Genomic DNA, 57671 nt, shown 5'->3' on the forward strand with positions numbered 1-57671 from the left:
TATTTTTACCCATCGTTATTTGAATTTTGCAACTCTAAATTACGATTATTTTAAGAAGCCATTAATTTGGCTTCTTTTTTTATCGGACAACAATGGATAAGAATAATAAAATTAAAATATTTTTCATTTTTTTTTTTAGTTTAATCTTCTGTTTTTCAGTTTTCTGCGGTAAAATATCGCCTAACTAGTAAATATAATAAAGTAGATACATCTTTATTGCCTTTTTGAGATATATATTGATGTTTTTCTTTGCTTTAATGATTCCAAATTGTTTGCGTGAGGGATAGCAGTGAAAAGCCCACAAACAAGTGCAGCGATAGCGAAACTTGTTGCGGACTTGCAACGAATAGCCCGACTCGACCCGATAACTATCGGGACGGGTCACGCCCAGAATGATCTCGTTGATTTAATTAAAAATTATGAATTTGGTTACTATTTGTAAACAGCTACTAACTGCTGTGCTATTGCTAGAATGTCGTTAGCCACATAACCTGGTTCTTTAGATAATGTATATATTGATTGGCCTTCACGCGCTATGAAAGCTGTGTTTAAACCAGCATGTGATGCGCCTGCGATATCCCAACCATGTGCGGCAATCATGAGCATTTCTTGAGGTTTTACTTCCATTTTTTTAGCAGCCCACAAATAAGTTTCTATGGCTGGTTTGTATTTTGCTATTGTATCAATACTTAAAGCTTGCTCAAAATAATGGGTTAGATTTGAGTTTTGTAATTGCGCTTTTAAAGCACTATCTGGGGAGTTGGTTAAAGTTATTAGTCTAAAATCGTTTTCTTTTAAGAGTTGCAATCCTTTGATTACATCAGGATAGGTTTGTAATGATTTAATGATGGATAGGGTTTCTTTAATGGCTTCATTAGTTACTTTTTTATCCATTGAAGTGGCTGCCATTTTTAGTGTTGTAGCCGCTATGGTGGTAAAATCATGGTACTCATCTATATTGTTGGACACTGTAGAATAGTGCAATAACATTCCAAACCAAATGCGGAATCCTTGCTCTTCATTTAAGAGTGTGTTTATTGCTTTTTTTAACGGAGTCATATCTAGTAATGTCTCGTTTACATCAAATACTAATACGGGTTTATTTTTTTTAATCGTCATTATGCTAATTTTAAATTATTGATACCATTTTTTAATGGTTTCTAGTGCAGGTTTTTCCTGCGGTGTATAATCTACACCATTCCTTTTATTTTTATGATACTCGTCAGCGTACCATTTCCAAGCAAATCCACCTACAAACCAATCTTTTTTAGTCATGGATTGAAACAAAGCTTCATACGCATTTGCTTGCGCTATATTATTTATCTCGTTTTTGTCTTCTGTCCAAGGAGCTTCTGCGGCATGATTTGAATTGCGGTAGCCAAACTCAGTAAACATAATTTTTTTGTCGAATTTGTTATGAGTGATTTCCATTTTTTGAATGTGCTTTTCCCAGGCAGTATTGAGTTCTTTTACACTTGGATTTGCTGCGCTAGACAACGGGAAATAAGCATCGATACCAATATAATCTAACTGATCCCAAAAAGGAACTTTATCAAAATCATCCCAGTTGGCTGCGTAGGTAAGTTTACCGGTATATACTTTTTTAATTTTCTGGATGAGTTGGTTCCAGTAAGTGGGTCTTTTTGCAATTGCATTACCTAATTCAGTTGCAAAACAAAAAAGGGGCATTTTTTCTTTTTGAGCTAATGCTGCAAAATCCAGAATATAGTTTTCATATTCGGTTTCCCATTTTACCCATTCTTTATCTGTAGCGAAATCTAAATTTCCTGTATAAAAATTATGGTTTACCCAAAGGTGCGGTTTTAACATTACGCACATTTTGTATTGTTGTGCCATTTGATTACTTGCAATAATGCCTTCGGTTTTTTCGCCCCACCATTGTCGATCGTTATTATAATTTACGGTAGCGTCATCCCTATTTACATACGCATAGGGAATCAATGAAATTGCATTTACATGATTCTCTTTTAAATTATCTAGGGTACTTATTTTTAGTTCTTTTATTGGTGCTACAAGGTTCATTCCTTTGTATTCCATGTCTAGATTTTTAGCAGTTGGTTCTATGGGAATATTTATAGCGACTTCATGCGTTTCTTTTATTGTTTGATTAGTGTAAATGGCAAAACCGCTAATAATTATTAACGTGAGTATAGAGAGTATAAGTATTGTTTTTTTCATTAAGTTGTTTTTATTATCGCGCTACAATGCTACGTTATAATTTTTACTAAGTTGTTTTTAGACACTTTGTGTAAGTTGGTTAATTTGCGTTCCCACATTCTACTAACTTTTTTTACAATTTCCTTTTTCATAATCTTGCCTAATATGTTGTATTCAAGAAATAAGCTCAAGGTAAGCTGGGTTGTATGTTTATCAATTTTATGTAGTTTGATCAAGTAGTAGAATTTTTTTAGAAAGAACATTTCTTTTGTTCGTTCGCCATAAATGAGACTGTCTTTACTGGGTTTTTTTATGGTTTCAAACTTCATGTTTCCAAATTTTAAAACACAATTATGTTCTGTTCCTACTCTATTTACTTTGTCGTGATCAAAATCTATGCGTTGAATTTCTTTGTCCCAAATATGACGGTATTTTAATTCGCTTATGTATGCAAAAATGTTGTGTATGTCTGCGTCAAAAGTTTTATTGATTATAACATCAGGCTGAGTAATATCGTCGTTTTTAATGGCTTCTTTTTCAACTTCTTTTTCGATATTTACTTTTATTTTATCTAAAATTTTATAGCTATACGTTAATTCATTTGTCGCTTCTTCTTGACTATTTTTCAACCATTTTGCTCCCATTTCATTTTGGAACAAGACAACAGTATTGGTAGTAAAAAGCACATATTCATTTACCGGAATTTGGTTTTTTAATAGTTGGTGTATTTCGATTACTTCTTTGCCATATGGCTTGATGATATTTTTTACTTTAATCATGGATAGTTCGCCATAATGTACTAAAAATTTAAGGTCTAAATCAATTGTAGTTTTACAAGATCCACAATCACATATTCGTTTAGTTTCGTACTCTTTAGTCAGCCTATGAAAAGATTCTAACATCACTTTTACCTGATTTATTAGTTGTTGGTAAGTTGGGATAGTAGTAGTATACATGAATAAAGCATCCCCTTCAACTTCAACTAATTGTAGGTCTATTGTGTTGTTGTCAATCAATAATTCTAGTAATTCAGCAATAATATGAATGCTGTGCTCCACCTCAGTGGTGTTTACAAAATTTGTAAAACCACTAATATCAGGCATAAAATAGAGCGCTTTGGGCATAAAATAGTCTTTAGATTTTTTTTGTTATCGAAATTTAGGATTTTTATTTTACACCTTATCTATAAATTTTACTAAAGTTTACTTCTAAAACTGCTATTTAGCTAAAGAGTTTAAAAGCAAATTGAAGTATTTTCTTGGTGTTTTTATTTATAATTTTCAATTTGTGTTGGCTGATAGCTTTTTGATTTATTCTGGATGCAGCAGGGTAGGGGTAGATTTTATTAGTAATAGCGTTAATAGACACTCCGCTAGTATTGGCTAGAATAAGCTCTTGGATTAATTCTCCCGCTTTTGGAGCAAGCATTGTTCCGCCAAGTATTTTTTCTTTTTGAAAAAAATTTCCTTTCGATAGATATAAATTTAGTTGTCCGTATTGATAATCATCTACAATGGCGCGATCATCATTAGCAAAGGACTGTTCTAGTTTTGTATATTTTATATTTCTTTCTCGTAAGTCTTTTTCGTTATAACCAAAGGTTGCTAACTCAGGATCAGTAAATGTGATCCAAGACATGTGTTTGTTAGAAATTTTCTTTTTTAATGGCGAAATAAGATTGTTGATTATTAATCGACCATGTTGTTCTGCAGCATGAGAAAACTGTAATTTGCCTACAACATCACCACAAAGGAGTACGTTTTTATTAGAAGTTTGTAAGTAATCATTAACCTTGATTTTGTTGTTTTCGATAACGATGCCCGCTTTTTCTAGGTCTAAATTTTCAATGTTTAATTGCCTTCCAATGGCAACAAAAACAGCATCAAATTCTAGAGGAGTTATTTTGCCTTCGTTATTTTTAATAATTCCTTTATTAGCAGATTCGAAATGAGTGATAGCTGCATTAAAATGGAATTCCATTCCTGATTGTTCTAATCTCTTGGTCAATATTTTACTCAAATCTTGATCGTCATGTTGCAAAATAGTGTTACCATGATGAACAACCGTTATTTTAGCGCCAAGTTTCTGAAAAGCTTGAGCCATTTCTATTCCTATTGGGCCACCGCCAATAAATAGTAGTCTTTTTGGGAATTCTTTTATTTTAAAAATACTTTGATTATCATAATATTTAACCATTTCTATTCCTGGAACAGTTAGTTTTCTAGGTCTTGACCCTGTTGCCAAAATTATTTTTTTAGCAGTATAGTTTACCCCTGCTACTGCTACTTGATTTTTTCCTGTAAATGTTGCACTTCCTATAGCAATATCAAATCCTTCTTTCTCAAAGTACGGCTTGTTTTCATGTGCTCTTATGACTTCCTGGCTGTCATAAATGTATTTTACCACCTTTTCTAGATCAACCTCTTGTGTTAATTGAAGTCCAAAATCACTTGCTTTTCTGGCATTGTCAACAATATTAGCAATATGAATTAAAGCTTTGCTAGGTACACAGCCATCATTTAAACAATCCCCTCCAATTTGGTGTTCTGTTTTTGAAACCATCAGTACTTTAAAACCAAGTTTGACCATAAATCCGCCAACACTTAATCCTCCAGATCCAGCTCCTATTATTATGAGATCGTATTTTTTCATGCTGTTTTATTTTACTGTTCGTAGGTGTTGAACGTGTTTTATCTAAATATTTTTACGCTTTTGCTTATTCCAATTTAAAAATTGAATCATATAAAATAATAGACTGATAAACGGTTAAAACCTGACATTCGATAATGAAAAAAGCCAATAAAATTGCTTTTTATTGGCTTGTAACTATTTTTGACTAGGTTGTATTATAGCGTCTTATAAAAAAATAGGAATATTAAATTTCTTTTATGCTTTCTATTATTTTAGATTTTTTATCAGCATCTAACTTAGCATTTGATTTATTATTTCCTGCAGTAAACCATTTAGCTAACGCAAAATCAATTAATTTAGATTGCTTTTCATAGCTATTGCATGTTTTACACACTGCTTTATGGGCATTTAATTGTAATTTTTCGGTAACTGATAATGGTGTAGCCAACTGTTTATCTATCAGTTCAGTTGATTTTTTACAACTGTTCAACAATTTTTTCATTACGATGTTCATTTTCTATAAAATTAAAACGTTATTAGACCCATTTTACCTCTAAGCAGTTTTTCATAAGCAGTTTAGCTCTATGAATGATCTGCCAATAATTAGACAATGTAATTTCTAATTCCTGACAAATATCTGCTGGCTTTTTTTCAGATAAATATTTTGAGGTAATTGCTAACTTCCATTTAGTAGGTAATTCCTCCATACAATGCTGGAGTACAGTATTAAAATCAGGATTGTCTAGCAACTGTTCTTCTTGATCCCAGAGCGTATTTACTTTCATGTTTTCCCAACATCCATTGTCAGTGAAGATCGCGTCAGCTAGTTCAAGACCACTATTTTCAGTAAGACTAAAATTTTGTTTTGTAGTTCTAGCGCTTAATCGGTAATAGTCAATTACTTTATTATTAAGTATCGAAAACAACCAAGTTTTAGGTTGGCTTTTTCCTTGAAAAGTAGCTATTTTATTAAATGCAGCCAAGAAAGTTTCTTGTACTAAGTCTTCGGCTGTTTCCTTAGATGATGTTTTATAAAGTGCCCAAGAGTAGAGGTCATCGCTATATTGATTCACCCATTTTTCTAATACTATCTTTTCGTTGTCTTTATTCTCGACCATGAATATTGCTGTCTGTATTTTTAATTTTCCAAATATACAGTTTTTTGCCACTCGTAAAAGCTAGTATTTTCATAAATAAAAGGATTTGCTCTTTGGCTTAAAGCCAAAAAATTACTTTGAGAACTAAAATTGTGTAATTGTTATAATTCAAAATACCGCTCTATTAATATAAAATAAGAGGAAAGGGCAGGCTTTTGTGACAAAAACTAGTTTGAAATATATTGTCTTGGATTTTGTTATAAATACCTTTTGGCCCAAGCAGCAATCATCAACCCCACAAATTCAGAATCGTCTTTGTCGCTCAATAAATGATCCGCTTTATCTAAGGAAATAAATGATTTTGGATGTTTTGCGGTTTTATATATTTTGGCCGCATTCTCAATTTCTACCGTTTGATCAATAGGAGAGTGGAAAATCATTATGGGAACATTCAAATTTGCAATGGCTATTTCGATTTTCTGACTTTTGATATCATTCAAAAATTGTTCTTTTATTTTAAAGGGCCTTCCACCAATGGATAATTCAGCGGCACCATTTTCTATAATCTCCGAAACGCTATCGTTAAACAAATGAGAAATATGTGATGGATTAGCAGGAGCACCAATCGTTACAACAGCTTTTATAGAAGGTATTTGATGCTTAGCAAAAAGCACTGCAGCACCACCCAATGAATGTCCGATAAGGATTGAAGGAGCTTCGTAATTTGATTTCAAAAAATCAGCAGCTGCAATTAAATCATCTACATTACTAGTGAAATTAGTGTCTTCAAAGTCGCCTTCACTTTCTCCTAATCCAGTAAAATCAAATCTAAAAACGGCAATTCCTTTACTATTTAACGCTTTACCTATATTTCTAACTGCTGTTAGGTTTTTATTGCAGGTAAAACAATGGGCAAATATGGCGTAACCCAAAGGTTTTTCATCTGGAAGCTCTAATAAAGCGGCTAAAAGTTGTCCTTGACTATTTTTAAATTTTATTTTTTCTCTCATTTTGATTTAAATTTATTGCTATGTTTCATTAGTATGCAATAGTATTTTGAGCAATGCTCATGGAGTGTATTTTGTTTTAAGTTCCATAATTTTAGCCACAGCTCAATAAGATTTAATCTGTGGCTAATTTTATTTTATGCGTAATTCAAGTTTAAACTCATTGAGTTTGCAAAATAGAAACTACAAACGTTGATACCATAACGCTTTTATTTTTTCAAGTATTCTTTGATTCCAAAACTTGCGACAACTCCTTCGCCAGTAGCAGCAGCGACTTGTGCAATGGCTCCAAATCTACAGTCTCCCGCTGCAAAAATCCCAGGAACACTAGTTTCATTTAGCCCTTTAGTTAAAATATGGCCACTTTGAGACAGGTTGATTAATCCTTCAAAAGGTTTTGTATTAGGGATTAACCCTATGAATACAAAAACACCATCGGCTTTTATTTCTCCGTCTTTTCCAGTCTCGTTATCAGTGTAAATCATTTTTTCAAAACTAGCACTTTCATTTGCAATAAATGCTTTTGGAGCTTTGTTTAAATAGATTTCTATGTTTGCAAAAGAGGCTAATTTCTCAGTATAAATTTCATTAGCAGAAAATTGTTCGCTGCGGTGAATAATGCTCACTTTTTTACAGAATCCAGCTAAAAACATTCCTTCTTCTAAGGCACTGTTTCCACCTCCAATTACAATTACTTCTTTATCACGATAAAATGCCCCATCGCAAGTTGCACAAAAGTGAATACCAGATCCAATCAATTCTTGTTCACCTTCAATATCAAGCGTTCGGTACATACTTCCTGTTCCTATGACAATTGATTTAGAGCGGTATTCTTGTGTTTTAGTAAAAACTTTAAAAAAGCCTTGCGTTTTTTCTATATTGATGATCTCTTCGCCAGTTTCAATTTTTGCACCTAATGTTTCGGCTTGATCTGCCATTCGATCCATTAAATCAGGTCCTGAAACTTCTTTAAACCCTGGGTAATTTTCTATTTTTTTTGTTATAAACGCATTACCTCCTATATTTTTCTTTTCGAGTATGATACTGTCAAAACGATCTCTTTGCGCATAAATAGCTGTGGTAAGTCCTGCTGCACCACCACCTACGATAAGCACATCGTAAATTTTAGTATCAGCTACTTTATCGATTGCTAATAATGCCATGAGAGTAGCATTATCAGGATTAGAATAAGGTTTGTCGTTGAATAAAATGGTGGGAATAATTCTTTTTCCGTTGTTTGCATTCATTACAAATTCACTCGCTCCCTCAGTAGTTTCTACGTCTACGAATTCAAAATTAATTTGATTGTCTTGTAAAAAATGTTTTGCTCGCTGGCAATCAGGACACCAATCTGCACCAAATAATTTCAATCTTCCTTGTTTGTTAACACCCAACTGTTGTGCTAACTCAAAATTTTGAGGATTGCTATATGCAACATCATCAATTAAAACTGTGGGAATAATTCTTTTACCTTTGTTATATCCTTCCACAAGTTGAGAAGCTTCAGGAGTAATGTCAATATTTATATATTCGAATTTGATGTTGTTTTTAGTAAAAAATTCTTTGGTTCTTCTACAATCTGGACACCATTCAGCCCCAAACATTTTGATTTCTTTATTCATATCTTATTTTTTATTTAGTAAAAACTAAAGTTAAGGTTTTATTCGTTTGATTTTTATATAGATAGCAATTAGCTTGTTTTGAATTTTCTAGATTCTCAATTAGGCAGCTACTAAATTGATTAATTGTATTTGTTGTAATGAATAGACGGTATTTTATTAACTTCCTGACAATTATAGAATTAAAAAAGCCAACATAATTTTGTTTATGTTGGCTTTTGAGTAAGTATATTTTTTTAATATTAATTTTTTATACCATCTAATATGAAGAGATTATTATAAATGTGCCCAAGTTAGCTTTTTAAAATAGTTGTTTTTTAGGTTCGAAAAGTCCTGTTTTTTCGTAAATTATATAACCAAAGACAACTATATATTCAATGGCTATAAACCACAGATTCTCTTTGAATTGTGAATTTGAGTATGCACTATAACTTAAAATCACTGTTAAGGACCAAACAACAGGGTATTTATATTTGGTAAAAACACTAATCAATAAAAGATTAATTACATACCAAGGATGCACGGTTGTAGCGGTGAAAAAATACACTGTTAATACTAATAACATACTTTCAAGTAAACTTTCAATAGTATTGTTTTTTCTTTTAAAAGCGATGTAAACAATATAAAGTATCATTGCAACAGGAATTATTTTTCCAGTAATATGAATAATATTGTATCCGGTTATCCAGAAACCTATAGCGCGAATAATATAGTAAATACTCGCATTAAATTCAAAATTTGTAAACCATAATCCTATCGTTTCACTATAATTTTGAATAAGCTCATTAGATAAAAAGGGTAAGAAAAGCGCAACGTTTGTAGCTATCACGATACTATAAAAGAAGCATGCTTTTTTAAAACCTAATTTTTGTAAAAATAGCGGAAGTAAAAATAGCGGAAGTAATTTAGTTGAAATGGATAACGCTAGAATAAATGCCGCAGTTTTCCATTTATTTTGGTGTAGTAAATACATACTCCACACAAAAAAGAATAACATTACACCTTCAAAATGCAGGTTTGAAGTAAGTTCGATTATAACTAACGGATTGAGTAAATACCAAAATAGATGGTAGCTTTTTTTACCAAGTTGTGTCAGTAATTTGGTTCCAAAATAAAGCGTTCCTAAGTCTGCTAAAATGATGATGATTCTTAATACAATCGCAGCACTAGCAACTGAGGTAGTCCCAAAAAATGCTGAAATAGCAAATATAAATTGATTTACAGGTGGATAATTTGAGAAGTGGCTGGCACTTAAACTACCCATTCCGTCGTATATTTCTTTGGCATTAGCCAAATTAAAACCACTTTGATGAATTAAATCATTAGGCAAATACAAATAAGGATTCATTCCTTGAATAAGCAAACGCCCATCCCAAATAAAACGGAAATAATCCTGTGATAAATTAGGTAAGACAGCAATGAAAACGATTCTAAAAAGTAGGGTAGCACCTATCAGGAAAGGAATGTTGTGTTTTTGTAGTTTTATGATTTGGTACAATAAAACAAATAATAAACCATACGCAAAAACTAAATTAGTGAATGCGGTGCGTTCTAGAGCATAACCTATATAACTATAAACAAAGACACTTATTAAAAGGTAGCTGTATGATTTTATAGTATTTGACGCTAAAGAAATCATTAATTATTATCAGTAATGGATTTTATAAACACAAAGCTAAAACCCGTAATCAACATTACATGAAGTGCAATGATGCTATAATCATTCAGTAAAAAAGCACTGTAAATTCCAAAAGTAAAATACAAAATCAAACCACCTTCTATAAAGATGTTTTTAGATATTTTTTTAGACAAATAGGTATTCTGTTTCCATTTGTCTTTAAGCCCTTCAATATTTAACTTTGGTGTTCTAACAAATTCACTTTTTTTACCCCATAAACCCTCTAATACAGCGATTGTATTGTGGAATGAAAAGCCCATTACAATAGTGTAAAAAGTAAAAAACATACTTGTATATTTCAAGAAATTTTTATAACCTCCACCATGCAAACTTTTGAATGTAACCCAGTAGCTGATGAAAAAAAGCAATGAACTGATTACAAAAAAGACTAATACATCAAATATTGCGTCAAATTGTAGGTATTTATTTTTGATATATAAAACGGGAACACTTAAAATTGCCATGATAAAAACGGCAAGAAACATAGTACTATTAAGTAAATGTAATACTCCGTGCACTTTAGTTTTAAAACCAGTAGTTTTAGATTTTGTTAAACGAATTGCATTTTTACTAAAATTTTCGGCACCACCTTTATTCCATCTAAATTGCTGAGAACGTGCAGCACTTATAATTGCAGGTAATTCAGCAGGAGTTTCTACTTGCTCTAAATATTTGAATTTCCAGTTTTTTAATTGGGCTCTATAGCTCAAATCAAGATCTTCAGTAAGTGTATCACTTTCCCAATTTCCTGCGTCAAGAATACATTCTTTTCTCCATACTCCAGCGGTACCGTTAAAATTGATAAAGTGGGATTTAGAATTTCGTCCTACTTGTTCTAAGGTAAAGTGGGCATCAAGTGCAAATGCTTGAATTTTTGTAAGTAAGGAATAGTCACGGTTTAAATGCCCCCAACGTGTTTGAACGACACCAATTTTAGGATCTTTAAAATACGGAATCGTTTTGTAAAGCCAATCTTTTTGAGGTACAAAGTCAGCATCAAAAATTGCTATAAACTCGCCTTTTGCATGAACCAACCCTTCTTTTAAAGCACCTGCTTTAAAACCAGATCTATTGGTTCTTTGTATTTGTGTAATATCAATTCCAGTAGCAGCAATTTGCTTGATTAGCGCTGCAGTTTCAAGTACGCTATCATCAGTACTGTCATCTAAAACTTGTATCTCTAGTTTCTCTTTAGGATAATTAAGTTGTGCGATCGTTGTTAATAAACGCTCGATAACGTATTTTTCATTATAAATAGGGAGTTGTATGGTAACATAAGGAATTTCTTCAATATTTGAAAAGTCAAATTGTATGGATTCGTCCTTAATTTTTTTACTTTTAAGATAATTTAACAGTAAATTGAACTGTGCTAAACTATAAAAAAAGACAAGTAAAATAGAGATTGCGTAAAGGATTACGATAATGTAAGAAAGCTGTAGCATGGTATTTTTTAACCTTTTAGGTTTTATTTATAAGTGTATTTAAAAATCCAACCTATTATTTTTATTCCAGCCATAAAAGTTCCTTTTACAGTACCTGAAATTTTAGAAACTCCTATTCTGTTTTTATATCTAACAGGGATTTCTACATATGACATTTTTTGTTTTAATGCTTTAAGTTGCATTTCAACAGTCCAACCATAGGTTTTATCTTCCATATTCAAAGCGAGTAATTTATCATACTTTATGGCTCTAAAAGGGCCTAAATCAGTAAATATTGCTTTAAATAATATTTTCATTAAAAAAGTTGCCAACCAATTACCAAAAACTTGTTGTGGTGTCATGGAGTTTTTTTCTCTTAAACGTGCTACTCGAGCGCCTATAACAAAATCAATATTGTCGTTTACAATAGGGGCAATTAGCTTAGTAAGCTCTTCTGGATAATCAGAATAATCGCCATCTAGAAATACAATAATGTCTGGCTTAATTTCTTGTTTGGAAATGTACTCTAGCCCTTTTAAACAGGCATATCCGTATCCTTTTCTATTTTCAGATAATACAGTGGCACCAGCATTTTGGGCCACTGTTATCGTATTATCTGTAGAATTATTGCTGATTACAATTATTTCAGAAACGCAAATTGGAATATCACGAATGACATTTGCAATCGCTTTTTCTTCATTGTAAGCAGGTATAATTACTTTTATTTTATTCATTAATTTTTTATTCAGGGATTGTCTTCTTTATATGCTGAAATAGAATTCCATTCTTTAGTTTTTATCCCTTTTGTAAATTGTTCTCCTTTAACAAGGTCTCCGTTTTTATAGATTAAACAAAGCCCTTCTTGGATGTTGTTTTTAAACTCAACTTTTTTCTCAATGGTACCGTTTTGATTATAAAACAACCACCAATTGATTTTTTTGTTTGCTTCAAAGTGACCCTCTGATTTCTTAGTTCCATTCTCATAATAATAATACCAGTAATCAACTTTTTGATTTTGTGATATCCATCCTTCTGATTTCAAATTACCATTTTCAAAATAATTTTTAAAATAGGTTTTTTCTACAGTAGCAGGTGAAAAAGAGAATAAAATAAGTAAGAAAAGAGATTTGATCATTTTGTTTGTATTTATTAATGGTCAAACAAAAAACACTTTCTAAATAAAGTTATAATTTGTTTAAAGACCAGTCAAAGTCATAGGTTTTCACCGTTAATGTATTATCTATTTTTTTTTCTAAAAAAAGATTTATAAAATCGATTTCATTAAAATAGTTAACGGCAAAATCTTTTTTATACCATTCAAATATTTTAGGTAATTCGATAATTTTTAAGTCTTTATTAATATAGAAATAGTCTTTTGAATTAATTACTAAAGTTGCTTGATGTTTAATTTGCTCGTCAATTTTACTAGGGATGTACGCTGTATTTAAGAGTGGAGCTCCACCATTTGCACCGCATGCTAAAGTAAAATGTACTGCTGAATCAAAGAATAAATCTCTAAGAATAACGTTTTGTATATCATTAAGTGTCAATTGTTGATTACCAACAGTAAAAGGAGTTGCATCAAAAAAACCAGGTACTTTTTCTACAGTTGGTACTGGATATAAATCAACAACTGCTCTAATAACTTCAAGGTTATACACATTTATCCAGAATGCTTTGGCTAATTTTTTGTCACTAAATTTAGTGTCTAACTTTTCTATGTTACTTAAAATATAGATGAGCTCTCCAGGACTTTTTTTAATAGTAAAATAATCTACTTTACCTTCAGGGCTTACATTTTTCTTTAGAAATTCTGAAGTTTGTTCAAAAAATAATTGTGTAGTCTGTGCCCGTGAAATAAAAGTTAGAGCAAAAAAGCAAAGCGTTAGAGTAATTTTTTTCATTTGAAATTTTATATTTATTTTTGGTTTATTAAATCCATTAAATCTACATCATTTCCTAGTAAAATCTCATTAGAGTTGATCCTTCCCGCAGGAGTATCATTTTCTAATTTTAGTACTCCACGTGGGCACACCGCTGAACAAACACCACAACCTACACAAGAAGAACGCACGATATTCTCTCCTTTTTGAGCATAACTACGAACATCAATTCCCATTTCGCAGTATGTTGAACAGTTTCCACATGAAATACATTGTCCGCCATTAGTAGTAATTCTAAATTTCGAAAATAAGCGTTGTTGTAGTCCTAATATAGCTGCCATAGGACAACCAAAACGACACCACACACGGTTTCCTAGTATTGGATAAAACCCAACACCTATTACACCACTAAACGCAGCACCTATAGCAAAACCATACCATTCTCTTAACGAATTACTATCTAAAAACAGAATGTTTTGATTTCCAGAAAAATAATTGAGGAGCAAAGATATAATAATTATAATTACTAACGAAACCATAGTATAAATCGCATCTTTATCCATGTCTTTTCTTTTGAAAATGTACAAGGCAGATGTGAAAACAACCAGAAAAATTACGATGCCCCAGATGAATTGCCCTCTAGTGATAAAACTCATTTCGGGGTTGTTAGACAAGAAAGTAAAAATTACAGCAATTGTCATTACAAAGGAGAATACAAGAACACAATGAATCATCCAACGTTCAATTTTCCATGAAACTGTTGATTTATTTGATAAATGTCTAAAGCTATCTCCAGCTGTTTCAGCTAGTCCGCCACAACCACAAACCCATGAACAATACCATCTCTTACCGTAAAAATAAGTAAGAATAGGGGAGATAATAAAAATCATCGCAATTCCAAAAACCAACATGAACATTCCTAAATTTCCTCCATCAAGCATGGCTTTAAGGTGCCAGTCATTAAAGAAATAATAGTTTAAAGGCCACATATTCTTTAAATCCTTAGCAAAATAAGCTTTGTCAGGATTCATTTTTTCTAGAATTTCAGGAATCAAGAATGCAAATCCAAGTTGGAAAAACATCACTGATAACGTACGTACTAGTTGGTACTTGTTATGACGGTATTTTAATATGAATTTATATCCTAAACCTAAAATAGCAATAGTGTATAAAGTACCATATACAAACCATTGGCTTGCAGGTTTACCGTTTAATATAATGCTTAAAGGGTCAAAGAAACCTACTATTCCGCTGTTTGTAGCTCCGTTTTCTCCAAGCCCTAAATACTTTGGAAACCAATACAAAACCACATAAAATGAGGTAAGAATAATTCCAATCATCCATGCCCAATTTCCTTTGCTAGTTAATGATTTGTGCCAAACACCATTATTTTTTATTCCTTCGGGTTGGTTTAAATACGTTCTGTTTGCATAAAGTACTATTCCAGCAAATATTGCAATTATAGCTCCTGCTAACCAGATTCCTTTATTTGGGAAATTAACATTGAATAATGCTAATGCCATTATGAATAAGCCAACTAACCCTAGTGAGATAGCTGCTTTTTGAACACTATCCATGGAGTTATTCTCATGGGATGCTATCGATATATTTTCTACTGATTTACTCATTTTATTCTGTTTTTAATCCATTGAAAGCGCTTGTGAACTGTGCTTGTATTTCTTTATTGTAACTTGTAAAAAATTCCGGATCAAAATTAGCTTCTGCTAAATGATGCATCACATAATCAACCGTTTTTTTCTCTGTAAGCACTTTGTCAAAAAACTCATGACGCATACGGATTCCAAAAGTGTTTATTCCAAGAAATTCACGACTGTTTTTATCAAAGGATATTCTAATTGCTTTCTTACCACCAGTATGTTCCCAGTAAAAATGGGTTTCATTTTCTTTGGCTTTAGCCCAAACCCATCCGTAAGTTTGGTACTCAATGTCTAAAAATTTAGCCGAATTGAACCAATGTCCTGGTTTATATTGCGTAGGCGTACCCGTTAAAGTTTGCGCTAATGCTTCGCCCATCATTCTACCGGTATACCAAACGGCCTCTATAGGACGACGTTGATCAATACCTTCATGTTGCTCAGCACAATCACCTATAGCGTAAATGTCTTTACTATTTGTTTCTAAAAAACGATTCACAAGAACCCCACGACCTAATTCAATTCCAGAGTCTTTCAAGAAAGCAACATTAGGCGATACACCTGCTGTCAATCCTACAATTTCGCAGTCTATTGTCTCTCCTTTATCAGTTACAATTGCTTTAACATGTCCTTTATCATCTGAAAGTATTTCTACCAAGTTTGTTTCTAGACGCAAATCAATATGATGTTCTAAAATATGTCGGTTAATCATTTGGCTTTCGCCAGAAGGCAACACACCACTCCAGAAACTATTTTCACGAACCAAGAAAGTAACTGCAATATCTCTAGCGCGCAACATCTCAGCAAGTTCAATTCCTATTAATCCTCCGCCAACAATTACAGCACGTTTAGTAGTAGGAGCCCATTTTTCTAACGCCTCTAAGTCTTGCTTGTGGTACAAACCAGTAACACCTTGTAAATCTTGTCCTGGCCAACCATATTTATTAGGTTTTGAACCCGTTGCAAGAACTAACTTGTCATAAGGAATACGTATGTTATTTTCTAACAAAATTTCTTTTGACGCAGGAACTACAGCAGTCACCAATCCTTGTTTTAAATCGATATTATTCTTTTTCCAAAAGTTGTTTTCATAAGGTTGTGTGTGTTCCAACTTCATGTGTCCCATAAAAACATACATCAATGCTGTTCTTGAAAAGAAAAATTCATGCTCAGCAGAGACAATTGTTATTTTAGAATTCGATTTTTTTCGAATATGGCGTGCTAGTGTAACTCCTGAAATTCCGTTACCAATAATGACAATATGTTCCATATTTAGAGTTTATTAAAAAATTTGAGAGAGAGACGCAAACTTTATATTAGTACTTACGTAATAGTTTCTTATTTGGTTTTAAAATTTTCTCTAATTTTAAAAGTAGTATCATCTACGGTAATAAATTTAATATTTGATAAAGTAGCATGACCCAACTCATCAGTAAGTCCTTGTCCTTCTTTCCATCCCCAGAAAACCCATTTTGTAGCAACTGGAATTCCGTCAACTTTTTTATAATCTAAATATTGAATGGCATGTGGATTTTTTTCAGCTTCTTCTTTACCAGACATTAAGCTCACAATGTAAGCGGCTTTTTCAATCAAGTTTGTTTTTTTGTCAGCATAAACTACATACCAATCATCTGGAGCATCTCCTGTACCTGATTTGAATGATAATTTTTCGGTTAAGTAATTTTCACTGTCTTTCTCTTTATTGTCATACGCATTCCAGATAGTTCCTGGGTCGTTTAACTTATATGGAAAAAGGAAAAAATAATTCCAGGTATAAGCATCAAAACGAATAGATTCCTCATTTTCAAAAGTAGGAGAGTAGTACACTTTGTCTTTGTTTGTAATGATTTTAGAACCATCTTTTAATGCTATTATGGCTTCAGCAGAATTCGTTAGGGTGGTAATAGTAGCATTCAATCTTTCTTTTCCACCAAAATCTAATACTATATCATATGAAATTGCTTGTTTATTTGCGAACTGTTCTTTTTCGTGTGCTTTTTCTGTTTTCGATGCAAAAGTTTCGTTTTCTTCCTTCTTTTTACAACCTACAAGTACTAAAGTAGCGATTAATAGGGTAGTGGCAATTTTCTTCATAATGATTCTCTTAAATTTAATTGTTTGTTTTTGTAAGCTTTTATTATAGGATATTCTGTTTGTAATAATTGAGCAGCTGCTCTGGACTGTGACCTAATTTCCGTTTTAAATGAATCATAGCAAAATGATATTGTAATCGCCAAACACCATTTTGACGGTACCTTCTTGATGATGTAAAGAGTGTTAACGGGATAACAACGAATTGTTTTTTGGCATAAAGCCTACTAATAATATCATTGTCTTCATAAATTACATACTCTTCATTAAATCCTTTGATGTCTTGAAATAGTTGCGTTGTAACAAATAGCGATTGATCACCACCTCTAAAAGCAATATGATTTATCCTTGTAAACCATTGCGATAGTCTTAAAACGGGGTGGTTATCATTAAATTCCATTCTAAAACAACCCGCTTTATTTCCTTGGCTAACTTGGCTAATAATAGCTAAATCAAAATCTTGTGGCGGAAAGCTATCACAATGCAAAAAATACAAAATATCTCCTGAAGCACTATTTGCTCCTGTATTCATTTGTTTAGCTCTCCCTTTTTTAGATAAAACTAATTTTAAAGCATCATTGGCTTTTATTTTTTCAATAGTGCCGTCAATACTACCGCCATCTACAATAATGATTTCATAAGCTATTTTTTTTGAAAGTACTTTTTCAAGATGAGCTATTGTAGTTGCTATTGTACTTATTTCATTTAAAACAGGAATGATGATCGAAAGCTTATTCATTCAAGCTCCAGTTATAGTCCTTGTAACTAATCTTTGCGTTACTATTAATTTTAGTAGTACTGTATTGATTTAAGAAATCGATAACGGATCCTTTTTTCTTGAAATCTCCTTCAAACCAATCAAATATTTTTGAAATTTCTACTTTGTTTGCTGTGATTGTGTTTTTTGATTTATCATTAATAAATCTTTTTGAAGCAGCGCTCAGTTGATTACTTAGCTTACTTTCAGTATAGGCTTCGTTCAATAAACTAGGACATGAAAATGATGCACAGTTAATAGCAAAATGAATTCTTGGTTCTCCCATTTTACGCAATATTTCATGCTCTATTTCCTCTAAACTGTATTTTTTATTTCCTAGAGTAAAGAATTTTTGTCCCCAAGGATCTTTAATATCTTTAATACTTTTAGTAGGGTAATTGTCTAAAATTAATTTTACTGTAAAGGCATTGTAAGCATTAATCCAGTAGGCAAGTGTAGCATTGCGTGAGGTGTATTTTGTAGGTACGTTAGCAGCTAATTCATTTAAGTAGGACTGTAGTTCTCCACTGTTTTTTTGAAACCCTTTGTAGTTTACAGTTCCATTAGCACTTACATTTCTTTGTAATAATGTATTCCATTTTGAATGGCTTATGTTTTTTGCATCATCTGTGACTGTAATTTGAGTTTCCTGAGCAGGCAATTCTACATTACTTTTTGTTTTTCCGCAAGAAAGTAAAGGCAATAGCATTAAGCTGTATAATAATTTTTTCATTTTGTTTTTGTTTTATGTGTTCTTATTATAAGAGACTGCAGCCTTTATGTTTCCTGACAAAAAAAAAATAATTATTTTTTTAAAGGATAGAATTCTTGATGAATAAAATCTTTAGGAAATTCGTTTTCGTCACTAAATCCAAGTTCAATATCTCTACCGTCAGTTGGGATATAATTTGTTTTAAATAGGTAATCCCATAAACTCAACGAGATGCCAAAATTCACTCCATATTTATTAGGCATTTCTTTACTGTGATGCCAAATGTGCATTTTAGGATTGTTTAAAATGTATTTTAAATAGCCATAGTCCCAACCTATATTAGCATGGTTTAAATGACCAATAGCAATTGTAATAAAATGAACGATAAAAACATCTTGAAGATCCACACCACCTATTAAAATAATAGGAAGATACAATATTGATTTGTACACAATAGGTTCCATCCAGTTGTATCTAAAATGAGCTGCAAACCCCATCACTTTAATGCTATGGTGGGTTTTATGTATTTTCCATAAAAAAGGTATGCGGTGCAATAGTATATGAACCGTCCATTGGAGGAAATCACTTATCATAAAAAACGCAAACAACGCTAGTGGTGTAGGTAATTGAGATAGAGAAAAAAGCTGAATTGATGTTAACTCAAAACCAAAAAGTGATAAAAAGTCATTTATAAGTTGCGAAGTAATATTAGACAAAGCAATAAGCAGAATCAAATTAAGTAAGAAAAAATTAAAAAATAAGTAGAATAAGTCCAACCAGAAATCTTTTCTAAAAATGGCTTGTTTTTTTCGCCAAGGAAACAAAATCTCAAGAAGCCATACCACTAATGAAATCGCAATTAAACCATAGAAATAGTTGTCCCATTTCCAGTATAGGATTTCCTCTTTTAAGTAATTAAAATATCCGCTGTACGAGTTGATTATTAAGTCTATGTATTTATTCATTTTTTAATTATGCTTTACTTTTATTTTATTTTCAAAAAGGCTACAATTATAATCACTGCGACTCAAATCTTCAAAAGTATCAATGTCGTTTAAGGTTTCTAATAAAGCAACTTTTTTACCTTCTAAATCATTTACTGTCGCCTCAAATACCGTAGCTGTTCCCCATTCTTTATTCTGAAATACGTCTTTATTGCTTTGGTTTAAACCCAATAAATAATAACCGCCATCCTCTGCAGGACCTAGTACAGCATCGTTATTTTCTAATTTTTTAAATGCCATTTCGATTTGTGAAGCTCTTAAATCAAATAAATCACTGCCTACAATTACGCAATGTTTATAACCCATTCCAAAAAGAGAATCAAAAGCCTGCTGCATTCGGTCTCCTAAATCACCACTTGCCTGAAGTTTTTTAATATAAAATTCTTCAGACCAAATATCATCATTTATTATTGCAGTATCATAAAACACAAATTTATCACAGTCAATGGCATGCGTTACATTCTTAGTATGCAACAACAAGTCTTTGTAAACCGTTAAAGCATTTTCATCTCCAATTGTTTTTGCTAATCTAGTTTTGACTTTGCCTAACTCAGGGTTTCGTGTAAAAATAAGTAATGCCTTAGTTTTCATATATTTTCTTCCCTTTAGTTAAATACTTGCTCCATTTTTTATTAAAAGTATGCACACTATCTGTTTGTTTATTTTGATTGTTGACTACCTTTCTACCCTTATTTTTATATTCGAATATTCCACCGTAAAGGTTGAAAACTTTAGTGTAACCTAGCTTTTGCAATTTTTCTCCTATGTTTTCACTACGTACACCTATGGAACAATACACTACAATGGGTGTGTTTTTATCTTTAATAATAGTGGTTACCTTTTCATTCTCAAAGTGGTCATAGCCTATGAAAACAGCATTTTTAATATGACTTACATTGTACTCATTAAGCTCTCTAGCGTCGAGAAATACAAACTTATCAGTTTCATTTAAAGCATCTACCATAACATAAGGAACTGATTCTTTATTCAGTAATTTCAAAACTTTAGGAATTGTACTTTGAGCTGCAATTGCTATCGAAAAAAAGAAACTTATTATGATTAATTGAACACGCATATTGTTTTTCATAAAGATATTTAATTTAATGGACGATTTAAAATTTATTTCCTGACAACATTTACGTTAATAAAGCTCCTTGGGTTTTATTATTATCTAGAATAACGACGTTTGAATAACTTCCATTTTAGTATTTCCATTGAAGTTGAAATTCGCAATAACTTCAAATTGTTTAGCATCAACATCAAATCTTCTTAAAATTACGGCTTCACAAAGAAAATGCATTGCAACCGATGTAAACAACTCATTTGCAATGATAAGTTTATCAGCAGTTAATTTTCTAGCAATAGATACATGTGGATCTACACTTTTATGAGTGATAGAAAAACGTATCTCCTTATGAAAACGTTTCATAATAGGAACTAGTGCTTGTTTAGAAATAGCATTTGGGGCTATGAAAAAGGCACCGTTAGGGTAACTTCCATAGTGTTCTAAAGTTACTGGAACTGCTGAAATCGAATCTGCTATTCGAGTTACTTGTTTTGTTATGATTGCTAACTGCTCATGTGATGCTACAAATTCACCGATGGTAATGTGTGCCAAGGAATTTTTACTGTTATACCAGCCAATTTTGGTTGCTAAACGCTCTTTTAAAACGCTTATTTCTGCCACTATTTCTGGTGTTGGTTGAAAAACAAGAGAATAGGTGTTTTGCATCATTTTAATTTTTGATAAAGTTAGTATACAATTCTTCCACTTGAAAGAAAGCAGCCTTTTTTAAGGTTATTTTAAACTATTCAAATTAAAATCTACATTGACTCTAATTGGTTAACCAAAAAAAGCATACCTTAGTTTTTTATTAAAAAGCACTAAAAATGGCAGGATTATCAGCAGCAACCAAAGCGAAATTACAAACAATAAGTACGCCAACAATCGCAACTTGCTTGTTTAAAAAAGGGTTTAAAAACCAGTTTATTCAAGATGTAAAACCATTACAATTAGGGAAGCCTAATATGGTAGGCGAGGCGTATACTTTGCGATCAATTCCAGCTCGTGAAGACCGCAACCCAATTACCGTTTTTAGAAATGCCGATCATCCGCAGCGTGTGGCGGTAGAGAATTGTCCTGCGGGTCATGTGCTTGTAATTGATAGTCGCAAAGATGCACGCGCGGCTTCAGGTGGCGACATTTTAGTAACTAGATTAATGGTACGTGGTGTTGCAGGAGTTGTAACAGACGGTGGTTTTAGAGATTCGGCTAATATTGCTAAGCTCGCCATCCCTTCCTATCATTCAAGACCAAGTGCTCCCACCAACCTCACGTTACATGAAGCACTCGATATAAATGTTCCTATTGCTTGTGGTGATGTTGCCATTTTTCCTGGTGATGTTTTAGTGGGTGATGATGATGGAGTGATGGTGATTCCGGCTCATATCGTTGAGGAAGTAGCTAATGAGTGTATCGAAATGACACTATTTGAAGACTTTGTTTTAGAAAAAGTACAAGAAGGAAACGCCGTGATTGGTTTGTATCCAGCAACAAACGAAAAATGGGTAGCAGAATTTGCGCTTTGGCGAAAGCAAAAAGGAAATTAGTAAACGGCTTTTACAGCAGTAAGTTACTTGTTATTTTTAGTAATACAATCTAAAATCAAGTAGCTTACATAAATCGTAATTTTTCTGGTATAGCTCTTCTACGATTTCAAATACGTTATCATTCTCTTTAAAAAAACTAAAAAATGCTTTGTCAAGATTAATACTCGTCAAACTATTAAATGCGGTACCATAGCCTGAAATGGCTTTGGCGCCAGTAACATCTATAAAAAACTGTGCTTCGTCTGAGCTTAAGTCTAGGACTTTTGAGTTGGCAAAATGGACTATTTTACCGGTTAATTTACCTTCAAAAATTTCGGCTATTTCATCAAGAGTGTAGAAATAATCATTCAAGCAAATGCTATTCTCTTCTCCCTTCATAACGAGATAGATGATTTCGTAATCCTTGAAACCATGATCGTCATATATTAAAGCATTCAAGCTGTCCTCAAGACCTTCAATAGTATCACAAGTTTTATAAATACTTGCCACACCATAGTTAAAAGCGAGTTGCTCTAAATTAACTACTACCTCAGTTTCTGTTGTTATTTCTACATCAGCAACGCCTTCTAGGCAATAGATAAAAGTGTCTTGTTCGATAAAATTAGCTTTGTCAAGATGATTCATTAATAAAAAATAGATTTTAGGGTATGATTTATTTCTATACAAAATTAATCAAGTCGTTTTTAAATCTGGCTTCTATTAACAAATACTTAAGCTGTGTGTAAGAATTAATGGGAGTTATTCTTTGGCATATTTATTAGCAATGATACTAATAACAAAAATCTGTATTCCGTGAAAAATCATCAAAGGCAGCAAGATAATTCCCATGGCAGCCACATTTTGAAAAAGTATTTTTGAAAAAATAGTTCCGTGAACGAGCGATTTTTTAGTTCCACAAAATTGTGCTGTAATGCGATCTTCGTGTTTGAAATGTAGTTTTTTAGCAATTAAACCAATGATAAGATAAACGCAATAAAATAATGCCAGCACACATATTGCTATAAGAGCAAGGTTTGTTAGGCTCAAAATGCTAAAAATACCTTCCTCAAATGAAGTGGCATAGGTTTTATAGATGATTAATAGAATTACTGATTTGTCAAAGGTTGTTAAGTAGCTGTTGTACTTAGCAGCCAGTTTTCCTAGAAAACGGTGCAATAGCAGTCCAACAATTACAGGAGCTAAAACTTCTGTGATTAATTTAAAATAGATGGTGCTTAAATCGAAATTTGCCTCTTTACTATTCAAAAATAAACCCATCCATAATGGTGTAATCGCTATTCCAATCAATCCCGAAATACTGGCATTAAAAATGGCTGCAGGAATGTTTCCTTTTGCGATTGAAACCATGACCACACTTGATGAAACAGTAGATGGGAGGGAAGCGATAAAGAAAAAAGCCAACCAAATGGTTTTAGTATTTTCTGTTTGCATTAAAGGATAAAACAACAATACAATTATAGGAAATAGTAAAAAAGTGGAAGCCTGCACCAACAGATGCAGCTTCCAGTTTACCAATCCGCTTTTTATTTGCTCCGGGCTTAATTTAAGTCCGTAGAAAAAAAACAGCAGTGAAATTCCTATACTCGCCATTTTGTCTAAATCTAACGGACTTGATTTACCCCCAAACTGCGGAAATAAATACGCTAGAAAAAGGGTGATCACTATGGCGAGAACGAATTTATCAATCTTTATTTTCATTTTTTTGTTCTGATTTTTTATATGCTAAATAGTAAATTTGAGGAAGCACCGTCAAAGATAACAACATACAGAATATAAGTCCACCTACAATCATAATTGCTAGCGGTTTTTGGACTTCTGATCCCATCCCTGATGAAAGTGCTGCGGGCAATAATCCCATAGATCCCATTAAAGCAATCATTAAAATAGGGCGTATTCTGGTGAAAATCGCTTGCGAAATCGCTTCTTTCAAAGGCATCCTATCGGTAAGATTCTCTCTGATATTTCCTATCAATACAATTCCGTCGATGGTTGCCACTCCAAACAAAATGATAAACCCAATTCCTGCTGAGATTCCAAAGGTAGTTCCTGTAATCCAAAGAGAAAGAAATCCGCCGATAAAAGCAAACGGAATTACAATAAATGATACTAATGTATCTTTCATATTCCCTTTAAAATTCAGCCAAAGCAGGAACATGATCATAAGTAGCGAAATAGGAACAATCATCATTAACTGTTTTGTTGCTCTTTCTTTTGATTCAAATTCTCCTGCCCATTCCATTTTATTGGCCTTGGGTAATTTTACATCTCTAGTTACATTAGCCTTCGCCTCAGCAATCGTACCCCCTAAATCGCGCCCTTGAATACTAAAACCTACGGCGATGTAACGACTACTGCCTTCTCGATAAATAAAAGTAGGTCCTGTGATAAAGCTGATTTCGGCAATTTCTCGCAACGGAATCTTGTTCCCATTCATAGCTGGAATCAAAATTTCCTTGATTTTATTTTCGTCATCACGGTACTCTTTCTGAAAACGCAATCGTACGTCAAACATGCGTTCGTTCTCGTAGAAAGTGGTAGCTGCTCGTCCGCCAATGGCCATTTCGACCACCGCTTGCGCATCGGCTAGAGCCACACCATATTTACCCATTTTTTTCTCGTCAAGTTTAATGCGGAGTTCTGGTAGACCTATATTTCGGTACACATTCAAATCTTCTATTCCAGGAACATCTTTGATACTCTTAGCGACTTGATCTGCATATTTTTCTAATTCGAATAAATCTTCGCCAAAAATTTTAATGACTAAGGAACTTTTTACACCTGCCACATATTCCTCTACGTTATCTTGAATAGGTTGGCTGAAGCCAAAGACAATTCCGGGATATTTTTGTAAAACAGCACGCATTTCGTTAATTAACTCGTCTTTCTCAATATCTCTATCCCATTCTGTACTTGGTAATAATTGAATATGAAATTCGATATTAAAAAAACCTGTTGGGTCTGTACCATCATTTGGTCGGCCTACTTGGTTTAGTACAAATTTCACCTCTTTAAACTTTCCTAAGTCTGCCTTCATTTCATTAGCAAGTCTGTTTGATTCTTCAATGTTTACACTGTTAGGCAAGGTTGCTCTAATATAAATAGCACCTTCATTCAGTTTGGGTAAAAACTCTGATCCATGATTCATGAAACCTACGATACTCGCTAAAAACAATCCAATAAAACTATAAATAGTTGCTTTTCTATGTTTGCTTGAAAACAAATACAAATTGAACAAGCTATTCCTGAAATTGCGTGTAATCCAGTTGTCTTTCTCTACAATGTTCTTCGTCAATAGCACTTTACACATGGCGGGAACATAAGTCAAGCTTAAAATTAAAGATCCAAATAAAGCGAAACCTAGCGTATACGCTAGCGGACTAAACATTTTTCCTTCTACTTTCTGGAAAGAAAAAATGGGAAGTAATGCAATGATCAGGATGAATAGAGCAAAAAAGATATACGAGGCGACTTTACTAACACTTCTCTTGATAATTCCCCCTTTGGCACTTTTATTAAATCGTTCCATTCCTATTTGATGTGCTCGTTTTTCGAGTCCTACGAAGACGACTTCAGATACCACTAGTGAACCTTCGAGTAGTAATCCAAAATCTAAGGATCCCATTGAAATCAAATTGGCTGGCATTCCCATGATACGCAACATAACGATGGCAAATAAAAACGCAAGCGGAATCACAGAGGCTACAATAAAGGTTAACCTCCAGTTGTAAAGAAAAATAAAAACGATTAAGGATACTAAAACGATTCCTTCGATTAGATTTTTAGTTACGGTGTGTACCGTTGTATTCACAAGCTCTGTACGATCAATAAAAGGAACGATTTTTACATTCTTAGGAAGAATACGGTCGTTTAAGTCGGCTATTTTATCTTTCAATCTATTGATAACATCACTTGGTGTTTCGCCACGTAGCATGACAACAATTCCTTCAACAACATCTTTGTCCTCTTGCAATCCGGCAATACCCAAACGCGGTTTTGCTGAAATTACAACTTCTGCGACGTGTTTTACTAGGATAGGAGTTGATCCTCGCACTTCGATAAGGATGTTCTCAATATCTTCGACACTTTCTAATAAACCTACACCACGTACAACATAAGCTTGGCTGCCTTTTTCGATAACATCACCACCTACATTGATATTGCTTTTTGAAACCGCCTCATAAACTTCGAGAGGAGAGAGTCCGTAATTGGCTAGTTCGGTTGGGTTGATTTTTATCTCGTAGATTTTTTCTTCTCCACCAAAACTCACTACATCAGCCACTCCGGGAACAGAAACTAATTCGCGTTCAATAACCCAATCATGAAGTGCTGTCAACTCTTTTATGGGAAGATCACTCTTTAAAACATACCTAAAAATTTCTCCGGTTGCACCATAAGGAGGGTCAATACCAGCATCGGCTCCATCAGGTAAATCAACACCTTTCAATCGATTAGAGGCGTATTGCTGGGCGTAAAAATCATCTATTTCGTCTTCAAAAATAACAGTAACTACAGATAATCCAAAAAGCGAAATAGAACGTACTTCGGCTTTTTTAGGGATTGTATTCATCGCTTTCATTAAAGGAAGCGTGACAAATTTCTCAACTTCTTCGGCGCTACGTCCTGGCCACTGGGTAATGATTCTAGCGCGGGTATTAGTCACATCAGGAAATGCTTCTATAGGCGTATTAATGTAGCTAACTACTCCAGCTATAAACAGTAAAGCGGTTAAGAAAAATACAATTAAAGTGTTTTTTAAGGAGAAGGAAACTATTGCTTGAACAAATTTTTGCATGTCAATTTTTAATTTTGAAAGTTTTTAAGTTGCTCGTAGATCAGCATTTGATTTTTTGTGATGAACGTATCGTTAAGATCAATTCCATCAGCAATAAATGTATTTCCATTGCTAGAAGTCAAAATCTCCACTTTTCTAATTTCGAGTTGGCTATCGCTTTTGTACAGTACCACAAAATTTTGATTGTTATCAAAAATCATCGCTGCTATAGGAATTGCTATGGCTTGAACATTTTTATTATTTAAGGCGATCACGTCTACGATCATTCCGGGTTTTAATTTTAAGTCGGCATTTTTAATAACAATACGTGCTTTTAAAACTTTAGCTTCCGTGTCAAATACTTGTGTAATTGCAGCTACTTTCCCTTTGTAGATCAAGTCAGGATACGAAAGTGTTTTTATATTTACATCCATGCCTATAGCGATATTTTCAATGTTTGTGGCATAAATATTCACCATTACCCATACATCATTTAGGTTCGAAATCGTAAATAAGGGTTCCGATTCTGCTGCAATTTGCGATCCAGTAGCAATGGTTTTTGAAGTTACAAATCCTGTTGCGGGTGCTTTTATTTGGAACACCCCTTGCTCAGCACTAGCACTAAATAAATTCAAGTTGGCTTCAACACGATCTTTATTTGCAGTGAGAATATTGAGTTCGCTTTGCGCTTGTAAAACCTCTTTTTGTGAAGCCACACCATCAGCAAACATGGATTGAACTGATTTCAAATTTTGATTAGCTACATTAATTTGCGACTTAGTGTTTTTTAATTCTGCTTTAAGACCGCTTAATTCGGTGCTTCTTAATTCGGCAAGAACTTGACCTTTAGTTACTTTGTCTCCAAGTGAAAAGTAGGTTTTTGAAATAACGCCACTCACCAAACTCACAAATTGAACCACATTGTCAGGATTAGCTTCTACTGCTCCGGTTAACGGAATTCCTTCAACAACCATTGCTTGTGTAGGAGTAGCAAATGCCAGTTTCTTTTTTGTCTCTTTATCTAATACATACGGTTTCGTTTCTGTAGTTGCGGCTACTTCTTTTTTCTCTTCACAACTCCACAAAACAACAGATAAGAGCGTAATTGCAAATAGGATTCTAAAATTTTTCATGTTGTATTCTTTTATTTAATTAGGTCTAATCCTGTTTTATAGTTCAACTCTTCGACTTTTTCATTAATTGCTTTCCCTGCTTCAAGAATAATTTTTTTGTTCTCAAAGTAAGCGTCTTGAAAATCGAGGTATTCTAGCAAGCTGATTCTTCTACTGCTGAAATTTTTTAAATAATTATCTAATAAATCATCAAGCGTTTTCTCGTAATCAGGTTCGATTTGCTTGTAGAATGCCACCGCGTTATTTAGATTTTTAAAAGCAAGTTCAATTTCGGTTTCAACGGTTAAATCCATCTGTTCAAACTGTACTTTTGCTTGTTCCTTTCCTATTTTTGCGTAAGCGATATTCCCTTGATTTCTATTAAATACAGGAAGGTCAGCTGAGATTCCGAAACCGAAAAAGTTTAGCATTGCGCTTCCACCACGGTCATACGCTCCAGAGAACGTAACATCAGGAACACGCTGCGCTTTTTCATAGCGGTACAATTTATCAAAGTAGGTTTGCTCTAAATTGGCTAATTTGTAATCGGGTCTGTTTTGTTTTGCTTTTTCGATCAAATCATTAAGATTCAATAGCGCTATTTGCGAAGTTTCTTTAGTGTAACCTTCTCCTGTGATTTCGATCGAAGTATTGACTGGCAGGCGCATAAAGAGCTTTAGTTCCTTTTGAGAATCATTCAAATCTTCGGTTAGCGCATTAATTTCTTGTGCTATTTCTAGTTCTAGCGCTTTAATACGTATGTATTCACCCTTAGTATAATTCCCTAGGGTGACTTGGTTTTTATAGGCTTTCGCCAAAAGTTGGATGGATCCAAATTGCTTTTCGTAAATGGACTTACTTAGTTGTAAGTATTGCAATTGGGTTAGTTTATTTCGGAATTCTACTTTTAAGTTTCGCAATAAATCTTCAAAATATTGTTTTGATTTATCGACAGAAACTTGTTCAAGAGCCATTAACTTTTTGCGTTTTCCAGCTGTTTGTATCAACTGTTCAATCTGAAAACCAGCTTGTTGATTTGAACCTAAAAATTTCCCTAAGGCCGGAATCACTTCCTGACCGCCCGTTTGTGCTTTTGTAGCCCAGAGGTTTACTTGATCAATTGTTAAGTTAGGATTAGGCCATAGTTTAGCCTGCATTACTTTGGCTTCAGCCTGAGAGATATTTAACTTTTCGGCTATTAACGAGAGGTTTGCTTGTAGAAAAAGCGCTTCACTATCAGAGCGACTTATCTTTAAAAGTTCTTGAGCAGAGCTGAACTGTGAAAATAGGAGGAGAATAAGAAGTGTGCTTCCGTACTTTATAATCGTCATTTTTTGATTTATTTAAGGCTGCGAATTTCATCACTATAACCTTAAAATAACCTTAAAGACAATAAATTTTAGCTTAAAGAAAACTGCACTTCAAAAACATTTAGCTCGGGAGTGGGCGCGTGGTATGTTATAGAGCCAGCGTTCAAGGCAATTATTTTTTTGGTTAAAACTAGTCCTAAACCAAAACCGGATTTACTGCGACTATTTTCTCCCCTAAAAAAGTGTTTAAAGAGGTATTTTTCTTCAGCGACAGCAATTGTTTTACCCGAATTAGAAAAGGATATTTGCAGCTGGTTCACTGTGGCACTGTCTAATTTAATTTCGGCTGTATTGCCATCATTGTACGTAATACAGTTCACCATTAAGTTCATGAAAGCTTGTCTAATTAACATCTCGTTTGCCTGGATTATTAGCTGTTCTTCTTCGACGGTGCTGGGATGGTAATTGACTTCAAAATTAAATTTGGGATAGATAATTCTTAATTCTTCGATAATATCAAAGAGCAGTTCATCGATTCTAATGCGTTGTTTTTTAATCTTTTTACCCGATTCTACCTTCGATATTTGGAGTAAGACAGAAATGATATTTCCAAGTGATTTTGCTTTGATGATTTGGCTTTCAATCTGAGGCTGAATCGCTTCGATTGTTGTATGGTTTTTAATTCTTTCTAATTCAGATACTAGAATGCTGATAGGTGTTTTTAATTGATGCGAAATGTGGTGTGTGGTGTGTTTCTGGAAGATGAAATTCTCGTTTGACCGCGTGATTAATTCGTTAAACCGATTGGTCAATAAATTTAATTCAAAAGATGAGGTTTCGAATTCGAGTTGTGTAATCGTGTCATCGCCCAAATCAAACTGACGTAATTTTTCAGAAAGTAAACGCAACGGTTTCGATATTTTATTCGAAAGATATAAAGATACCAGCGTAATAATAACGCTTATGAATAGGAAAATCCCAATTAAAACCGACCTTAAAAAATCTATTTTAGAATACCCAAACGCATCGTACGCTTTACTGATAGCATAATATTTCTTGCCTTTATATTGCAAGTATACAGCGATAAGATCGTATTTATCCTCGGTGGTTTCAATCCATTTTCTTTGTGAAGACGATTCAGCTAATAGCGTTTTATACTGCTTTATTTCTAGGTCATCAATACTTGAAAAGATTAGATTTTTGTCATCGTCAAAAACCATCATTTTCTCATCAAAGAAGTCGTGAATGGACTGTTCGTCCATAATATGCGCAAGATTTTCGCTCATTTCTTTGTATTTAGACAACTGCTTTATGGTATAATTAATCTTGTCTTTTTGCTGTTGTTGAAATTGTTCTTCGCGGTATTCCGCAAATAGAAAATAGACAAAGGTGAGCGAAAATGCCGATAGACAAATCACCGTTGTAGTAAAATATAATATTATCTTATCACGTATTTTCATTTTATATCTATAAAGTAGCCGTAACCTACTTTTGTTTTTATGGTGTTTTTACTAAAAGGCTTGTCTAACTTGTTTCTCAGGAAATTAATGTACACTTCAATAGTATTGGTATTGGCATCAAATGCAGTTCCCCATATTTCGGTAATCAAATCTGCTTTAGATACAATCTCACCGTTTTTTACCATCAAGCGGTAAAGAATTTGATATTCACGGGGAGTTAGTGCAATTTCTTGGCCGCTTCGCATCACCTTTTTTTCGGCATCGTTCAGCGTGATATCATCAGCAATTAAAATAGGATTTTGGGCTACTGTTTGCTGACTTGATTTGTTTCTTTTTATAAGGGCATTAATTCTCAAAACCAGTTCGCGCATGTAAAATGGCTTGGTTAAATAATCATCAGCGCCACAGTCAAAGCCTTGTACTTTATCTTCAAGTTCGCTAAAAGCGGTTAACATAATAACGGGAGTGGTACTATTGTATAATCTAAAAGTACTACACAAATCAAAGCCGTTCTTACCAGGGAGATTGATATCCATAATAACACAGTCAAATGTGTCTTTTTTCAACATTCTTTCCGCTAGTAAACCATCATACACTACCGTAGTAATATAATTCTCTGATTTTAAAGCCAAACTTATGTTCTGGCTAATGGTAGTATCGTCTTCTATAATTAGTATGTTCATCCTGGCAAAGATAGTATTCGTATTGAAATCCTACTTTATTTTTATGTTTTAATAATTGTTGACAGATTGATTTAGAGATTCTCAAAGAGATTATAAAAATAGTTGCAATAGGCTGCTCCTTTTTTTAAGAATTATGCTTAAATTAGCGTAGGCTTTCGCCTTAACTAAATAGTAATTTAAAATAAACAATATGAAAAAAATCAGCCTTTTTTGTCTGGCGCTATCTTGTATAGGGCTTCAAAGTTGCAAAAATAATCAAGAAGAAAAAGCAGAAACACCAGCAGAAACACCATCAGAACTAGCTGTTCAGAAATTAGTGAGCTCAGAATGCTATCAGGCGATTTACGAACAAGATACTTTGATGCTAAAATTAAACACCTTAGAGAGTGGCGAAATAACTGGAGATATGACGATGACCATCGAGAACATGCCCACAAAACAAGGAAATCTAGCAGGAGAATTTAAAGGCGACACGCTTTATGCAAGTTATACTTTTATTCAAGGAGATTACAAAGAGAAAACATATAAAAACCCAATGGCCTTCTTGAAAAAAGGAGACCAACTAATATTAGGAAATGGAGAAATCCAAACGACTATGGGCGCTTCTTACTTTGTAAAAGGCAAACCTATTGATTTTGAACGAGTAAAGTATAAGTTTGATAAAGTTGCTTGTGTAACTAAATAATAAAAAAGGGAGCGTAATTGCTCCTTTTTCTTTGGTGTAAATTTTATTTCAGCTTTTCTTTATTTGATGGTTTATTATATTTTCATTAATGACGCGTAACGTCATACTTCCATTCTAATTGATTAATGTGCCTTCGTCTAATATATTACCCTCTTGTAAAAGGCCTTCTTTAATATTACACGAATTAAAAGTTAAAAAGTAAGATTGATAGTTTTTTATGCTTTTTGTGTACGTTTTATTGGTGTGAAATAGCTTTAAAAACGTTAACCTTAATTACATTTCACTTTGGCTACTAAAAACTTTATTGCCACATATTAGTATTATTTAAAAGAATTTAATCAGTGGGAACCATTTTAATTATTGGAGATTTTTTATTTTTTGGCTATAGAATATTGAAGAAATTAGTTCTCTGTAATCAAATCTATTATTTTTCAGTTCTTAGTGCTTCAATTGACTTGGATTTTAGTTCTTATAAAGTAACCTATCCGCTAAACTAAGAATAAAAGGGTAATGATTTATTTTGTAACATATTAATATTTTAAAAAGAAAAATACTTAGTAAAAGGTAATAATAATTGAATATTTTAATATTATTGATAATAAATTAAGGTTTAACTTCAATTATCAAAAAAAAAATTAGAACTTTTTTGTATATATCAAAATATATTTTATATTTGGTTAACCAATTTGGTAATCCAAAATATAATGTTTGCAAATAGTTTTATAGTTTATTTGTTCTATCAATTATGTTTTTTAAGGATTAAATAACCAAAAGCATAAACCCAAAAAAATGAAAAAAAAATATACTTGTTTTTTATTAGTATTCGCTTTCGCTGCTATTTCAAGCTATGGACAAAGAGCACCTAAAATTGATTTGTCAATGTGGAAATTGAGTATACCTGAAGGATCGCAAACTACGTATGCGGGACAAGATCTTGCCAATTATAGTAGCAATATCGAAATTCAGCGTTTTATGTTTAATGATAATTCTGAAAGGGCGTTGGTATTCTATGCCTACCCATCAGTTAAATCTAAAAATTCTTATACTAGAACAGAATTAAAAGAACAAAATTCTTTTGGTACTGAAATAGGTTGGACTTTTAGAGAAGGAGCAAAGTTAAAAACGGTGATAAGAATGGGAACTATCTCTAAAAACGACGATAAATACCCTCGAGTAATTTTAGTCCAAATGGGGAGTCGTTTAAAAGAGGAACAGGCAGAAAAAGTTAATGCAAATGATAATAATTTGCCTCCGTTTTTGAAAATTTATTGGGACAACGGAAAGATTAAATTACGATCTAAAAAAGCAGCAAGTTTATCAATAACAGGAAGTGATTTATATAAAGAGAATTCATGGGTTGATGATGATGGATTTGCTTTTAAAGAAAAAGTAGATTTTGATAAATTCACATTAGAAATCAACGTTACAGCAGATCGTACTGTTGTTACTCTCAATAATGGAGAAACAAAAGTGTATTCAGGTGAAGATTATAGAAAATGGAGTCAGTTCGAGAATTTCTTTAGAACAGGTTGTTACCTTCAAAGTAGGGAAGCGGGAGCATTTGCAAATGCTAAATATTTCACGCTAGAAGTAGTTCATTAAGAGTAGGTTATTTATGAATAGAGTTAGTTAAAAAAAAGGGTGTTTCGCATTAATGTAGCGAAGCATCCTTTTTTGATTTTAATAAATTAATTATCTATTTAGTTGGGTCCTTTTAAAAGTTCCGTTTGAAAAGTTTGCAAACTTTTTCCAATTTCTAATGGATACCCAAGTTCGGATAGCGTACGTTCCAAAGCTCCTAAAACAGCCAAAAGATCATTTGGAGAAACAGAACCCATGTGACCAACTCTAAAATAAGTTGTTTTTATGTCGGGCAATAACCCTCCAGCTATGATCACATTATTAGCAACCATTTTAGCACTAAATGCCGCTCCATCTATACCTTCAGGGTAATACACTGCCGTCAAAGTATTGGCTGCTATTGTATTTGAAGTAGCTAAAATCGTTAGCTTTAGAGAGGCAATTGCAGCTCTAAATGCTTTGGCTAAACTTTGATGTCTTTGTACTCTTTTCTCGATTCCTTCTTTACAAATTATTTTTAAGCTTGTCTCTAATGCAACAATTAAATTAACTGCTGGTGTCCCGAAGTAGGAAGGTTTTCTTTCTTCGTATGCTTTCATTATAGGCAACCAATTGCTCCAATCAGCATAATAGTTAGGTACAGGCGTTTTTCTATTCTTCCAAACTTCCATCGCTTTTTCAGAAGCCATTAATAGCGCCAAACCTGGAGGTACACCTATTGCTTTTTGAGAAGCCGTTAATACCACGTCAAGTCCCCATTCGTCTTGGTTCAATTCCTCTCCCGCTACTGAGCATACACCATCAACAATACTTAATACTTTGTGTTTTTTGGCCAATTGCGCTATGGGCTTGGGATCTACTATTATTCCTGTAGAAGTATCAACATGCGTTAGTGTTAACGCTTTGTATTGTTTGGTTTTTAATTCATTTTCGATACTATCAATTGAGACGCTTTGACCTAAAGCAGCTTGTAAAAGAGTGACCTTTGCGCCGTAGCGCTCTAATATGTCCTTGAATCGCTGACCAAAATAACCCGAAGAAATAACCAATACATTATCTCCACTCTCGATAAGATTGGCTGCTGCCATGTCCATAGCCAATGTCCCAGTTCCAGCAACGATAAATGGTTGTCCTTTTGGCGATTTCCATACCGTCCTCATTAACTCCAGGCTATGTCCGAATACTTCAATAAAATCAGGCGCTACATGACTTGTTGTAGGTATTGCCATTGCTTGTAAAACTTCTGGTTCAAATTCAATAGGACCAGGAATCATCAGTAATTTTCTAGCTTTCATTTGATTTTTTTTATTTTAATAAATTAGTTTTGCTGACCAATATTCCGTCAGCATCGGCATAGAGATAATCATTAGGTTTAAAAGTAATTCCTCCAAATTTTACAGGAACTGCCATTTCACCCTGATTGCGCTTTATACTTTTAACAGGGGAAGTATTTATTGCTTTGACTCCAATATTTAACGTATTAATAACAACACTATCTCTAATGCAACCATTCACGATGATACCTTCCCAATTATTTTGTATTGCTAATTCGGCCAGTTGATCGCCAACTAACGCACAACGTAAAGAACCACCTCCATCAATTACCAAAACTTTTCCTTTTCCATCAGTTTCTAATTGTTTTCGAACTAAGGAATTGTCTTCGAATACTTTTATCGTACTGATTTTACCTGCGAAGGCCGTTTTATGACCAAAACTTTTAAAAATAGGATCAACGCATCTAAGCAGTGTTTCATACTGATCCCATAAATCTGCTGTTGTAAGCATATATTTAAAATTTAGAAAGTTGTTGTAATGAACTAAATTTAAAAAGGCAACATGCGTACATGTTGCCTTTATATTTAAAAAAGCTAAATATTACTTTTCTAACACTAATTCTCTTTTTTGCTCTGTTTTTTTACTTTCAAACTGATCACTAGTATTCTTAGCTCCGTCAGCTTTTAAAGCTTTATCACCTGCAAAGAACGTTTTATGATCATCACCAAGGTTTGATCCAGCCATTCTTTGGTGTTTTACACAAGCAACTCCTTTGCGAATTTCTTGTCTTTGAACTCCTTTTACGTAAGCTAACATTCCTTCTTCACCATAATAGCCTTGCGTTAAATCATTCATATGAAGCGCAGTTGTGTGGTAGGTAGGCAAAGTAATTAAGTGATGGAAAATCCCAGCTTCTTTTGAGCTATCCATTTGGAATGTTCTAATTCTATCATCGGCACGACGGCATAAATCAGAATCATCGTATTTAGCATCCATTAAATTACCTCTATCATATCCAGTCATATCTTTACCTGCAGCAAGCATTTCATCATACGCTTGATTACGGAAATTTAATGTCCAGTTAAAAGAAGGAGAGTTATTGTAAACCAATTTTGCAGTAGGTACAACCTCTCTAATTCGGTTAACCATATGCGCAATTTGTTTCACATTAGGTGTTGGTGTTTCAATCCATAAAAGATCAGCTCCATTTTGTAAACTTGTAATACAATCTAAAACAACTCTATCTATATTAGTTCCCTCTTTAAATTGGTACAAACCGTTTGCTAACCTCACAGGACGTACTAGTTTACCGTCTCTTTTTAGCAATACATCATCTTCTTTAGCTGCAGCAATTGTTATTTCTTCTGCTTCCACAAAAGCCAAATATTGTGAAGCTAAATCTCCTGGCTCGGTACTTACTGGTAATTTTTGAGTCAAACTTGCTCCTTCAGAATCTGTTCTTGCAACAATAACGCCATCATCAACCCCTAATTCTAAAAACGCATAACGAATAGCGTTAATTTTAGAAAGAAAATCTTCATGAGGTACCGTTACTTTTCCGTCTTGATGCCCACATTGTTTAGCATCCGAAACCTGATTTTCGATTTGGATTGCACATGCACCCGCTTCAATCATTTTTTTGGTCAATAAATAAGTTGCTTCTTCGTTTCCAAAACCAGCATCTATATCTGCAATAATAGGAACGATGTGTGTTTCAAAATTATCGATTTGATCTTGTACATCTTCTCCTTTTTCAAGTCTTCTAAACAAATCATTTAAATCAATAGCATCTGCCTGACGTAAAAAATCGTAAATTTCTTTAATTAAAGCGGGAACAGTCGTCTTTTCATGCATGGATTGGTCTGGTAAAGGACCAAATTCTGAACGCAATGCAGCCACCATCCATCCTGAAAGGTATATGTATCTTTTACTAGTTGTTTTGTGGTGCTTTTTTACTGCAATAATATTTTGTTGGGCAACAAAACCATGCCATGAACCTAATGATTGTGTGTAATTAGAAGCATTTGCATCATATTCGGCCATATCTTTTCTCATGATAGCAGCAGTATATTTAGCAATGTCTAATCCTGTTTTAAAACGATTTTGAATAGCCATTCTCGCTGCACTTTCTGGGCTTATTGTATCCCAAGTAGTTCCATACTTCGCTTTCAAATCTCTTACCGTTTGTAAAGCCGAACTATAATTGCTTTGTTCTAAATTTTTCATAATTTTGTGTTAGGTTATTTTATTAGTAATTAGATCCTGTTGATTGTGTCCGCAATCGCAGGATTGTTTTTTTTTATATGTATTTGTAAGCTGGTAACGTTAAAAATTCTTCAAACTCTTCCGAAACTACTAGTTCATCAAAAAGTGATATAGCTAATGCAAATTTGTCTGTTTTACTATTTTCATCGCCAACTACGGCAGTAATTTTAGCTAATTCATCCGCTAACAATTCTTTGTATAATTTAGTATCGAATTTTCGACCATCTTCGAGTTTGACTTCATTTTTTAACCATTGCCAAACTTGTGTTCTCGAAATCTCTGCAGTAGCAGCGTCTTCCATTAAATTATAAAGTGCTACAGCACCATGACCTCTGAGCCAAGACTCGATGTATAAAATCCCGACGTTAATGTTTTTTCTAATTCCTGCTTCTGTGATGGTTCCTTTTGGAATTTCGACCAAATCTTGCGCTGTTATGTTTACATCATCACGCATTACATTCAGTTGGTTCGGCGTTGGCATGTGTTTATTAAATTCTGCCATTGCTACTGCTACTAGTGCAGGATGCGCTACCCAAGTACCATCATGTCCGTTTTGAACTTCGCGCTCTTTGTCTTTTCTTACTTTTTCCAAAGCAGCAGTATTCGCTTCCTCATCATTTTTAATTGGAATTTGAGCTGCCATTCCGCCTATTGCGAGTATACCTCTTTTGTGGCAGCGCTGAATAACTAATTTTGAATATGCATCCATAAATGGGCTTGTCATGGTTACTTGATCGCGATTTGGAACTACAAAATTGGGGTGATTTCTAAATTTCTTGATATACGAGAAAATATAATCCCAACGACCACAATTCAAACCAACAATATGGTCTTTCAATTCAAAAATGATTTCGTCCAACTGGAAACTAGCAGTAATCGTTTCAACTAAAACAGTTGCTTTAAAAGTCCCTACTGGCACTTCTAAATAATTTTCTGCAAATTCAAAAACTTTATTCCACCAACGTGCTTCTAGGTAATGTTCTAATTTGGGTAAGTAGAAATAAGGAGCAGTTCCTTTTTTCAACATAGTTTGTGTGTTGTGAAAAACATACAGCCCAAAATCAACCAAACTTCCAGAGGCTATTTCGTTATTGATTAGAAGGTGTCTTTCATCTAAATGTAAGCCTCTTGGTCTCACCAATAAAACAGCCGTTTCTTGGTTTAATATATATGATTTCCCACGTTTAGCATCGTGTAACGAAATGGTTTTTTGATTCGCATCTATTAAGTTTTTTTGACCTTCAATAGTATTTTTCCAAGAAGGAGCAGTACTATCCTCTAAATCTGCCATAAATGTTTTCGCACCAGAATTCAAAGCATTGATAATCATTTTTCGGTCTACTGGTCCTGTTATTTCTACACGTCTGTCTTGCAAATCCTGCGGAATTGTTCCTACTGTCCAATTAGAATCTCTAATTTCCTTTGTCTCTTTTGGGAATTCAGGAAACTGTCCGCTATCAAAAATCAGCTGTTGAGCAACTCTGTTTTTCAATAGTGTTAGTCTTTCGGTATTGAATTTTTCATGCAATGCAACAATAAATACTAATGCTTCGTCAGTTAGAATTTCGGGATAGTAATTAGTAACCTCTTTTGAGAAGTTAATTTTCGATTGTCTTAAAAATGTGTCTTCCATTGTGCTTATAGATTTATAGTACAATAGTATAAAAAAGTTTTTTATAAAACAAGCGAACGTTCGTTTTTTATTGATTATTGTTTAAAAAAGTATATTCGCGAAAAATGTTAAAATCTCTTTTTTTTTGTAGAAATAAAATCAGCTTTTTATTTTCATTGGCTGATGCTTTATAAGGCTTTATAGTGGTTTTGTGTTTTTTTTGTAGTGTAATTAAAATTTTTAAAAGTAGCTGTGAATTAATTTTTGGTTGAGTAAATAAAAATTTATAAAATAATAAAAAGGGAATCTATTCAGATATATCTGACGTTATTTTTTGTGAATCATTAATAACCGCAACTAATATCCCAATACCAACAATTATGCCCATTATATCCCATATGGCTCTGTCTAATGCTATTTTAAAAAAGGTTGTAATTGAAGCACTAATGAGGTATACATAAAAGCTTCATTTTTGTTGTTTTACCCATTTGCTGAATATGCCAAATAGGAGAATCCTACCATTGCTACAAAGGGAACGAATTGGTAAAACCGCGAGGCATATTGATCAGCCAGAGGAGGATTAGCGTTATTAACGCTGCTTCACTAATTGAGTTGTTTATTCTTATCTTCTAATATTTATTTTCCGATCCAATTTTTATACTTGGTAAAAATTTACTTACCTTTTAATTTGTAAGTATTAATTTCCCTTACGATCAATTTTAGAGTACAGTTCAGTACTGTAAGTATTTTTATTATGTTGCAGACGTATTTTAATTCAACACAATCTCAGCCCAGATTGGAATATGCTCAGAAATGGTTCGTACTTCTTTTAAATAATTGAATTATTCCATAACTTTTAACTGTTATTCTTGCCGAGTTGTAAAACATAATGTCATATTTGTAAGCTAGGTATTCATCCATTATGCAACCTCTTTTCTAACAAGTTTTTTGATTTATCAATACGGATTGAATACCGTATGCGATTGAGGGCAATTGTAGTCTCCAGCATAAATTAGATTTAAGCAGGGATATACAACAGGTAAAAATTTAAAATATTTGATTTCTGTTATGGTTGTTTATTTTTTGTTATCGCATGAAAATTAACCACCGTATATTGGTCATTTTCATATTGGAACGTACAATAATACGGTTCTCTGTCGATCTCTAAATTGTATTTTTTTTCTAGCCAAATTCTCCCTGTTTTCTTGATCTTACTGGTTTTCCAGATCTAGGCATGGTGTTTCGTTTTATAAGCACTACTGTTTGTAAGGGAGCTGATTACATAATCCCATTTGGCTCCTTTTCTATTTAGTTCATCAGCCAGTCTAGTCACAGCTTGTGTGCCTCAATAACCGGCAACATCCTCTGCATAGCAATAATATCTAAATCTCTTACCGTATTAGCAATGAATACTATTTCTTGATTTGATTTGCCAATGTTTTCTATATTCCAAGATAGGAGTTTGGTCTGGGCCGATAAAACATTAGAAAATGATGTTATACAAAGTATAATAATTACAATTTTTCTACTGTAATTATTCATAAGTAATTTAATATCATTTTATATTTAACCAGTACTTATTTACTGAATTGTAACGGAACTAATACCTGAATACTTTTGATTACAATATAAATTCGTTTGGTATTAATTATTATGGAAAATTGATTGTTTTTAAATGATAAATATACTAATGAATCGCAAAGTATAATGGAGATAACTTACCAATTTAGAATTCTTTTATAAACGACCACTTAATAATATTGATTTTTAATACTTTTTTTATGATTTTACTTACAATTGTGTTGATATGAATTTTTTAATCTTCCTATCATAAGTATTTGTCATATTATAGCTGTAATAATATATTTTTTATATTTTAATCCATTACGGTTTGGCTCATTTGAATACAATTGAGATATTTTAGGATTAACTAAATTTTATCTAAAAAATCTTCATCACATTGGATCTAGGCAGAGGTATGAAGCTTACTTTCTAAATAATACAAGCATCTTAACTTAAAAAGAGAGTAATGATTTTCCTTGTAATAAATAAAATTCATGAGTCAAGCTAACTTTAATATAAATATGCCCCCGAATTTGTATGTAAAAATCAGTAATTTATACAACTGGATTGTAAAATCTTTCCTTGTTTTTTATAGTTGTTCGTTTATACAGTGAATTTTTAATATAAAGTTACTCTAGTTTAATTGTAAAAAAAATCGTGTACTGCAGCCCTATTTCAGTACATTTTATTAAAATTGCGAGATTATAGATTCATGATCTACAAAAAATTAAACACAGCATGTATAAGTAGAGCAAAGTTAAGCACTCAATTATTCTGCAATCATTTTAGGTTGCTCTTATAGAATACTTTAGTGTTACAATTGCCAACACATAATCTGAAACCAGTTCGCTAATTAACTTACCACAATTCCAAGGGAAACTATAATTTGTAAAATCCTCGGGGTATTACTATTTGAAAAATTATTCCTAACGTGTAGCCACATGATACGGCTCCATCTAATAATTATTTGTTACTAAATTAATAATATCAAACAATGAACCTAAACTTATCGTTCTTTCAAAAAACAATGATTTCTATTGTATTTTTTTTAATAGTTATTATTGGTTTTATGATTAAACTTCCTATATTTTTCAGACATTTTGACAAAGAATTACATACAATGTTTTACTTTTTTTCGGCAGCATTATTAAATGTATTATATAAAAAAAGACATTTAATAATCGTTGTCTTCTTATTGATATTTGGTATTTGTATTGAATTTGCTCAAGAATATTCAAATAAATTTTTCCATAAACGGATTCATGGCCGATTTGATTTAGAGGATATAAAAGCTAACATTAGAGGTATTGTTGCATTTTCTATAATTTGGTTATTTATTTTTTTTATCAATTATATAAATAGTAAAAAAAATAACTGTTAATTAGTCTATTAAGCAATATTTTTTTTTGCAGTACTCAGATAATAACTAAAAATGCTACAGTTAATTATCTAATCAAAAGAAGGTTTAATTAACATTAATGTACATTTTAGAAAAACGTAATTTATGATAATTTATTGAGATGAATATTTAACATTCAAAAATAAATTAAACCTTTAAACTCAACATAAATTTATGAAAAAAACGTACAACTTAAACAAGTTTTTGAAAGCTCAAGAAACAACATATCAAGATGCTTTATCACAAATAAAAAATGGTAAGAAAGAAAGCCATTGGAGGTGGTATGTTTTTCCGCAAATTAAAGGATTGGGATTAAGTAATAATAGTATGTTCTACGGAATGGAAAACCTTGTAGAGGCATAATAATATTTTCATGATCCTATTTTAGGTAAACGCTTGATTGAAATTTCAAATGGTGTACTACAAGTCGAGGATAAAACAGCTTTAGAAATATTTGGAAAACTGGATGATAGAAAACTAAAATCATCTATGACATTATTTAGCCTTTTAATAGATACGAACCCTGTATTCCAAGAAGTTTTAGATAAATATTTTAGTGGTAAAAAGGATTTAAAATCAATAGAAATACTAGAAAGAGGATACTAATCAATATAGTTTCTTTGATGTCAAAGAGACTTTTGTAAAAGATATTTGTGATTGATTAAATTTAATGTAAGGAAGACGGAGTGAAGTCAAATGTTAGGGTAAAATGGAAAAAATTGAATTTCATTATTAAATAGATTACATGTTAAATGGCAGTGCTCTTATTTTTTTAAAATAAATAAAACATAAATAATTGTATGTCAAGTATTTGCTTTTTTATTTTGTAGAAAAAACTTCAAAATGAGGAAAGCCGTAAAAAATGGAATTTTATTGGTTGTAGGTTTGAAAAAAAAAACTTAGTTGAATGCCGCTTATGTTAGTTATGAATTTAACAATTGGTTTTTTTTGAAATATAAAAGCCAATCTAATTTGTTTGTGAAATCTCAATAACTGCAACTCACTTGCAGTAGGTTTCTTTATAATTGTAAAATATATGGATATAAGAATTATTAAACGATTACATAATTTATTAGTCACAGAGCGATCAGGAACTCCAAAAGAGCTTGCTGCGAAACTAGGAATTTCGGAACGAAGTGTCTATAATTATATTTCGTACATGAAAACTGACATGAATGCACCGATAACCTACGATAATCAGAAAGGTAATTATTTTTATAAAAGAGAATGTGAATTGAGTTTTGAAGGGTGATTATTGAGCATATTCACTAATTCTTGGATAAATTTAAAATAGTGAAGAAAGTATAAATATAAAAAATGATATTATATGGCAATAAATGTTCAGAAGGGACAAAATAAAAATTTAATAACAAAATGGATTTGTTTGCTTGCTATAATATGCTTTTCATCATGTCAATCTTTTAAGAAAGAATCTTTTCTGAATAACTTAGAGTCATTTGTAAATGAAGTTGAGTTAAGATGTGAAAATTACAAGGAAAATGATTGGACGGTTGCAGATAAAAAGTACAATAGTTTTATCGAATTTAAGTATCCAGAATTCAGAAGTATAATGACTGCTGCGGAAATAAGTAAAGCGAATATTTTATTTGGAAAATATAAAGCCTTGAAAGTAAAAGCAAGAATTTTGAATTTTAAACAAGGATTAAATGACATGTTGGAGCAAGCAACATCCTTTACAAATGAAATAGCATCTGACTCAACTTTAAACAATAAATAATTTTAATAATAAACATGAATAATTTTATAAAAATAAGTTTGCCGATAATGGCTTTGTTTTGTTTACAGAGCTGTAAAAATGAAGATTCGAGTGCTTGGTCAAATTTTAAGCCACTTAACGAGATTGAGAAATATACTCAAGGATATTATGCTGCATCTTTGGGAGAAGCCTCAAATCTTAAAAATGGTAATGCAGCAGTTTATGTAGATTTTTCTGATGGTTTAATTCAAGCCTATTCAGAGAATCATGCGAATGGACAAATTATTCAAGCAATTACAAATAAATTAGTCAATCCTGATATAGAGTGGTTTGCTTTAGGAAGTTCAAAAATTACCAAGCTCAATTTAGCAAGTAATCAAATCTATAATAAAGTTACAGATCCCAAAGAATATAAAGATATAATGGCTCCAATTAAGGGTGCTCTGCAAAAAATAACATCTTCAAATAATGATGCATTATTAATTACCGATTTTGAAGAATATACAAGTGATGGCAAAGAGCAATTCGAGAATTATCCTAAAGAATATTTTACAAATTGGTTGGCAAAGGGAAATTCAATTACATTTTTCTATACTGATTACTCGGAAATAAACAAAAAATCTGGAATTACTACTTCAAAACATCTCTATTATACAGTGTTTACTCACGGGAAGGCAACAGAAACAAGTATGGTTTCACAAATAAGAAATGCTTTAAAAGGAAGGGTAACAACTAAGATCTTTGAATTAAATAATAGTCCATATACTATTTCAAATGACTATGGAGGTAAAGATAAAACCGGAATAGCTAATAAAACTTTATCACAAGTGGCAACAACTATTTTAAATGCATCTGCAGATAAGAATTTACCTTATGAAGTAATCGGTATAGAAAATAAATGGGATGATGGTTTAGATAAATATGTTCAAAACATAATTCAAAAAGAAAAAGGACTTTTTATGAATAAATTACTATTGAATGCATCTGATCAATCTTCTTATAAATTAAAAAAGATAGCTGTAAAGGTTTATGATATTTCCGATGATTTTGAAAAATATGCCCGTTGCAACAAAGCTAAAAATCATATTCCAGTTCTTACCAAAAATGACAAAAAGGATTTGGTTTGGGATGAAAAATCAAAAAATGACCCAATTACTGTTGAATGCTACCAACCTAACGAGAAAACAATTGTACCCAACTACCTTTACAAATCAAAGGATTTAACTGCAAATGAATGGTCTGAAGTATTTGATGTAGATAGTGGAACATTCAATAGTCATTTAAAAAACGATCCAAAAAAAATCGAGCTAAAATTGATCTTTCATAAGAATTATAAAAAAGATAATTTTAAAAAAGAGGATGCATTAATTAGAATTGATTATATAATTGAAGATGTTACTTTCAATGATACAAATCCCCAATTAAATGATTTTCAATGGGCTTCTAGTACTGTAAAGGGAAATATTAATACTTCTCTATCAGAAGCTATACGAAACACTCTTCAAGATCCAAGAGTAAATCAAAAAAGCAAAATATTATATTCTTATTTCATAAAATTTGGAAATACTACCTCGACAAGTAATTAATCAAAAAAAACAATAAATTTTAACATTATGACAACATACTTTATTTCAGCAATTTTTGCAGGAGCAATGATACTTCTAGCAGCATTTATCTCAAATTCTATCAAATTTGAAGGAGGTAGCAATCCAACTGACCCTGGTAAAAGAAAAATGTGGTTTTGGATTATGGCTATAATTAATCCTATAGTTTCTTATACTATTGGATGGCTAGTGTTAGCTCCAAATGCAGAGAGTAAACAAATGCAATTTGATGAATATATGGCTGTGCTACCTATTGCAACAGTTGTAGGTTTCTTTGTATACATTATTGTTGGGTTTATACTAAGTAAAATTTTTATAAACGGTAAAGTAGGAAACTGGTTTTAATATTAAAAAAAAGAAAAAGATGAGTCAAGATAAATTATTTGTTATAGCTATTGGGGGCACCGGAATGCGTTGCCTAGAATCCTTTACCCACTTATGCGGTATTGGGATGTTCGACAATCAGGAAATTGAAGTTCTTACTTTAGATACTGACCAAACTAATGGTAATAAAGCTAAAGCTGAAGAACTCATTCGACTATATAATCGAGTGAAAACTTTTGGCTCAAATGAAGGAGGAACACCTAATGCCAATACATTTTTTTCAGCAAAATTAAACCTGCATAGATATTGGACTAATTATGCAGGTACTGGCAGAGAAAATTATAAAAATTTATCTAAAATTTCTACAGGTATACCAGCGCAGCAACAAAAAAACAAACTTATATCTGATTTATTTTTGGATACTGATTCTGTGCAAGAATTTGATTTAGCTCATGGTTATCGTGCCCAAACTCACTTGGGTTCAATGCTGATGTATCATGGTATAATCGAAGCAGCACGTAATATCGCAAAAGGTGTTAATGTTCAACCTGAAGAAAAGGATTTGAACTCTTTCATGTCCAAATTAGAACAAGCAGGAGCTAATGCAAGGGTGTTTATTTTAGGATCTGTTTTTGGAGGCACGGGCGCATCATCCATACCAGTTATTCCCAAAGCTCTTCAAGAATTTATCAAAATTAGGTCCGGAGGTAAATCAGATATTGACTTCTCAAAAGTAAAATTTGGAGCAACTTTACTAACTGAATATTTTACATTTAAGAAACCTGATAATAATCAAAAATCAACAAAACGAGATAGTGTAATCGCAGATTCTTCATTCTTTCCTTTAAATAGTCAAGCCGCTTTACAATTTTATCAAGGTGACCCTACGGTAAAAAAGACTTATAAAACTTTATACCATATTGGTTGGCCCATAGTAAGTAAAAAAGTAGACGAAGAAGGTAAAGAAAAAACAGAAACAGGCGGGGCAAATCAAAAAAACCCATGTCATATCACTGAGCTACTAAGTGCTTGTGCAGCTTATGATTTTTTTACACGTAAAAAAGGAATGGATGATTCAACTGCAGATGCTGAGTATGTCTACAAAGCAGTCGAATTTAAAAACAATTCTTTTAATTTTTCTTTTAATGACTTCGTTGGTAATGAAAATAAAGCTGGGGAAACTTTTGCCAATAGATTAGGAGCCTTTTTCTCATTGGCACATATATCTCTAACCATAAATAAAGCTTCTACTGGGGATTCTGGAATAAGAGGTTTTATTACAAGATGTGATCGACAAAAATTAACCCAATATAATTCTATTTCTGATGACGATTGTGATGATATAAATAACTATTTCAAACAATTTGCCTACACTTTTGAAAATGAAAAGTTTATTCCAGGTTGGCTGTATCAAATAAGAAATACAGTTGCTCCAGGAACATTTATGTTTGATAGTAAAGCTTTTCCTGACACCTCGAATGAATTAAAAAAATTAGATGTAGGAACACTATTTAGTGATGCTAAATATCATTGGCCCAAAGGAGGAATAATGTCAGATCGGTATGATACTTTCGTTAAAGACCAGCTTATAAAACAAAATTACAAAGAAGAGCAAAAAGTATCGACTGTCAAAGAAAAGTTTATGGCTCATATTTATAATGCCATTACTGAATCTCAAGCAGAATTAACAAAATAAATTTAAAAATATGGCAGATAATCAAATAAAGGCACTTGCTATAAAAGTTCAGACTAAAGATGAACCAAGTGGTGTTCAATATGCTTGGGACAAAATACCTCAAATACAAGTTTTTACAAAAAGCATTGTTATTCCAGAAATTGGAGTTGATAAAGATGGAAATACTTCAGTAGATATTGGTTCTATAGTATCTGGTATGCCAACTGTGTACGCCAGAGCCAATATGTTTCGAAATGCCTTGGATAACGTTACAGATATGAAAGCAGAGGCTATAGGCCTTATGCTTTTCTACAAATCGTTAATAAGTGAATGGAAAGGTTTTGTCAGTTGCATTGCTTTAAACTATAAAGATTTTGAAATAGAAAGAGTTCATTTGTCTTATACTGATGGTAAGACAATAATGGACACGGAAAATATTTATGAACCAATAGGTGCATTTGGTAATGTTCTTTTTGAAAGAAAACCTTTATGGTGTGATCAATCATTATCAAATAATACAGACAAAATTCCTTTTATTGATGTTATTAAGTTTAAGGGTGACGTAGTAGGAGGAACATCTCCTGATTCATTCCTATTCACTGCAGTATCATATAAAATAAAAGAAAAACTCCCATTTATTAACGTTATTAATGGTAAGTTTATAGACCCATTACAATCTGAATTAAAATTTGAAGAACTTTCAAATATTTATGGATATGCTAAACATATTTTAAATAATATTGAAAAATTCAGAAATAACTTTAATGGTTTAGAAGAGTTTTTAAAACCAGATTACAGTAATTTGTCAGGCTGCATCCAAAATTGGATGTCTGATATGATTAAATATCAAGAGACTAAAGGATACCCAAGGTTAGAGAACCCTTCTCCTCCAGAAGTTGGTTCAATTTTCGAATATCCTTTTAATCTCCTTTTCAATTACTCTACTGAATTGTATGGTTTAGACGGTCAAATTTCTAGTGATGCTACTGAGGGTAGTATAGCTTTTGATCCCAAAGACCTCTTGTTACATGATACTACCGAAATTGCTCGAATAAGGTTTGGTGGTGCAGAAATAAAAAATTATTTAAAATCAAAACCAATTCTATTATTAGAAGCAACAACCTTAGGACAACCTAACGATTATAGCTTTTTTACATTACCGCTGACTCCATTAGCCTTAAATTTATTTGGTTCACAGCTTGATGCATTAGTTGGTTTAGATGACAATTCGAATGTAAAATCAAGAATAACAGCAATATATGACCCTAATGATAAAGATGGTGAAAAATTAACTGTTAAACTGAATTTGTATACTAAAACTGGGGCTTTAATAACAAAAGAATTAAAATACAATGTAAATCACGAGACTATCAAGGGTAAAGATATATTGATGTGGCCGAACTTTATTTCAAAACAATGGAATAGATATTTCCTTTATTCGGAAATCCCTCATAATGATATAAAATTTCAGGCAACTCCTTTCATTGGCGATGTTAATGATCCTTACTTTAGAATTATTTTAGATGAAAAAGGAGTTCCTGTTTATCTTGCTGATAAAGGAAAATCGACTTTACTTACTGATAAAAACAGTAAAAATATTAAATTTGAATTGCATGTTAGTTCAAATCCTGCTATCGCAGACAACGCCTACAAATACGAAATATACGAGAGTAATCAACCTTTTAAAGGAATAAAGTTTGCATTCAATGGTATCGATTGTGGTTTTGGTATTATAAGATATCATGCTACTGATAATACAGTTTTACCACATAATATGCTTTCTATAACTAAAGATTTAATTGGAGCCAAATTAGGTGTAGATTTTGGAAGTACTAATTCATCCGTGGCTTATTATTCTGAAGGGACAAATTCCGTTTGCGATAATCTTATATTAAAGAACAGAAGGGTTTCTCTTCTTTCTGATGATGCAAAAAATAATGATGAAAGACCAGCTGTTGAAGACGAAATCTTCTTTTTTCAAAATGACGAAATAATTACTAATTCAATAAAGTCAGTTTTAACTATCCATGATACAAGAAGATTGGTAAATGAAGACAATATATCATCTGATTCTTTGGCTTCGCAAATTGTAAAAGGAGGATTTCCCTGCTTTGAAAAAAACCTACCAATTGAAAGTGCTCAAAACAATTTATATACTTTAAATTATAATAGAGCTGGAAAAGCTGAAATAGTTTACAACATGAAATGGTCGACTCAAAGTATCGACAAAAGTTATAAAAAGGCATATTTAAGTTCTTTGCTGCTACATGTTTATGCTCAGCTTTTTATAGAAAATCATGAACCAAAAACATTAAAATGGTCTTACCCGTCCTCAATGGGCAAAGATTTGTTATCAACCTATCGTGGTATTTGGGATTCTTTAAAAGAAATTAACCCAATTATAAGTAACTCCAAGCCATTAGTGATCTTTCCTCCTTCAGATCTTTCAGATCTTGGTGATACTTCTTCAGAAAACTCTTGGAGCAGTGAAGGGAATAAGGAAAATTCCAGCTGGGGATCATCTGATAGCGGCAATAACAGTTGGGGTACTGCACCAGAGTCTATACTAATGCCAGTGGATTCAGGCTGGGGTGATAGTAATACGAAGCAAAATGTAAGTACAGTAGTTGATATTGCTACTGAAACTAGTCCAATCCGTTTTGATTTTAAAGAATTAGATAATGAAGAGTCATTAACTGAAGCTTGTGCAGTTGCAAACTATTTACTTAGACCTGGAAAAGGTATCGAATTAGGACCAGATGAACTAGTACTTTGTTTTGATATCGGTGGAAGCACTACTGACATATCTGCTTTATGTCAAATGAATGGAGGGAAGGCCATGATAAAGCAAAATTCTATCCGATTTGCCGCTCAACGTGTTGCAGATGCAACTAGGTATTCACCAAACTTCAAATCGGTGTTATTGAAAATGTGTGAAAAGAAGAAAATTAAAATTGAAGGTTTAAATACTCCTATTAATAAATTTACAGAAAATACAGCATCCTATTATTTTGAACAAGTGGTTGATAGGTTAGATGCGTCTGATTTTGATGATTTTTATAGATTAATAGCTGCCGAATGTAAAGAGATGATGAGTGTAAACTTATATGTCACTGGCATGATTATGTTTTACGCAGGTCAATTAACTCAGAAATTAAGAGCAGAAATTGTTAAATCAGAGGATGCTCCAGCAGCTGTTAAAGCACTTGCTCCAAAAATAAGAATAGCTTTTGCGGGTAAAGGAGCGAGGATATTTGATTGGTTCAATGCTGTGAATCCAAAAGCAGCAAATGATTACTACACCCAAATGTTTATAAGAGGCATTGGAGGTGAGGCCATCGCAAGAATAACTATTAGACCTATAAGTATAAATCCACTTCAGATTATCGACATTAATGGCCAGAAATCTGATAATAATGTAGATGTAAAATATGAAGTATCAAAAGGTTTAGCAATACCAACAGATCAAACAAGAATATTAGTCCCAAGAAATAAAACTGCAATCGAAGTTTTAGGGGAAGAAAATTTTTGTATTGTAACTTCTACAGGAGAATTTAAATATTTAGAATCTTCCAATTCTATCACTCCTGAAATGATGGAAAATATAGGAGGTTACTTTATTTGTCTTCCTCCACAAGGTAAGCAACCTTGTCCGAGATTTATGGATTTTGCTGATTTGTTTTATAAAGTATCCTCTTCAATGTTTGGACTGAAGATGAGCCAAAATGAATTTATGGCTGGCTTTCTCGATATGAACATAGTAAACTATATTAAAGGAGAGTCAGAATTTATAGAAGCACAAAAAAGAAAAAAAGATCAGAAGAAATTTGATTACGTCATACCTATAATTATTTTAGAAGGTATGAAGTTTTTTGAAAATCATTTGATGAAAGCAATTCGTAATTCTTAAGTATAGATGACATTTTGTGTACTAATAAAAATTTCAAAGTATAAGGTTTCTTTTTGGTATCAATCAGAAAGAAACCCTTATGCACCATTAGTAAGGAACGATTTAAATGAAATTCCATTATATTTTTATGTAAATGGGAATGATTTTATTTTTGGAAATGCTATGGCCAAAGAGCGATTTAATTCAAACCACCCCGATGCATTTGGAAATTATTTTGAAATTATAAAAAATCCAACGCAACATTTTAATATTTATGGTAACGCAAAACCAGTTAAACAATTGCTTTACTATGGAATAGAGCAGTATTTATCACATTTCATTAATGCTATTTTGTTTAAAAATGACTCCATCGAATCCTATCGACAAAATTTCCCCTTACGTTTTTGGTTTGACACAGATTTAGAAGAAAACGAAAAATCTTTAATTGAAAATTTATTCTTAGAAGCTGGATACGATAATATTGAAAGAGTTAATTTTAACAAATCACTATTACAGACTTTATCCATTAATGCTATTATAAAAAGCAATATGTCTGTTTTACTACTTAATGGCATCAATAACGATCTTTATCTAGAACTCTTTAAAGATATAAAAGAACCAGCACAGGCTTTATCAAAATTATTAGGTCAGGGTGCTGATGTGAGAATAAATATTTTAGCAGATATGATTCTTGAAGATATACTTATACAAAATTCATATTTAACAGTTAACAAAGAACATGAAATTGCTATGTTACTCGCTTATTCATCTGAATTATTAGAAAAAAGCACAACTATAATCAAAGGAAAAGCAACTCTTACAGATGGAAAAGAATATTTTTTTGAAGTAAACAAAATTAGCTTGAATGAGAGATTATTGTACTCATCTAATGATAACATTATGTATGCAACAATTGATGACTTATTAAAAGTAAATAATACGTCTATCAGTAACACAATAATATTATTAGGGAGTAAGGAAATAAATACTTCATATTTATTAAAAAAATTACTAAGTAAATACCCGAATGTTATAGGTGTCGAAAAAGTACAAAGTAATGATGCTATGAAATTAATTTTCTCTAAAATAGCTAATTCTGGATACATGGCAATAAAAAACACTAACGTATCCCCCCCGGTCATTACTATTCCACCTCCCGTCCAAAGAAGTAAAATAGTAGTGAATTCAGTTACAAGAATAAATACTCCTCCTATTTTAAACGTGCCTCCAAAAATAAAAACACCGCCAATAATAAATATACCGCAAAAGATTACTTTACCACCACCACAAAAAACACCCCAAGTAATACTGCCAACAAAGAGTAATAAATATCCTCCACCTCCTCCGCCTATTCCTAAAAAATAAAAAGATCAGGAACAAGAAAGTCGATTTGTTATCAGCCTCATTTTAAAAAGGTTAACGGTTGATTTTGCTATAACGTCATCATAATTAGGTAAATATGGAAAAACAAATAAATAAACTTTTAAAAAGAAAAATATAATGATAAATCTAGAAAAGAAAAAATCAATTAACCTTACACAAGCAGTTCCTTCGTTAAATAATGTTAGAGTTGGTTTAAGTTGGGATGATGTACAAATCAATGGTAAATCACCTGATTGTGATGCTTCAGTTTTTATGCTTGGAGAAAACGGAAAAGTTCCAAATGATAAGTATTTCGTGTTTTTCAATAACCTAAGTAGCGAAGATAATTCAGTGATACATAATGGTGATAACAGGACGGGAGCCAGTGTTGGTGATGATGAAACAATAGATATCAATCTTTCCCAAGTAAGTTCTTTATGTGTTCAAATGATCGTTACAATTACGATTCATAATATAGATGAAGGTTTTAATTTTGATGCTACAATTAATCCAAGTGTCCGTATCTATAACAGTATAAATAATTCGATTATTTGTCAGTATGAATTAAGTGAAAATTTTTCTGGTTGTGATTCATTGATTATTGGTCGTCTCTATAGAAATGGTTCTGATTGGGAATTTGAAGCGATGGGTCAGGCATTTTCAGGAGGGCTTGAAGCAACTGTAGATTTGTATTGTAAGTAATAAATTTAAAATAAATAATTATGAGTAGTTTTAATTTAAGTAAAGGTGAAAGGTTTTCTCTTAGCAAGTCAGCACCGGGTTTAACAATTGCACGCATAGGAATGGGATGGAATCCAAATGAAGAACCACATGGTCCAGATTTTGATTTGGATGTTTCAGCATTCGCAATAAATAGTAACTATAAAATTCCATCTGACAGCTATTTTGTTTTTTACGGTCAAGTTCGCATGGGAAATTGCGTTGAAGATGAGATAGAAAAGGGTTTTTCTAGGCCAATTACTGCGGATAAATCCATTTTGGGAGCTATTGATGATCCTGACGGAAGAAGAAGTGATGGTAACGATGATGAAGATATGATTTTTGACTTGTCAAAAGTAAACTCTGATATTGAGCAAATAATCATTTGTGCTTCGATTTGTAAATATCCACATGATAATAAAAAAGATATAAGAACATTATCTCAAAACTTTGGGATGGTAGATGATTGTTATATAAGGATAATTAATGAACAAACTGGAGAGGAAATTGTTCGTTATGACTTAGCTAAGCAATTTATCAATGAAGATGCCGTTGAATTTGGTCGTTTGTTCCGAGTTGGTAATACATGGGAGTTTGAAGCGATGGGCAGAGCTCATAACGGAAGTTTACAAACACTTGTAGACATGTATACATAACTAACTTAAAAATTATAATATGGCATTCAATTTAAATAAAAGTGAGGATTCTAAAAGCAAATTTGACTTATCAAAAAATAATATAGACATTCCTGCTGTTACTAACACTGACCCAATTGTTGAGAATCCTGAGAAATCAAAGAAATGGATATTTCTATTGGCTGGATTAATCTTAGTAGGTGTCGCTAGTAGCTATTTCTTCTTAGACTCAAAAGAAGTTAATAACAATGAGAATGAAACTAAATCTGTTTCCATAATTAAGTCAAACGATAATGAGGAAGAGTTATCAAATATTGTAAGTGAAGTAAAAGATAGTTCTAAAGTAGCTAATAAAAGTCTTTCAAGGAGTGATGATTACAGCAATATCAATTCTAAAGTAAAATCACCCTCAAATGATGTAAAAACGGATAATGCTGCTTCAAATGAAAGTGCTGTAGCTGGAACAAATTCAGAAAACGGGAAATCTTCCAACGATTTGCCATACAAGAATGGGGAATTCTACAATATATATCAATTTCCTTTTGGAGCCGCAAACTTTACATCTTCAAATGTAGAATTGGACAATTTGGTAAATGTCTTAAAAAACAATTCAGAATTGAAAATTTCAATAATTGCATATACTGATAATGTAGGAGGTACAAATGTGAATCAGCAACTATCTGTTAAAAGAGCTAAAGCTATTTTTAATTATATAGTTTCTAAGGGGATTATTGCAGAAAGATTATCTTATGAAGGAAAAGGAATCTCTACAAAATATCCCACTCAAGGTGAAAACCGCAGAGCTGAATTTATTCTTAAAGGTTAATAGATTTTTTAATTTGGAGTATCAGTGAATACTATTGATACTCCTTTTTATATTACTAATGATACATATAATACAAATTATTGCAGGACTTTTTATATGGTTAATATTACCTATACTAATAAACAAAAAGGTTAAGAATAAAAAGGCCGTGAAAAAAATTATATCCTTATCATGCGCTGTTTTGGGTTTCGGAATTATTTTTTTGGGAATAGTTGATTTTGCAATTAATTTTTTAAATCTAAATAATTAGTTATGAAAAAAACATGCATTCTATTCTGCTTGAATCTAATATTGATATCCTGTTCCAGTCCAAAGTTATTTCTAGTACAGAATGTGATTAATAATTCAACTATTGAATTAGAAAATAAAACATTAGTTAGGTTGATTGGAGTAAATAATCAAACGAACAAGTATGTAAATGCTTTACATGAATTACCCAACAGTTATGTAGAGCTTTTTAATGAAGATTACGATCCCATTAAAGAAATTACGAGTGGAGAAATTTTTGCATATGTATATAATGAAAATGGAGAATGTATTAATGACTTTACTAAAGGATCAGATAATGACAAAGCGTCTCAAGTTTCAACAGAAATTGAGGTAATAAAACCAGAAGAGAGCGCTAATGTAGAAGAAAGAGTTTCGGGAAAAGATATTGATATATTACCCGTTGCAACTCTTGCTGAAATGTACGAGAAGAATAAAAATGCAGTTTTTTTAATTGCAGTTCCAAAGGGGAATAATAAGTACGCACAGGGTACCGGCTTTTTTATTCAAGCTTCTGGTATTGGTGTTAGTAACTTTCATGTCTTTGAAGGAGGGATAGGAAAAGATGCTATAATAAAGACAATTGATAATCATCAATATAAAATACGAAAAATTATTAAGTCTAATAAAGAGCTTGATTTTATTGTATTTGAAGTTGAAAATGATCATAATGATTTTCCATTCTTAAAATTGGCCAATACTAAATTAGGGACTGGAAATGATGTTTTTGCAATAGGAAATCCAAAAGGCTTGGAACATACGCTGTCAAAAGGAATCATATCATCATATCGAGAAAATGACAAACTAATACAGATAACAGCTGAAATAACTAATGGAAGTAGCTGAGGACCTTTGTTTAATATGAATGGAGAAGTAATTGGGATTACTACGTCAGGTATAGGTGAAGCTAATCTAAATTTTGCAATGAACATACTTAAATTAGGTATTGAATGAGAATTTATAAAGTAATAATTTGACTAATAGGACAAACCTTTAACAAAGAAATCCCTATCAACACAATGGTAGAATTAACCGATGGTAAAAAACTTTTATTATCTAAAAAAGATGTTGGACGATTAGTAGTAATAACAATGGCAAATAAATAAGAGAACATTAATCAAAACAATTTTATAACAACCCTATGAACGATCACCCAATTTTAACAGAACACCCTTGGCTAATAGTAACTTTTACAATAGCAATAGTTATTATGCTTTTAATTGATTTAGGATTATTTAGTAAACATAGCCACGAGGTTAGTAATAAAGAAGCTGTTACATGGTCTATAGTCTGGATCTCACTATCTATGTTATTTAGCGGCTTAGTTTATTACTATGCCGGAGCAGCAAAATTTTATGAATTCCAGTCTGCTTATTGGATTGAAAAAGCATTATCAGTAGATAATTTATTTGTATTTATTTTAGTATTTAAATTCTTTGATGTTGCCAATAAAAACAAGCACAAAGTATTATTTTACGGTATTATCGGAGCTTTAGTACTACGTGCCATTTTCATTTTTTCAGGAGCATTCTTAATTGAATTAACCTATTTAAATAAAATATTATCTTACTTTGGTGTAGCAGGATTTAAATATGACATCAATATTATAATGACATTATTTGGTTTATTCTTGGTCTACGCAGGTATCAAATCTTGGTCAGCTGGTGATGAAGATGATGATGAAGATTACAATAATACTCGAGGAGCTCGCCTAATTAGAAAATTTTTCAATGTGAGCGATAAGTATGATGGTGACAAATTTTTCACTTTCGAAAACGGAAAGAAACTTGCTACGCCTTTACTAGTTGTCGTGGCTGTAATTGAATTTACAGATTTACTTTTTGCTGTAGATTCTATACCTGCAATTTTTGCAATATCAAATGACCCATTCATATTATATACTTCAAATATATTTGCAATACTTGGATTGAGAGCTCTATTTTTTCTCTTAGACAATTTTATTCATTTATTTAGCAAACTGACGTATGGTTTAGCTTTTATACTATCGTTTATTGGTATAAAAATGATAATTTCTCCTTTTTACCATATCGAATCAATCTATTCCTTATTGGTTATTGGTGGAATCTTGTTATTATCTGTTTTACTTTCGATAATGTTTCCTGAACCAAAAGAATAATAATTAAATTAACTCTTACTATTATTTTCATAAGACCTCCATTAAAGGAGGTCTTTTTTTCAATCCTATGACAAAATATTTAAAAATCACCCTATCAATTCTTCTACTCTCCTGTTTACTACCCTTGCCATACGGTTATTTTCAATTTGTTCGGTTTGCTGGCATGTTGGTTTTTAGTTATTTGGCATATAGAGCTTCTGATAAAAAAAATAAAAGTGAAGTTTTTATATATATCAGTTTAGCGATTTTATTTCAGCCGTTTATCAAAATAGCGTTGGGTAGAACGGTTTGGAATATTGTTGATATTGTGGTTGCTGTTGTTTTACTGTTAACTATTACAACATCTTCGAAAAAAAAATAGCAATTGCTATGGACAGCAATAATGGTTGTGCCTGAGTACCTATTTGATTTTTCAGTAGCTATTTTCCAACGGATAAAGGCTGAAAATAATTATAA

General features: G+C 32.3%; 50 protein-coding genes and 1 pseudogene. 18 read left to right on the forward strand and 33 right to left on the reverse strand.

The window, feature by feature from the left end; all coding sequences use genetic code 11:
* Positions 1–432: 432 nt before the first annotated feature.
* The 22 genes from HNP99_RS15730 to HNP99_RS15835 all read right to left on the reverse strand — a co-directional run bounded on the left by HNP99_RS15730 (position 433) and on the right by HNP99_RS15835 (position 21465).
* Positions 433–1119, reverse strand: a complete 687-nt coding sequence (locus HNP99_RS15730; RefSeq protein ID WP_173854405.1) for a haloacid dehalogenase type II — start codon at positions 1117–1119, stop codon at positions 433–435.
* Between the two features lie 15 nt (positions 1120–1134).
* On the reverse strand, positions 1135–2199 hold the full coding sequence (locus HNP99_RS15735; protein ID WP_173854406.1) for a glycoside hydrolase family 113: 1065 nt from the start codon (positions 2197–2199) through the stop codon (positions 1135–1137).
* Positions 2200–2228: 29 nt separating this feature from the next.
* Complete coding sequence (locus tag HNP99_RS15740) at positions 2229–3302, reverse strand: DUF2652 domain-containing protein (protein ID WP_173854407.1); 1074 nt, start codon at positions 3300–3302, stop codon at positions 2229–2231.
* A 97-nt stretch (positions 3303–3399) separates the two neighbouring features.
* On the reverse strand, positions 3400–4830 hold the full coding sequence (locus HNP99_RS15745; protein WP_173854408.1) for a dihydrolipoyl dehydrogenase family protein: 1431 nt from the start codon (positions 4828–4830) through the stop codon (positions 3400–3402).
* 223 nt (positions 4831–5053) lie between these two features.
* The gene (locus HNP99_RS15750; RefSeq protein ID WP_173854409.1) at positions 5054–5311 is read right to left on the reverse strand and encodes a hypothetical protein; all 258 of its coding nucleotides are present in this window, start codon (positions 5309–5311) and stop codon (positions 5054–5056) included.
* Between the two features lie 34 nt (positions 5312–5345).
* Positions 5346–5927, reverse strand: a complete 582-nt coding sequence (locus HNP99_RS15755) for a sigma-70 family RNA polymerase sigma factor (protein ID WP_173854410.1) — start codon at positions 5925–5927, stop codon at positions 5346–5348.
* Positions 5928–6163: 236 nt separating this feature from the next.
* Entirely contained in the window at positions 6164–6916 is a 753-nt protein-coding gene (locus tag HNP99_RS15760) for an alpha/beta hydrolase family protein (RefSeq protein ID WP_173854411.1), read from the reverse strand.
* A gap of 206 nt (positions 6917–7122) precedes the next feature.
* A complete protein-coding gene (locus HNP99_RS15765; RefSeq protein WP_173854412.1) occupies positions 7123–8535 on the reverse strand; it encodes an FAD-dependent oxidoreductase in 1413 nt (470 codons plus the stop codon).
* Positions 8536–8833: 298 nt separating this feature from the next.
* Positions 8834–10171 carry a glycosyltransferase 87 family protein gene (locus HNP99_RS15770; RefSeq protein ID WP_173854413.1) on the reverse strand — a complete coding sequence of 446 codons (1338 nt, stop codon included), beginning with the start codon at positions 10169–10171 and terminating at the stop codon, positions 8834–8836.
* The gene (locus HNP99_RS15775; RefSeq protein WP_173854414.1) at positions 10171–11652 is read right to left on the reverse strand and encodes a cellulose synthase family protein; all 1482 of its coding nucleotides are present in this window, start codon (positions 11650–11652) and stop codon (positions 10171–10173) included. The genes HNP99_RS15770 and HNP99_RS15775 overlap by 1 nt, the downstream gene beginning before the upstream one ends.
* A 23-nt stretch (positions 11653–11675) precedes the next feature.
* The gene (locus HNP99_RS15780) at positions 11676–12365 is read right to left on the reverse strand and encodes a glycosyltransferase family 2 protein (RefSeq protein ID WP_173854415.1); all 690 of its coding nucleotides are present in this window, start codon (positions 12363–12365) and stop codon (positions 11676–11678) included.
* Between the two features lie 11 nt (positions 12366–12376).
* A complete protein-coding gene (locus HNP99_RS15785; protein WP_173854416.1) occupies positions 12377–12766 on the reverse strand; it encodes a toxin-antitoxin system YwqK family antitoxin in 390 nt (129 codons plus the stop codon).
* A 49-nt stretch (positions 12767–12815) separates the two neighbouring features.
* A complete protein-coding gene (locus tag HNP99_RS15790; protein ID WP_173854417.1) occupies positions 12816–13535 on the reverse strand; it encodes a DUF547 domain-containing protein in 720 nt (239 codons plus the stop codon).
* 14 nt (positions 13536–13549) lie between these two features.
* Positions 13550–15142, reverse strand: coding sequence for a 4Fe-4S binding protein (locus tag HNP99_RS15795; RefSeq protein ID WP_173854418.1), 1593 nt, complete (start codon positions 15140–15142; stop codon positions 13550–13552).
* A gap of 1 nt (position 15143) precedes the next feature.
* Positions 15144–16439, reverse strand: coding sequence for an NAD(P)/FAD-dependent oxidoreductase (locus tag HNP99_RS15800; protein ID WP_173854419.1), 1296 nt, complete (start codon positions 16437–16439; stop codon positions 15144–15146).
* Between the two features lie 68 nt (positions 16440–16507).
* Positions 16508–17263 (reverse strand): DUF6503 family protein, encoded by a 756-nt coding sequence (locus HNP99_RS15805; RefSeq protein WP_173854420.1) that lies wholly within the window; start codon positions 17261–17263, stop codon positions 16508–16510.
* 43 nt (positions 17264–17306) lie between these two features.
* Positions 17307–17999, reverse strand: coding sequence for a TIGR04283 family arsenosugar biosynthesis glycosyltransferase (locus HNP99_RS15810; protein ID WP_173854421.1), 693 nt, complete (start codon positions 17997–17999; stop codon positions 17307–17309).
* Positions 17992–18750 (reverse strand): DUF547 domain-containing protein, encoded by a 759-nt coding sequence (locus HNP99_RS15815; RefSeq protein WP_173854422.1) that lies wholly within the window; start codon positions 18748–18750, stop codon positions 17992–17994. Before HNP99_RS15815 ends, HNP99_RS15810 begins: the two co-directional genes overlap by 8 nt.
* 71 nt (positions 18751–18821) lie before the next feature.
* Positions 18822–19694: a sterol desaturase family protein gene (locus HNP99_RS15820; RefSeq protein WP_173854423.1), complete on the reverse strand. Its 873-nt coding sequence runs from the start codon at positions 19692–19694 to the stop codon at positions 18822–18824.
* Positions 19695–19697: 3 nt separating this feature from the next.
* Entirely contained in the window at positions 19698–20324 is a 627-nt protein-coding gene (locus HNP99_RS15825) for a TIGR04282 family arsenosugar biosynthesis glycosyltransferase (RefSeq protein WP_173854424.1), read from the reverse strand.
* Positions 20314–20820, reverse strand: coding sequence for a rhodanese-like domain-containing protein (locus HNP99_RS15830; RefSeq protein ID WP_254596879.1), 507 nt, complete (start codon positions 20818–20820; stop codon positions 20314–20316). The genes HNP99_RS15825 and HNP99_RS15830 overlap by 11 nt, the downstream gene beginning before the upstream one ends.
* 84 nt (positions 20821–20904) lie before the next feature.
* Positions 20905–21465, reverse strand: a complete 561-nt coding sequence (locus HNP99_RS15835) for a 2'-5' RNA ligase family protein (RefSeq protein WP_173854425.1) — start codon at positions 21463–21465, stop codon at positions 20905–20907.
* Between the two features lie 158 nt (positions 21466–21623).
* On the opposite strand from HNP99_RS15835, the gene HNP99_RS15840 reads away from it, so the two are divergent.
* A complete protein-coding gene (locus tag HNP99_RS15840; RefSeq protein WP_173854426.1) occupies positions 21624–22343 on the forward strand; it encodes a ribonuclease activity regulator RraA in 720 nt (239 codons plus the stop codon).
* 36 nt (positions 22344–22379) lie between these two features.
* Here the strand turns inward: HNP99_RS15840 and HNP99_RS15845 are convergent, their stop codons facing one another.
* From HNP99_RS15845 to HNP99_RS15875, 7 genes are all read right to left on the reverse strand, one after another.
* Positions 22380–22967, reverse strand: a complete 588-nt coding sequence (locus tag HNP99_RS15845) for a DUF6642 family protein (RefSeq protein ID WP_173854427.1) — start codon at positions 22965–22967, stop codon at positions 22380–22382.
* A gap of 114 nt (positions 22968–23081) precedes the next feature.
* Positions 23082–24041: a bile acid:sodium symporter family protein gene (locus tag HNP99_RS15850; protein WP_173854428.1), complete on the reverse strand. Its 960-nt coding sequence runs from the start codon at positions 24039–24041 to the stop codon at positions 23082–23084.
* Complete coding sequence (locus HNP99_RS15855) at positions 24025–27135, reverse strand: efflux RND transporter permease subunit (RefSeq protein ID WP_173854429.1); 3111 nt, start codon at positions 27133–27135, stop codon at positions 24025–24027. Before HNP99_RS15855 ends, HNP99_RS15850 begins: the two co-directional genes overlap by 17 nt.
* Positions 27136–27143: 8 nt before the next feature.
* Complete coding sequence (locus HNP99_RS15860; RefSeq protein ID WP_173854430.1) at positions 27144–28247, reverse strand: efflux RND transporter periplasmic adaptor subunit; 1104 nt, start codon at positions 28245–28247, stop codon at positions 27144–27146.
* An 11-nt stretch (positions 28248–28258) separates the two neighbouring features.
* The gene (locus HNP99_RS15865; protein WP_173854431.1) at positions 28259–29557 is read right to left on the reverse strand and encodes a TolC family protein; all 1299 of its coding nucleotides are present in this window, start codon (positions 29555–29557) and stop codon (positions 28259–28261) included.
* Between the two features lie 68 nt (positions 29558–29625).
* Positions 29626–30996, reverse strand: a complete 1371-nt coding sequence (locus HNP99_RS15870) for a sensor histidine kinase (protein WP_173854432.1) — start codon at positions 30994–30996, stop codon at positions 29626–29628.
* The gene (locus HNP99_RS15875; protein WP_173854433.1) at positions 30993–31679 is read right to left on the reverse strand and encodes a response regulator transcription factor; all 687 of its coding nucleotides are present in this window, start codon (positions 31677–31679) and stop codon (positions 30993–30995) included. The genes HNP99_RS15870 and HNP99_RS15875 overlap by 4 nt, the downstream gene beginning before the upstream one ends.
* Positions 31680–31869: 190 nt before the next feature.
* On the opposite strand from HNP99_RS15875, the gene HNP99_RS15880 reads away from it, so the two are divergent.
* Entirely contained in the window at positions 31870–32364 is a 495-nt protein-coding gene (locus HNP99_RS15880) for a hypothetical protein (protein ID WP_173854434.1), read from the forward strand.
* Positions 32365–33153: 789 nt separating this feature from the next.
* Positions 33154–33966: a polysaccharide lyase family 7 protein gene (locus HNP99_RS15885; protein WP_173854435.1), complete on the forward strand. Its 813-nt coding sequence runs from the start codon at positions 33154–33156 to the stop codon at positions 33964–33966.
* A 98-nt stretch (positions 33967–34064) separates the two neighbouring features.
* On the opposite strand, the gene HNP99_RS15890 is transcribed toward HNP99_RS15885, so the two are convergent.
* The 4 genes from HNP99_RS15890 to aceB all read right to left on the reverse strand — a co-directional run bounded on the left by HNP99_RS15890 (position 34065) and on the right by aceB (position 39118).
* On the reverse strand, positions 34065–35240 hold the full coding sequence (locus HNP99_RS15890; protein ID WP_173854436.1) for a pyridoxal-phosphate-dependent aminotransferase family protein: 1176 nt from the start codon (positions 35238–35240) through the stop codon (positions 34065–34067).
* 10 nt (positions 35241–35250) lie between these two features.
* The gene (gene rraA, locus HNP99_RS15895; protein ID WP_173854437.1) at positions 35251–35730 is read right to left on the reverse strand and encodes a ribonuclease E activity regulator RraA; all 480 of its coding nucleotides are present in this window, start codon (positions 35728–35730) and stop codon (positions 35251–35253) included.
* 90 nt (positions 35731–35820) lie between these two features.
* Positions 35821–37446 (reverse strand): isocitrate lyase, encoded by a 1626-nt coding sequence (locus HNP99_RS15900; RefSeq protein ID WP_173854438.1) that lies wholly within the window; start codon positions 37444–37446, stop codon positions 35821–35823.
* A 73-nt stretch (positions 37447–37519) separates the two neighbouring features.
* On the reverse strand, positions 37520–39118 hold the full coding sequence (gene aceB, locus HNP99_RS15905) for a malate synthase A (RefSeq protein WP_173854439.1): 1599 nt from the start codon (positions 39116–39118) through the stop codon (positions 37520–37522).
* Between the two features lie 2569 nt (positions 39119–41687).
* Here aceB and HNP99_RS15910 point away from each other — a divergent pair.
* From HNP99_RS15910 to HNP99_RS15980, 15 genes and pseudogenes are all read left to right on the forward strand, one after another.
* Positions 41688–42041: a hypothetical protein gene (locus HNP99_RS15910; RefSeq protein ID WP_173854440.1), complete on the forward strand. Its 354-nt coding sequence runs from the start codon at positions 41688–41690 to the stop codon at positions 42039–42041.
* Between the two features lie 192 nt (positions 42042–42233).
* A pseudogene (locus HNP99_RS15915) lies at positions 42234–42665 on the forward strand (DUF1810 domain-containing protein).
* Positions 42666–43095: 430 nt separating this feature from the next.
* Complete coding sequence (locus tag HNP99_RS15920; protein WP_173854441.1) at positions 43096–43311, forward strand: HTH domain-containing protein; 216 nt, start codon at positions 43096–43098, stop codon at positions 43309–43311.
* Between the two features lie 75 nt (positions 43312–43386).
* Positions 43387–43797: a DUF6565 domain-containing protein gene (locus tag HNP99_RS15925; RefSeq protein ID WP_173854442.1), complete on the forward strand. Its 411-nt coding sequence runs from the start codon at positions 43387–43389 to the stop codon at positions 43795–43797.
* Positions 43798–43811: 14 nt separating this feature from the next.
* The gene (locus HNP99_RS15930) at positions 43812–45362 is read left to right on the forward strand and encodes a hypothetical protein (RefSeq protein WP_173854443.1); all 1551 of its coding nucleotides are present in this window, start codon (positions 43812–43814) and stop codon (positions 45360–45362) included.
* Between the two features lie 27 nt (positions 45363–45389).
* Positions 45390–45725, forward strand: coding sequence for a hypothetical protein (locus tag HNP99_RS15935; protein ID WP_173854444.1), 336 nt, complete (start codon positions 45390–45392; stop codon positions 45723–45725).
* A 19-nt stretch (positions 45726–45744) separates the two neighbouring features.
* Positions 45745–47400 carry a hypothetical protein gene (locus HNP99_RS15940; RefSeq protein ID WP_173854445.1) on the forward strand — a complete coding sequence of 552 codons (1656 nt, stop codon included), beginning with the start codon at positions 45745–45747 and terminating at the stop codon, positions 47398–47400.
* 10 nt (positions 47401–47410) lie between these two features.
* Positions 47411–51289 (forward strand): hypothetical protein, encoded by a 3879-nt coding sequence (locus tag HNP99_RS15945; RefSeq protein ID WP_173854446.1) that lies wholly within the window; start codon positions 47411–47413, stop codon positions 51287–51289.
* Between the two features lie 6 nt (positions 51290–51295).
* Positions 51296–52633 (forward strand): hypothetical protein, encoded by a 1338-nt coding sequence (locus tag HNP99_RS15950; RefSeq protein ID WP_173854447.1) that lies wholly within the window; start codon positions 51296–51298, stop codon positions 52631–52633.
* Positions 52634–52768: 135 nt separating this feature from the next.
* A complete protein-coding gene (locus HNP99_RS15955) occupies positions 52769–53332 on the forward strand; it encodes a TerD family protein (RefSeq protein WP_173854448.1) in 564 nt (187 codons plus the stop codon).
* Between the two features lie 20 nt (positions 53333–53352).
* On the forward strand, positions 53353–54006 hold the full coding sequence (locus HNP99_RS15960; protein WP_173854449.1) for a TerD family protein: 654 nt from the start codon (positions 53353–53355) through the stop codon (positions 54004–54006).
* 19 nt (positions 54007–54025) lie between these two features.
* The gene (locus HNP99_RS15965) at positions 54026–54811 is read left to right on the forward strand and encodes an OmpA family protein (RefSeq protein WP_173854450.1); all 786 of its coding nucleotides are present in this window, start codon (positions 54026–54028) and stop codon (positions 54809–54811) included.
* Between the two features lie 333 nt (positions 54812–55144).
* Positions 55145–55924 carry a S1 family peptidase gene (locus HNP99_RS17865; RefSeq protein WP_173854451.1) on the forward strand — a complete coding sequence of 260 codons (780 nt, stop codon included), beginning with the start codon at positions 55145–55147 and terminating at the stop codon, positions 55922–55924.
* A gap of 295 nt (positions 55925–56219) precedes the next feature.
* On the forward strand, positions 56220–57215 hold the full coding sequence (locus HNP99_RS15975) for a TerC/Alx family metal homeostasis membrane protein (protein ID WP_173854452.1): 996 nt from the start codon (positions 56220–56222) through the stop codon (positions 57213–57215).
* A 67-nt stretch (positions 57216–57282) separates the two neighbouring features.
* Positions 57283–57576: a DUF6804 family protein gene (locus tag HNP99_RS15980; RefSeq protein ID WP_173854453.1), complete on the forward strand. Its 294-nt coding sequence runs from the start codon at positions 57283–57285 to the stop codon at positions 57574–57576.
* Positions 57577–57671: the final 95 nt, after the last annotated feature.

The sequence above is a fragment of the Flavobacterium gelidicaeli genome (genome assembly GCF_013294005.1).
Taxonomy (GTDB): domain Bacteria; phylum Bacteroidota; class Bacteroidia; order Flavobacteriales; family Flavobacteriaceae; genus Flavobacterium.

Bases quoted from the DNA above. Each gene is read 5' to 3' on its own strand.
- HNP99_RS15730 (WP_173854405.1), bottom strand. From the start codon at position 1,119: ATGACGATTAAAAAAAATAAACCCGTATTAGTATTTGATGTAAACGAG.
- HNP99_RS15735 (WP_173854406.1), bottom strand. From the start codon at position 2,199: ATGAAAAAAACAATACTTATACTCTCTATACTCACGTTAATAATTATT.
- HNP99_RS15740 (WP_173854407.1), bottom strand. From the start codon at position 3,302: ATGCCCAAAGCGCTCTATTTTATGCCTGATATTAGTGGTTTTACAAAT.
- HNP99_RS15745 (WP_173854408.1), bottom strand. From the start codon at position 4,830: ATGAAAAAATACGATCTCATAATAATAGGAGCTGGATCTGGAGGATTA.
- HNP99_RS15750 (WP_173854409.1), bottom strand. From the start codon at position 5,311: ATGAAAAAATTGTTGAACAGTTGTAAAAAATCAACTGAACTGATAGAT.
- HNP99_RS15755 (WP_173854410.1), bottom strand. From the start codon at position 5,927: ATGGTCGAGAATAAAGACAACGAAAAGATAGTATTAGAAAAATGGGTG.
- HNP99_RS15760 (WP_173854411.1), bottom strand. From the start codon at position 6,916: ATGAGAGAAAAAATAAAATTTAAAAATAGTCAAGGACAACTTTTAGCC.
- HNP99_RS15765 (WP_173854412.1), bottom strand. From the start codon at position 8,535: ATGAATAAAGAAATCAAAATGTTTGGGGCTGAATGGTGTCCAGATTGT.
- HNP99_RS15770 (WP_173854413.1), bottom strand. From the start codon at position 10,171: ATGATTTCTTTAGCGTCAAATACTATAAAATCATACAGCTACCTTTTA.
- HNP99_RS15775 (WP_173854414.1), bottom strand. From the start codon at position 11,652: ATGCTACAGCTTTCTTACATTATCGTAATCCTTTACGCAATCTCTATT.
- HNP99_RS15780 (WP_173854415.1), bottom strand. From the start codon at position 12,365: ATGAATAAAATAAAAGTAATTATACCTGCTTACAATGAAGAAAAAGCG.
- HNP99_RS15785 (WP_173854416.1), bottom strand. From the start codon at position 12,766: ATGATCAAATCTCTTTTCTTACTTATTTTATTCTCTTTTTCACCTGCT.
- HNP99_RS15790 (WP_173854417.1), bottom strand. From the start codon at position 13,535: ATGAAAAAAATTACTCTAACGCTTTGCTTTTTTGCTCTAACTTTTATT.
- HNP99_RS15795 (WP_173854418.1), bottom strand. From the start codon at position 15,142: ATGAGTAAATCAGTAGAAAATATATCGATAGCATCCCATGAGAATAAC.
- HNP99_RS15800 (WP_173854419.1), bottom strand. From the start codon at position 16,439: ATGGAACATATTGTCATTATTGGTAACGGAATTTCAGGAGTTACACTA.
- HNP99_RS15805 (WP_173854420.1), bottom strand. From the start codon at position 17,263: ATGAAGAAAATTGCCACTACCCTATTAATCGCTACTTTAGTACTTGTA.
- HNP99_RS15810 (WP_173854421.1), bottom strand. From the start codon at position 17,999: ATGAATAAGCTTTCGATCATCATTCCTGTTTTAAATGAAATAAGTACA.
- HNP99_RS15815 (WP_173854422.1), bottom strand. From the start codon at position 18,750: ATGAAAAAATTATTATACAGCTTAATGCTATTGCCTTTACTTTCTTGC.
- HNP99_RS15820 (WP_173854423.1), bottom strand. From the start codon at position 19,694: ATGAATAAATACATAGACTTAATAATCAACTCGTACAGCGGATATTTT.
- HNP99_RS15825 (WP_173854424.1), bottom strand. From the start codon at position 20,324: ATGAAAACTAAGGCATTACTTATTTTTACACGAAACCCTGAGTTAGGC.
- HNP99_RS15830 (WP_254596879.1), bottom strand. From the start codon at position 20,820: ATGAAAAACAATATGCGTGTTCAATTAATCATAATAAGTTTCTTTTTT.
- HNP99_RS15835 (WP_173854425.1), bottom strand. From the start codon at position 21,465: ATGCAAAACACCTATTCTCTTGTTTTTCAACCAACACCAGAAATAGTG.
- HNP99_RS15840 (WP_173854426.1), top strand. From the start codon at position 21,624: ATGGCAGGATTATCAGCAGCAACCAAAGCGAAATTACAAACAATAAGT.
- HNP99_RS15845 (WP_173854427.1), bottom strand. From the start codon at position 22,967: ATGAATCATCTTGACAAAGCTAATTTTATCGAACAAGACACTTTTATC.
- HNP99_RS15850 (WP_173854428.1), bottom strand. From the start codon at position 24,041: ATGAAAATAAAGATTGATAAATTCGTTCTCGCCATAGTGATCACCCTT.
- HNP99_RS15855 (WP_173854429.1), bottom strand. From the start codon at position 27,135: ATGCAAAAATTTGTTCAAGCAATAGTTTCCTTCTCCTTAAAAAACACT.
- HNP99_RS15860 (WP_173854430.1), bottom strand. From the start codon at position 28,247: ATGAAAAATTTTAGAATCCTATTTGCAATTACGCTCTTATCTGTTGTT.
- HNP99_RS15865 (WP_173854431.1), bottom strand. From the start codon at position 29,557: ATGACGATTATAAAGTACGGAAGCACACTTCTTATTCTCCTCCTATTT.
- HNP99_RS15870 (WP_173854432.1), bottom strand. From the start codon at position 30,996: ATGAAAATACGTGATAAGATAATATTATATTTTACTACAACGGTGATT.
- HNP99_RS15875 (WP_173854433.1), bottom strand. From the start codon at position 31,679: ATGAACATACTAATTATAGAAGACGATACTACCATTAGCCAGAACATA.
- HNP99_RS15880 (WP_173854434.1), top strand. From the start codon at position 31,870: ATGAAAAAAATCAGCCTTTTTTGTCTGGCGCTATCTTGTATAGGGCTT.
- HNP99_RS15885 (WP_173854435.1), top strand. From the start codon at position 33,154: ATGAAAAAAAAATATACTTGTTTTTTATTAGTATTCGCTTTCGCTGCT.
- HNP99_RS15890 (WP_173854436.1), bottom strand. From the start codon at position 35,240: ATGAAAGCTAGAAAATTACTGATGATTCCTGGTCCTATTGAATTTGAA.
- rraA (WP_173854437.1), bottom strand. From the start codon at position 35,730: ATGCTTACAACAGCAGATTTATGGGATCAGTATGAAACACTGCTTAGA.
- HNP99_RS15900 (WP_173854438.1), bottom strand. From the start codon at position 37,446: ATGAAAAATTTAGAACAAAGCAATTATAGTTCGGCTTTACAAACGGTA.
- aceB (WP_173854439.1), bottom strand. From the start codon at position 39,118: ATGGAAGACACATTTTTAAGACAATCGAAAATTAACTTCTCAAAAGAG.
- HNP99_RS15910 (WP_173854440.1), top strand. From the start codon at position 41,688: ATGATTTCTATTGTATTTTTTTTAATAGTTATTATTGGTTTTATGATT.
- HNP99_RS15920 (WP_173854441.1), top strand. From the start codon at position 43,096: ATGGATATAAGAATTATTAAACGATTACATAATTTATTAGTCACAGAG.
- HNP99_RS15925 (WP_173854442.1), top strand. From the start codon at position 43,387: ATGGCAATAAATGTTCAGAAGGGACAAAATAAAAATTTAATAACAAAA.
- HNP99_RS15930 (WP_173854443.1), top strand. From the start codon at position 43,812: ATGAATAATTTTATAAAAATAAGTTTGCCGATAATGGCTTTGTTTTGT.
- HNP99_RS15935 (WP_173854444.1), top strand. From the start codon at position 45,390: ATGACAACATACTTTATTTCAGCAATTTTTGCAGGAGCAATGATACTT.
- HNP99_RS15940 (WP_173854445.1), top strand. From the start codon at position 45,745: ATGAGTCAAGATAAATTATTTGTTATAGCTATTGGGGGCACCGGAATG.
- HNP99_RS15945 (WP_173854446.1), top strand. From the start codon at position 47,411: ATGGCAGATAATCAAATAAAGGCACTTGCTATAAAAGTTCAGACTAAA.
- HNP99_RS15950 (WP_173854447.1), top strand. From the start codon at position 51,296: ATGACATTTTGTGTACTAATAAAAATTTCAAAGTATAAGGTTTCTTTT.
- HNP99_RS15955 (WP_173854448.1), top strand. From the start codon at position 52,769: ATGATAAATCTAGAAAAGAAAAAATCAATTAACCTTACACAAGCAGTT.
- HNP99_RS15960 (WP_173854449.1), top strand. From the start codon at position 53,353: ATGAGTAGTTTTAATTTAAGTAAAGGTGAAAGGTTTTCTCTTAGCAAG.
- HNP99_RS15965 (WP_173854450.1), top strand. From the start codon at position 54,026: ATGGCATTCAATTTAAATAAAAGTGAGGATTCTAAAAGCAAATTTGAC.
- HNP99_RS15975 (WP_173854452.1), top strand. From the start codon at position 56,220: ATGAACGATCACCCAATTTTAACAGAACACCCTTGGCTAATAGTAACT.
- HNP99_RS15980 (WP_173854453.1), top strand. From the start codon at position 57,283: ATGACAAAATATTTAAAAATCACCCTATCAATTCTTCTACTCTCCTGT.